51 protein-coding genes (1 of these 51 running past the window's edge) are annotated in these 57,671 nt (G+C 57.3%); 30 read left to right on the forward strand and 21 right to left on the reverse strand.

Annotation, left to right across the window (positions count from 1 at the left end):
• Positions 1-203 precede the first annotated feature (203 nt).
• Positions 204-986: a 2OG-Fe(II) oxygenase gene (locus ROI90_RS14645; protein WP_315999100.1), complete on the forward strand. Its 783-nt coding sequence runs from the start codon at positions 204-206 to the stop codon at positions 984-986.
• A gap of 72 nt (positions 987-1,058) precedes the next feature.
• Here ROI90_RS14645 and rffA read toward each other — a convergent pair whose 3' ends face one another.
• A complete protein-coding gene (gene rffA, locus ROI90_RS14650) occupies positions 1,059-2,210 on the reverse strand; it encodes a dTDP-4-amino-4,6-dideoxygalactose transaminase (RefSeq protein ID WP_315999101.1) in 1,152 nt (383 codons plus the stop codon).
• Positions 2,211-2,214: 4 nt separating this feature from the next.
• On the reverse strand, positions 2,215-3,147 hold the full coding sequence (locus tag ROI90_RS14655; RefSeq protein ID WP_315999102.1) for a glycosyltransferase family 2 protein: 933 nt from the start codon (positions 3,145-3,147) through the stop codon (positions 2,215-2,217).
• 377 nt (positions 3,148-3,524) lie between these two features.
• Between ROI90_RS14655 and ROI90_RS14660 the strand changes: the two genes are divergently transcribed.
• Positions 3,525-4,592, forward strand: a complete 1,068-nt coding sequence (locus ROI90_RS14660) for a glycosyltransferase family 4 protein (RefSeq protein WP_315999103.1) — start codon at positions 3,525-3,527, stop codon at positions 4,590-4,592.
• Here ROI90_RS14660 and ROI90_RS14665 read toward each other — a convergent pair.
• On the reverse strand, positions 4,544-5,917 hold the full coding sequence (locus ROI90_RS14665) for a hypothetical protein (protein ID WP_315999104.1): 1,374 nt from the start codon (positions 5,915-5,917) through the stop codon (positions 4,544-4,546). The genes ROI90_RS14660 and ROI90_RS14665 overlap by 49 nt on opposite strands.
• 12 nt (positions 5,918-5,929) lie before the next feature.
• Positions 5,930-7,192 (reverse strand): tol-pal system protein YbgF, encoded by a 1,263-nt coding sequence (locus tag ROI90_RS14670; protein WP_315999105.1) that lies wholly within the window; start codon positions 7,190-7,192, stop codon positions 5,930-5,932.
• A gap of 112 nt (positions 7,193-7,304) precedes the next feature.
• Between ROI90_RS14670 and ROI90_RS14675 the strand changes: the two genes are divergently transcribed.
• From ROI90_RS14675 to obgE, 5 genes are all read left to right on the forward strand, one after another.
• Positions 7,305-8,219 (forward strand): M20/M25/M40 family metallo-hydrolase, encoded by a 915-nt coding sequence (locus ROI90_RS14675; RefSeq protein ID WP_315999106.1) that lies wholly within the window; start codon positions 7,305-7,307, stop codon positions 8,217-8,219.
• A 172-nt stretch (positions 8,220-8,391) separates the two neighbouring features.
• A complete protein-coding gene (locus ROI90_RS14680; protein ID WP_315999107.1) occupies positions 8,392-10,629 on the forward strand; it encodes a sodium-translocating pyrophosphatase in 2,238 nt (745 codons plus the stop codon).
• Positions 10,630-10,879: 250 nt separating this feature from the next.
• Positions 10,880-11,362 carry a hypoxanthine phosphoribosyltransferase gene (hpt, locus tag ROI90_RS14685; protein WP_315999108.1) on the forward strand — a complete coding sequence of 161 codons (483 nt, stop codon included), beginning with the start codon at positions 10,880-10,882 and terminating at the stop codon, positions 11,360-11,362.
• A gap of 109 nt (positions 11,363-11,471) precedes the next feature.
• Positions 11,472-12,095, forward strand: coding sequence for an adenylate kinase (locus ROI90_RS14690; RefSeq protein ID WP_315999109.1), 624 nt, complete (start codon positions 11,472-11,474; stop codon positions 12,093-12,095).
• A gap of 227 nt (positions 12,096-12,322) precedes the next feature.
• Positions 12,323-13,321, forward strand: coding sequence for a GTPase ObgE (obgE, locus tag ROI90_RS14695; protein WP_315999110.1), 999 nt, complete (start codon positions 12,323-12,325; stop codon positions 13,319-13,321).
• Positions 13,322-13,361: 40 nt separating this feature from the next.
• Here obgE and ROI90_RS14700 read toward each other — a convergent pair whose 3' ends face one another.
• Entirely contained in the window at positions 13,362-13,691 is a 330-nt protein-coding gene (locus tag ROI90_RS14700; RefSeq protein ID WP_315999111.1) for a S1 RNA-binding domain-containing protein, read from the reverse strand.
• 182 nt (positions 13,692-13,873) lie between these two features.
• Here ROI90_RS14700 and ROI90_RS14705 point away from each other — a divergent pair, with 182 nt between their 5' ends.
• The 7 genes from ROI90_RS14705 (at position 13,874) to ROI90_RS14735 (ending at position 20,473) form a co-directional block, all read left to right on the forward strand.
• Positions 13,874-14,434: a nucleotide exchange factor GrpE gene (locus tag ROI90_RS14705; RefSeq protein ID WP_315999112.1), complete on the forward strand. Its 561-nt coding sequence runs from the start codon at positions 13,874-13,876 to the stop codon at positions 14,432-14,434.
• A 132-nt stretch (positions 14,435-14,566) separates the two neighbouring features.
• Positions 14,567-15,712 (forward strand): molecular chaperone DnaJ, encoded by a 1,146-nt coding sequence (gene dnaJ / locus ROI90_RS14710; RefSeq protein ID WP_315999113.1) that lies wholly within the window; start codon positions 14,567-14,569, stop codon positions 15,710-15,712.
• A 158-nt stretch (positions 15,713-15,870) separates the two neighbouring features.
• Positions 15,871-16,374 carry an RNA polymerase sigma factor gene (locus ROI90_RS14715; RefSeq protein ID WP_315999114.1) on the forward strand — a complete coding sequence of 168 codons (504 nt, stop codon included), beginning with the start codon at positions 15,871-15,873 and terminating at the stop codon, positions 16,372-16,374.
• Positions 16,374-17,018, forward strand: a complete 645-nt coding sequence (locus ROI90_RS14720; protein WP_315999115.1) for a hypothetical protein — start codon at positions 16,374-16,376, stop codon at positions 17,016-17,018. Before ROI90_RS14715 ends, ROI90_RS14720 begins: the two co-directional genes overlap by 1 nt.
• A gap of 123 nt (positions 17,019-17,141) precedes the next feature.
• The gene (locus ROI90_RS14725; protein WP_315999116.1) at positions 17,142-18,098 is read left to right on the forward strand and encodes an ABC transporter ATP-binding protein; all 957 of its coding nucleotides are present in this window, start codon (positions 17,142-17,144) and stop codon (positions 18,096-18,098) included.
• 41 nt (positions 18,099-18,139) lie between these two features.
• Positions 18,140-19,471 carry an ABC transporter permease gene (locus ROI90_RS14730; RefSeq protein WP_315999117.1) on the forward strand — a complete coding sequence of 444 codons (1,332 nt, stop codon included), beginning with the start codon at positions 18,140-18,142 and terminating at the stop codon, positions 19,469-19,471.
• A 123-nt stretch (positions 19,472-19,594) separates the two neighbouring features.
• Positions 19,595-20,473, forward strand: coding sequence for a ChaN family lipoprotein (locus ROI90_RS14735; RefSeq protein WP_315999118.1), 879 nt, complete (start codon positions 19,595-19,597; stop codon positions 20,471-20,473).
• Between the two features lie 7 nt (positions 20,474-20,480).
• On the opposite strand, the gene ROI90_RS14740 is transcribed toward ROI90_RS14735, so the two are convergent.
• Complete coding sequence (locus ROI90_RS14740; protein WP_315999119.1) at positions 20,481-21,371, reverse strand: hypothetical protein; 891 nt, start codon at positions 21,369-21,371, stop codon at positions 20,481-20,483.
• A gap of 84 nt (positions 21,372-21,455) precedes the next feature.
• Between ROI90_RS14740 and ROI90_RS14745 the strand changes: the two genes are divergently transcribed.
• Complete coding sequence (locus ROI90_RS14745; RefSeq protein ID WP_315999120.1) at positions 21,456-22,091, forward strand: hypothetical protein; 636 nt, start codon at positions 21,456-21,458, stop codon at positions 22,089-22,091.
• Between the two features lie 154 nt (positions 22,092-22,245).
• Here ROI90_RS14745 and ROI90_RS14750 read toward each other — a convergent pair whose 3' ends face one another.
• Entirely contained in the window at positions 22,246-23,832 is a 1,587-nt protein-coding gene (locus ROI90_RS14750; RefSeq protein WP_315999121.1) for a glycerol-3-phosphate dehydrogenase/oxidase, read from the reverse strand.
• Between the two features lie 192 nt (positions 23,833-24,024).
• On the opposite strand from ROI90_RS14750, the gene ROI90_RS14755 reads away from it, so the two are divergent.
• From ROI90_RS14755 to ROI90_RS14765, 3 genes are read left to right on the forward strand one after another with little or no spacing between them, the layout of a single operon-like run.
• The gene (locus ROI90_RS14755) at positions 24,025-24,471 is read left to right on the forward strand and encodes a GNAT family N-acetyltransferase (protein WP_380230174.1); all 447 of its coding nucleotides are present in this window, start codon (positions 24,025-24,027) and stop codon (positions 24,469-24,471) included.
• A gap of 20 nt (positions 24,472-24,491) precedes the next feature.
• On the forward strand, positions 24,492-25,484 hold the full coding sequence (locus ROI90_RS14760) for a 3',5'-cyclic-nucleotide phosphodiesterase (protein WP_315999123.1): 993 nt from the start codon (positions 24,492-24,494) through the stop codon (positions 25,482-25,484).
• 56 nt (positions 25,485-25,540) lie between these two features.
• Entirely contained in the window at positions 25,541-25,891 is a 351-nt protein-coding gene (locus tag ROI90_RS14765) for a hypothetical protein (protein ID WP_315999124.1), read from the forward strand.
• Positions 25,892-25,970: 79 nt separating this feature from the next.
• Here the strand turns inward: ROI90_RS14765 and ROI90_RS14770 are convergent, their stop codons facing one another.
• Positions 25,971-26,324, reverse strand: coding sequence for a HesB/IscA family protein (locus tag ROI90_RS14770; RefSeq protein ID WP_315999125.1), 354 nt, complete (start codon positions 26,322-26,324; stop codon positions 25,971-25,973).
• Positions 26,325-26,530: 206 nt separating this feature from the next.
• Between ROI90_RS14770 and ROI90_RS14775 the strand changes: the two genes are divergently transcribed.
• Positions 26,531-27,070 carry a DUF7935 family protein gene (locus ROI90_RS14775; protein ID WP_315999126.1) on the forward strand — a complete coding sequence of 180 codons (540 nt, stop codon included), beginning with the start codon at positions 26,531-26,533 and terminating at the stop codon, positions 27,068-27,070.
• Positions 27,071-27,604: 534 nt separating this feature from the next.
• Here the strand turns inward: ROI90_RS14775 and bshA are convergent.
• Together bshA and ROI90_RS14785 are read right to left on the reverse strand one after the other, a co-directional pair.
• Positions 27,605-28,741 (reverse strand): N-acetyl-alpha-D-glucosaminyl L-malate synthase BshA, encoded by a 1,137-nt coding sequence (gene bshA / locus ROI90_RS14780; RefSeq protein ID WP_315999127.1) that lies wholly within the window; start codon positions 28,739-28,741, stop codon positions 27,605-27,607.
• A 186-nt stretch (positions 28,742-28,927) separates the two neighbouring features.
• On the reverse strand, positions 28,928-31,879 hold the full coding sequence (locus tag ROI90_RS14785) for a glycoside hydrolase family 3 N-terminal domain-containing protein (RefSeq protein WP_315999128.1): 2,952 nt from the start codon (positions 31,877-31,879) through the stop codon (positions 28,928-28,930).
• A 307-nt stretch (positions 31,880-32,186) separates the two neighbouring features.
• Between ROI90_RS14785 and mutL the strand changes: the two genes are divergently transcribed.
• The 3 genes from mutL (at position 32,187) to ROI90_RS14800 (ending at position 36,255) form a co-directional block, all read left to right on the forward strand.
• Positions 32,187-34,268, forward strand: coding sequence for a DNA mismatch repair endonuclease MutL (gene mutL, locus ROI90_RS14790; protein ID WP_315999129.1), 2,082 nt, complete (start codon positions 32,187-32,189; stop codon positions 34,266-34,268).
• A gap of 188 nt (positions 34,269-34,456) precedes the next feature.
• Positions 34,457-35,245, forward strand: a complete 789-nt coding sequence (locus ROI90_RS14795; RefSeq protein WP_315999130.1) for a rhomboid family intramembrane serine protease — start codon at positions 34,457-34,459, stop codon at positions 35,243-35,245.
• 107 nt (positions 35,246-35,352) lie between these two features.
• Positions 35,353-36,255: a rhomboid family intramembrane serine protease gene (locus tag ROI90_RS14800; RefSeq protein ID WP_315999131.1), complete on the forward strand. Its 903-nt coding sequence runs from the start codon at positions 35,353-35,355 to the stop codon at positions 36,253-36,255.
• A 27-nt stretch (positions 36,256-36,282) separates the two neighbouring features.
• Here the strand turns inward: ROI90_RS14800 and ROI90_RS14805 are convergent, their stop codons facing one another.
• The 7 genes from ROI90_RS14805 to tilS all read right to left on the reverse strand — a co-directional run bounded on the left by ROI90_RS14805 (position 36,283) and on the right by tilS (position 44,956).
• A complete protein-coding gene (locus ROI90_RS14805) occupies positions 36,283-36,915 on the reverse strand; it encodes a macro domain-containing protein (protein WP_315999132.1) in 633 nt (210 codons plus the stop codon).
• A gap of 103 nt (positions 36,916-37,018) precedes the next feature.
• On the reverse strand, positions 37,019-37,960 hold the full coding sequence (mdh, locus tag ROI90_RS14810; protein ID WP_315999133.1) for a malate dehydrogenase: 942 nt from the start codon (positions 37,958-37,960) through the stop codon (positions 37,019-37,021).
• Between the two features lie 679 nt (positions 37,961-38,639).
• A complete protein-coding gene (locus ROI90_RS14815) occupies positions 38,640-41,285 on the reverse strand; it encodes a carboxypeptidase-like regulatory domain-containing protein (RefSeq protein WP_315999134.1) in 2,646 nt (881 codons plus the stop codon).
• 47 nt (positions 41,286-41,332) lie between these two features.
• Positions 41,333-41,977: a GLPGLI family protein gene (locus ROI90_RS14820; RefSeq protein WP_315999135.1), complete on the reverse strand. Its 645-nt coding sequence runs from the start codon at positions 41,975-41,977 to the stop codon at positions 41,333-41,335.
• A 280-nt stretch (positions 41,978-42,257) separates the two neighbouring features.
• Complete coding sequence (locus ROI90_RS14825; protein WP_315999136.1) at positions 42,258-43,082, reverse strand: GLPGLI family protein; 825 nt, start codon at positions 43,080-43,082, stop codon at positions 42,258-42,260.
• A gap of 76 nt (positions 43,083-43,158) precedes the next feature.
• Positions 43,159-43,425 (reverse strand): hypothetical protein, encoded by a 267-nt coding sequence (locus tag ROI90_RS14830; protein WP_315999137.1) that lies wholly within the window; start codon positions 43,423-43,425, stop codon positions 43,159-43,161.
• Between the two features lie 202 nt (positions 43,426-43,627).
• A complete protein-coding gene (tilS, locus tag ROI90_RS14835) occupies positions 43,628-44,956 on the reverse strand; it encodes a tRNA lysidine(34) synthetase TilS (RefSeq protein WP_315999138.1) in 1,329 nt (442 codons plus the stop codon).
• 237 nt (positions 44,957-45,193) lie between these two features.
• On the opposite strand from tilS, the gene ROI90_RS14840 reads away from it, so the two are divergent.
• From ROI90_RS14840 to ROI90_RS14875, 8 genes are all read left to right on the forward strand, one after another.
• Positions 45,194-46,876 carry an OstA-like protein gene (locus ROI90_RS14840; protein WP_315999139.1) on the forward strand — a complete coding sequence of 561 codons (1,683 nt, stop codon included), beginning with the start codon at positions 45,194-45,196 and terminating at the stop codon, positions 46,874-46,876.
• Positions 46,877-47,017: 141 nt separating this feature from the next.
• Complete coding sequence (locus ROI90_RS14845; protein WP_315999140.1) at positions 47,018-47,845, forward strand: outer membrane protein assembly factor BamD; 828 nt, start codon at positions 47,018-47,020, stop codon at positions 47,843-47,845.
• A 117-nt stretch (positions 47,846-47,962) separates the two neighbouring features.
• Positions 47,963-48,292 carry a DNA-directed RNA polymerase subunit omega gene (locus tag ROI90_RS14850; protein WP_315999141.1) on the forward strand — a complete coding sequence of 110 codons (330 nt, stop codon included), beginning with the start codon at positions 47,963-47,965 and terminating at the stop codon, positions 48,290-48,292.
• 128 nt (positions 48,293-48,420) lie between these two features.
• Positions 48,421-48,981, forward strand: a complete 561-nt coding sequence (locus tag ROI90_RS14855; RefSeq protein WP_380230175.1) for a flavoprotein — start codon at positions 48,421-48,423, stop codon at positions 48,979-48,981.
• Between the two features lie 101 nt (positions 48,982-49,082).
• Complete coding sequence (locus ROI90_RS14860; protein WP_315999142.1) at positions 49,083-49,739, forward strand: phosphopantothenoylcysteine decarboxylase; 657 nt, start codon at positions 49,083-49,085, stop codon at positions 49,737-49,739.
• Complete coding sequence (gene porD / locus ROI90_RS14865) at positions 49,732-50,646, forward strand: type IX secretion system protein PorD (protein WP_315999143.1); 915 nt, start codon at positions 49,732-49,734, stop codon at positions 50,644-50,646. Before ROI90_RS14860 ends, porD begins: the two co-directional genes overlap by 8 nt.
• 234 nt (positions 50,647-50,880) lie before the next feature.
• Complete coding sequence (recN, locus tag ROI90_RS14870; RefSeq protein ID WP_315999144.1) at positions 50,881-52,554, forward strand: DNA repair protein RecN; 1,674 nt, start codon at positions 50,881-50,883, stop codon at positions 52,552-52,554.
• Between the two features lie 393 nt (positions 52,555-52,947).
• On the forward strand, positions 52,948-53,766 hold the full coding sequence (locus ROI90_RS14875; RefSeq protein ID WP_315999145.1) for an enoyl-ACP reductase FabI: 819 nt from the start codon (positions 52,948-52,950) through the stop codon (positions 53,764-53,766).
• Positions 53,767-53,826: 60 nt separating this feature from the next.
• On the opposite strand, the gene ROI90_RS14880 is transcribed toward ROI90_RS14875, so the two are convergent.
• The 4 genes from ROI90_RS14880 to ROI90_RS14895 form a co-directional block, all read right to left on the reverse strand.
• On the reverse strand, positions 53,827-54,474 hold the full coding sequence (locus tag ROI90_RS14880; protein WP_315999146.1) for a DUF3885 domain-containing protein: 648 nt from the start codon (positions 54,472-54,474) through the stop codon (positions 53,827-53,829).
• A gap of 41 nt (positions 54,475-54,515) precedes the next feature.
• Complete coding sequence (locus ROI90_RS14885; protein ID WP_315999147.1) at positions 54,516-55,724, reverse strand: porin; 1,209 nt, start codon at positions 55,722-55,724, stop codon at positions 54,516-54,518.
• A gap of 166 nt (positions 55,725-55,890) precedes the next feature.
• Positions 55,891-56,589 (reverse strand): hypothetical protein, encoded by a 699-nt coding sequence (locus tag ROI90_RS14890; protein WP_315999148.1) that lies wholly within the window; start codon positions 56,587-56,589, stop codon positions 55,891-55,893.
• Positions 56,590-56,767: 178 nt separating this feature from the next.
• Positions 56,768-57,671, reverse strand: the 3' portion of a protein-coding gene (locus tag ROI90_RS14895) for an SDR family oxidoreductase (protein WP_315999149.1). 164 nt of this gene lie beyond the right edge of the window; only the last 904 of its 1,068 coding nucleotides appear in the window; its start codon lies off the right edge, out of view; it ends in the stop codon at positions 56,768-56,770.

The raw sequence follows: 57,671 nt of genomic DNA on the forward strand, positions 1-57,671 counted from the left end.
TTGGCCCCGCCCGCCGCTCGTGCCTTCCCGGCCCGGCAGTAACGGCGCGATGCGCGCCCACTGCGCGTCGGTCAACATGTACTCCATTCCCAAACATACTAGCCACTGTTAACACTTCCTAGCCGATTGTGGTACTTTTGCGTGCCAATGCCCGGATAGTACTAACTGTCTGAGCCCTGCTACATAACTCACCTCCTTTTCTGATGAGCCAGAAACTAATTGATTTTGAAAAACTGCAAGCCCACGCCAACGAGCTGAAGCAGCAGTGGAACGACCCCAAAAAGCCTTTTCATTATCTGGTCTACGATGGGTTTTTTCGCCCCGAAGCGGCCGAGCGGATCCTGGAAGCCTACCCCGATGTAACGACCGGCAACTGGGACGGCACCACCTACATCAACCAGAAAAATAAGTTTGCCCTCACCAAGTTCGGCGCCGACTACCCGCTGCTCCAGCAGGTATTCGACGAGTTCAACGGCGAGAAGTTCCTGCACATGGTGGAGGACATCACCGGCATTCCGGAGCTGCTCGGCGACGATGAGCTGTTCGGCGGCGGGCTGCACCAGTCCGTAACCGGCGCCTTCCTCGACGTGCACGTAGACTTCAACTACCACCAGACCACCAAGTACCACCGGCGCATGAACGCCATTGTGTACATGAACAAGGACTGGAAAGATGAGTATAACGGCCACCTTGAGCTGTGGGACATGAAGAAAAAGAAGCAGCTGGAAAACGTTGCTCCCGTCTTCAACCGCTGCGTGATTTTTGAAACCAACGAGGTATCGTTCCACGGCCACCCCAAGCCCCTGGCCGCGCCCGGCGGCCTCACCCGCAAGTCGCTGGCCGTATACTACTACACCAAAACGCGCCCCGCCAACGAAATTGCCGGGGAGCACAACACGGTGTACGTGAACACCGAAGGCACCGGTGGCCTGCTCAAAAACCTGAAGTCGGGTTTGAAAGCGGCTGTAGAGCGGGTGAAAAAATAACCGCTTGGCAAAAGCTCCCCCGTACCAAAAGCCCCGCGCCAGATCTGGCGCGGGGCTTTTTGCTTGAACTGGCTATACCGAAAGCTGCCCGGTGTAGTAGTGCTGAACGGCATTGAGTACGCGCTGCTGGTCGGCGGGGCGGAGCTCGTAGTAGAGCGGCAGGCGCACCAGCCGCTGGGCGTGGGCCAGGGCGTGGGGGAGGGGGCGGCCGTCGTGCCGGGCCTGGTAGTAGGGGCTGGCGTGCAGGGGCTGGTAGTGGGACACGGCCAGAATTTGGCGCTGCGCCAAGTGCCGGATGAGGCCGTCGCGCTCGGCTTGGTTGCGGCAAAGCAGGTAGAAGATATGGGCATTGTGCACGGCATAGTCGGGCACGGTAGGCAAGGCAAAATAACCCGCCGCGGCCAGCGTCTGCAGCCCCGCCCGGTAGTGCTGCCACTGCTGCTGCCGCCGCTCCTGAATGGCCTCCAGCCGCTCCAGCTGACCCCACAAGTAGGCTGCGTTCAACTCGGAGGGCAAAAATGACGAGCCGATATCTACCCATTGGTAGCGGGCCACCTGGCCCCGGAAAAAGGCCGCCCGGTTGGTGCCTTTTTCCCAGATGATTTCGGCCCGGGCCGCAAAATGCGGGTCGTTGATAGCCAGCAGGCCGCCTTCACCGGCAATGATGTTCTTGGTTTCGTGAAAGGAAAAGGCCGCTAAATGCCCCACCGCGCCCAGCGCCTGATCCTGGTAGCGGCTCTCAATGGCTTGGGCCGCATCTTCCACCACGTAAAAGCCGTGCTCCTGGGCCAGTTGCATGAGCGGCGCCATGTCGCAGGCTACGCCCGCGTAGTGCACCGGCACTACGGCCCGGGTGCGCGGCGTAATGAGTAGCGCTAATTGGGCCACGTCGAGGTTGGGGTGGTGGGCCAGGCTGTCGGCAAAGATAATTCTGGCCCCGCGCAGTAAGAAGGCGTTGGCGGTAGAAGTGAAAGTGAAGGACGGCATGATTACCTCGTCGCCGGGCTGAATGCCGAGGAGCAGGGCCGCCATTTCCAGCGCTGCCGTGCCGCTGGTAGTCAGCAAGGCTAGCGGCAGGCCGTAGCGGACTTGTAGAAAGCCTTGGCACTGCTGGGTAAAATAGCCGTTGCCGGACAGCTTGCCCTGGGTCAGCGCCTGCTGAATGTAGGTTAGCTCCTGGCCGGCCAGCAGCGGTTTGTTGAATGGAATGGCCACGTCTTGCATAAAGTCAGGTGGTGGCGGCTACCACATACAGGGGCCGATGGCGCACACTTTCGAAGATTTTGCCCACGTAGAGCCCTACTACACCCAGCACCAGAATGATCAAGCCCGAGAAAAAGCTGATGGCAATAAACAGGCTGATGTAGCCGGGCACCGTAATCTGGCCCAGGGCAAAGCGAATGAGGGTGATAACTCCCAGCAGGAAAGCGCTGCCCGAGAGCAACAGTCCTAGACAAGCCATCAGGCGTAAAGGTTTGTCGGACGAAGCCAGCATTATGTCGGTAGCCAAGCGCAGGCGACGAGTCAGGCTATAAGTACTTGGCCGACCTTCGGCGGCGTGCTGTACGGATAGGGTAATTTGCCGGAAACCTACCCAGCGCACCATGGTGGGGAAGTAGCGGATACTCTCGTGTAGTTGCAAAATGGCCTCGATCACGCGGTGATGGTAGATGCCGAAGTTTGCCACCGTAGGATCTTGGCAAGTGTCGGTTAGATAGGAGAGCACTGTGTAAAACCCACACGACAAGGTGCGTTTAAACCAAGAGTCCTGACGGGTAGTGCGACTGGCCAGCACCACGTCGTGACCCATTTGGGCGTGCTGATAAAGGGCTGGAATTTCCTCAGGGCGGTCCTGTAAGTCGCAATCCATTACTACTATCCACTCGCCCTGGGCCGCGTCGAGGCCGGCCGTAATAGCGTGGTGTTGACCAAAGTTGCGGCTCAGCCGAATTCCCCGGATGCGCGAGTCGTGGGCAGCGTAGCGTTGAATCAGGTCCCAACTCTCGTCGGGGCTGCCGTCATCAACTAGAATTATCTCGTAAGCAGTTGTCAATGGAGCCAGAGCTTTCGCGAGGCGTCCCAAGAGCTCGTCCAAGAGCTGATCGGCCTGGTACACTGGGCTTACAACGGAAAGCAGCAATTTGGTGTTGGGATGGGCCATTCAGTGGGCAGTGGGCAGCTACGATACGGAAGCAGGACACAGGAAGCTACCAGAAAAAAGGCGCCGTGAGTTTTCCAAAGGTAAGAAGAGCCTGACCTATATCAGGGAGAATAAAATGCCTGCCTGCTTCAACACACGCACTTGGACGCCACGCCTCTCAACAACCACCTTACTTTCTTGGTATAGAGCACAAAGCCCACTGCAGCGAAGAAGGCTGCCACTGGGTTGCTGGCAGCGACGCCAACAGTAGCATTCCGACTGGGCTACAGTAGGCATTTCGTCTCTAGCTATAAATGGTTAAATGCGCATCTTGGCCGGAGTTGGCGTACTTTTGCAGTTCATTTCGTATACGTCGGCCATTTGGCTGTTCTCTTACTATGCACATTCTGTTCCTAGTGCCGTATCCTCTCGGCAAAGCTCCTTCCCAGCGTTTCCGATTCGAGCAGTACATTAAGCTCCTAACCACGGAGGGGCACACCTACCAACTGGAGCCGTTTGTTTCCGAAGACACCTGGGCCATCCTCTACAAGTCCGGCCACACCCTGCGTAAAGCTCTGGGCATTGTTGGCGGTTTCCTACGGCGGTTTTTGCTACTCTCTGCAGTATCTCGCGCTGACTACGTTTTTATTCACCGCGAAGCCTCACCCATTGGGCCTCCTATCTTTGAGTGGATTATTGCTAAGTTATTTAGGAAGCGTATTATCTATGACTTTGATGATGCCATATGGATTCCTAACACTTCAGCAGCCAACAGCATTGTGGCCGGAGTAAAGTGGCACCACAAGGTGGGCAGTATCTGCCGTTGGGCTTATAAAGTGAGCTGCGGGAACACCTATCTGCGCGACTACGCCCGGCAATTCAACGCCAATGCTGTGGTAAACCCTACTACCATCGATACGGAGCATCTGCATAACCAAGTGCGCGACCAACAGCAATTTGGACCGTTGGTGATTGGCTGGACGGGTACGCACTCAACTCTAAAATACTTAGAACAGGTGGTGCCGGTTCTGGCCCGGTTGGAACGTGAGTTCGAGTTTGAATTTCGGGTAATTTCCAATAAACCTCCCCAACTGCCGTTGCGTAGCCTAGTATTTCAACCCTGGCGTAAGGAAACGGAAATAGCCGACCTACTAGGTTTCCACATTGGGCTGATGCCCTTGGAAGATGATTTATGGGCAAAAGGCAAATGCGCGTTCAAAGCCTTGCAATACATGGCTTTAGGTGAGCCTGCTCTGGTATCGCCGGTAGGAATGAATATAGATGTGGTGACTGATGGCCTAAATGGCTTTGTATGCGCTACTCCCCAAGAGTGGGAGGCTGCCCTGCGTAAGCTTTTGCAAAATGCCGCCCTGAGAACCGAACTGGGAGAGCAGGCCCGGCAAACCATCGTGAATCGCTATTCGGTAGTTGCCAACCGACCTACTTTTCTAGGATTATTTAGTTGAGACCTAGCACGACGTCTGGGTTTGCGACGGCTCTGGGTTGCTTTTTCCTGGAGCATATAAAGTCCTGCTAGGTAGAAAGGCATTAGAGGAATTTTGTATCGCACTAATGTGCCAAAATTACCGCTGTTGATACCAACCCCAATGGCGAAGACAGTAGCAAACAGGAAACTGAATAGGATAAGCGGAGTGCTAGCAATAATTCCTAATCCTTTTAATAAACCTGTTTTGTATAACAGAGAAACAGTTAACCAGATAAAAAGAGTGGCTTCCAGCGCTGAAAGTAACATAACGGGGTTACGAACCTCAAATAGAAACGGGCGAAAAATTGATACTACAACAGCCTGCGGTGCAGTTTTTAATAAAGAAGCGGTACTGCCATCGAACTCCCCAATATCATAAGCCGAACCACTGACGGCGAAATGAGTTAAGTATTCCTGGTTAATTTTGGTTCGCTCTCCAATTTTTTCTACATCATATCTCTCATCGCCAGCAGTAATTCCAGTGGCTCCAATGTAACCCGCACCTATTCCCAATAATAGAAAGAAAGGTTTAAGCGCTATACGCAGAGCGGCAGATTTAATGCGCTGATTATTCTCGTTAAATACCCATAGCAGAGCAGGTGGGGCGAATGAAAGTAAAATATAAATTTTTACCGATACAAGAACATATATGCCTAATGTACCCACCAGTGCGCCGGTTACAACGAATTTTCGCGCAATAAAAACGTGGTAGAAACCATAAAAAGTCCATCCTAGCGCACCAAGGCATAAGGAGTCTTTCATCAGGCCAGAACCCCAGAAAAATACGGAAGGTAGAAAGAAAACAGCAATGGCGAATTTTTTATAAGCCAAGGGATAAATACGCAGAAATGTAATATACATGGACCACATACCTGCGAAACTGAAGGCAGCGAAGCACAGGCTTATGATGGAATAAGTGTTGAAACAGATAAGGGAAAATACACTGCCTAATCTAACAACAAAATATTCGGTAGAAGCAGTGTACCAATACATTTGCCCGGTGTACCGTAGCATATCACCGTCCGGAACAACTGGTGCCTGCAGTAGCCGCAACCATATACTGAATGATTCAGATAGAGAGCTATGTAATATTTGGATATGACGAAAATAGTTAAAAGTGTCTCCTCCACCGTAATAAAACTGATAAACCAGTCCCAATGAAATAGCACCCAGAAATTTTACTGATAAGGCCGGAATAAAATATTTGCGGGTGAAGGCATTAGTAAACTGCTTGCGCACGGCAAAGGCTATGGCATAGAATACCCCCAGATACAGTGGGGTGAGAAACAGATCCTTCAGTTCCATGGCGGCGCAAGATTACTTTTTGGGCTTGGCTTTCAGGTAAGCCTTGGCTTCCTGATACTGCTCCGATTTTTTGTCGGATTTGTCCAGTACTACAGCATAGTGGCGTTGAGCGGCGGCGGCATCTTTGGCTTTATCGGCTAGGCGAGCCAAGCCTAGGTTGGCAAACACGTAAAAGCCATACTTGGTTTCTCCGTTTTGCTCAGCGAATACGATGCAACGCTGGTAATACTCTTTAGCCTTCTTGGCATCCTTGTAGCGAGTCTGCATAAGGTAGCCTAAGAAAAAAGTAGCGTACCGGCCACTATTTGCTTCGTAGCCGGGTAGGCCACGATTAAGCTTGTCCAGAATATCCCGGCTGACCCGCTCACACTCCCGAAGCTCGCCCTGCCGGAAGCAGATGTTGGCGTAGATGCGTTGGAAGTACCCGTTGTCGGGGTAGGTGGTGGCAAGGTAACGCGCTAAAGGCATGGCCTGCTCGGGTTTGTCTTCCTCGTTCAGCAAAATCCGCATAAGGAAGACGCGCGCTTCCGGGCCCACATAAAACCCATTGTCGGCCACGTTGCGCAGCTGTTGCAGGCCCAGCTGCTTGTTGCCTTTCGGGAAAAACAGCAGCACCGGCTTGAGTAGCGGGTAGTTATCCGGAATCCAGACGGCGTAGTAGTTGAACAGCGCCTGCCCGAAGAGAAATTCAGGGCTCAGGCCGTTAGCTTCCTTGCTTTTGTCGAGGTAATCCAGGGCGCGCTTGGCACTGACGGTGGCTTTGCGCCAATCGTGCCGCTCGGCGTGCAGGCGGCCATCGAAGCCGTAGCCGGCCGCCAGGAAAAAACAGGCCTCGTAATTTTTAGTATCGGCCTTGTACATGGCTTCCCCCTTGGCAATGGTGGTATCCATGTAGGCAAAAAACTGCTTGTCGTAGAGCGTGGTTTGAATGCCGGAAGGCATGATTTTCCACCAGGTGCTCAGCCCCAGCAGGAAATAGGGCATGGGGTGGTTGGGGTAGCGACGGCGTAGGCTCCGGAACTGCCGCTCAGCCTTGTCATACTTGAAATTGTAGAGGTTGAATACCGCTCCTTCTAATTCCGTCTGAATATCCTTATCCAGCAGCAGCCAGCTTTTGGTATCAACGGCGGCGGGGGCTACATCTACGTTTTCCAAGCGCACCTGCTGCACCGTATCCGGTAGGGCAGGGGGGCGAGTAGTATCCGGCTGCTGCGCCCACGCTACCAGTGGCAGCCCAAGAATCAGCAATAGGATAAATTGAAAACGTGGAAGCATAGGTACACACTAATTGCGGTTTCACACACTGACTATGGCCTGCTCTACACCGCCCATTCAAGAGGCTAAAGTAGAACATTTGTCCTAGTTTTGGACAAATAATATACGCTATATGCAGCTTTTACAAGCACTTTGCCAGATTCATGCACCCTCCGGCAATGAAGCACTCCTGACAGAATACCTACTCCACTACATTCAGCAGCGCCAGCAGCAGTGGCGCATTCAGCCAACCGTGCTGGCGGGGGGAGAGTTCCAGGATTGCATTATTCTAGTATTTGGAAAGCCTCGTACGGCTGTGTTTGCCCACCTTGATAGTATAGGATTTACTGTGCGCTACGGCCGGGAATTGGTACGTATTGGTGGGCCCAATGCGGCAACCGGCTACCAACTGGTTGGCCGAGATGCGCAAGGGGACATTGCCTGTACAGTAGTGGTGGACGAGGATACCAAGGCGCTCAGCTACGACTATCATCGGGAAATTGAGCGCGGAACAGAGCTTACCTTCCGCTGCGACTTCCGGGAAACAGCTACTACAGTGCAAAGCTGCTACCTGGACAACCGCCTGGGCGTGTGGAATGCCTTGCGCCTTTGCGAAACGCTGGAAAACGGGGTTGTGGTGTTTAGCTGCTGGGAAGAGCACGGCGGCGGCTCAGTAGCCTACCTGGCCAAGTATATCTATGAGCACTACGGCGTGCGCCAGGCCCTGATTTCGGACATCACTTGGGTAACGGAAGGCGTACATCCGGGCCAGGGCGTGGTCATTTCCCTCCGCGACTCCCTGATTCCGCGCCGCAGCTACGTGGAGGGTATCCGGCGCATTGCCGAGGCCGCCGACGTACCACACCAACTGGAGGTAGAAGGCAGCGGCGGCTCCGACGCGAAAGAACTGCAACACGGTGCTCAGCCCTGGGACTGGTGCTTCATTGGAGCCCCCGAAGACAACGTGCACACGCCCGATGAAATCGTAGATAAGCGCGACATAGAAAGCATGTTGGCGTTGTACCAGGTGCTGATGCGCGAGTTGTAGAGGGAGCTACATGAGCAGTGTGCAGAGCGGATGGTTTCAGGGCTATTCCGGAATCAGCCGCTCTGCGTGTACCGGGTTAGTATGAAACGGCTGGTTATTAGGGAATAAACTCTATTTTACTCGCCCAATCGTTCTTTTCTCTTCCAACCCTAACTCCCTGTTCCCACCGTTTATGACGAACATTCTCTACGTAGTGCCGGCCTTGGGTGTGCTGGCGTTGCTCTACACCTGGCTGCGCGCGGGCTGGGTGAGTCGGCAGGATGCCGGTGACGAGCGGATGCGCACCATTGCCGGCTACATTGCCGATGGGGCCATTGCCTTCCTGCGGGCCGAATATAAGGTGCTGGCCATTTTTGGCTTGATAGCCAGTGCGTTTCTGTTCTACCTGGGTAGCACCGGCGAGAAGTCCAGTCCGGTTATCGTCATTGCCTTCCTGATTGGGGCGGTGTTTTCGGCGTTGGCGGGCTTCATCGGAATGAAGATTGCCACCAAAGCCAACGTGCGCACGGCCCAGGCGGCCCGCACTTCCCTGAGCCGGGCCCTCAACGTGTCGTTTTCCGGGGGCTCGGTGATGGGCATGGGCGTGGCAGGGCTGGCGGTACTGGGGCTGGGCTCATTGTTCTTGGTGTTCTACCAGATGTTTGTGGTCAGCCAGAACGGCTCGGCCAACGGCATTGAAATGGAAACGGCCCTGGAGGTGCTCACTGGCTTTTCGCTGGGAGCTGAAAGCATTGCCCTGTTTGCCCGCGTGGGCGGCGGCATCTACACCAAAGCCGCCGACGTGGGCGCCGACCTGGTGGGCAAAGTGGAAGCCGGCATTCCGGAAGACGACCCCCGCAACCCCGCCACCATTGCCGATAACGTGGGCGACAACGTGGGCGACGTAGCCGGCATGGGTGCCGACCTGTTCGGCTCCTACGTGGCCACCATTCTGGCTACCATGGTGCTGGGCCGGGAGGTAGTGGCCCGCGGCGACCAGTTTCAGGGCCTCTCGCCCATCCTGTTACCGATGGCCATTGCAGGTATGGGTATTGTGGCCTCGCTTATCGGAATTCTGTGCGTGCGGGTGAAGGAGGGCGGCAACGTGCAGAGCGCGCTCAACTTGGGCAACTACGTGTCGGTGCTGGTGTCGGCGGCGGCTTCGTTCTTCATTATCCGCTGGATGCTACCGGCTGAAGACCTCACCATTCGGGGTATCACCTTCAACTCCATGAACGTGTTTTATGCCGTGCTGGTGGGCCTCGTGGTGGGTACGCTGATGAGCATCATCACCGAGTACTATACAGCCATGGGTAAGCGGCCGGTGCTCAGTATCGTGCGCCAGAGCAGCACGGGCCACGCCACCACCGTTATCGGCGGGTTGGCTGTGGGTATGGAAAGCACCGTGCTGCCCATCATCGTACTGGCGGCAGGCATCATCCTCAGCTTTGAGTGCGCCGGCCTCTACGGCGTGGCCATTGCGGCGGCCGGTATGATGGCCACCACTGCTATGCAGCTCGCCATTGATGCCTTTGGGCCCATTGCCGACAATGCCGGCGGTATTGCCGAAATGAGCGAATTGCCCAAGGAAGTGCGCGAGCGGACCGATATTCTGGATGCCGTGGGTAATACCACGGCTGCTACCGGCAAAGGCTTCGCCATTGCCTCGGCCGCGCTTACGTCGCTGGCGTTGTTTGCGGCCTTCATGGGCACGGCCAACATCAGCGCCATTGATATCAGCAACGCCCGCGTGCTGGCCGGCCTGTTCGTGGGGGCCATGATTCCGTTCATCTTCTCCGCGCTGGCCATTGCGGCCGTGGGGCGGGCGGCCATGGCCATGGTGCAGGAAGTACGCCGCCAGTTCCGCGAAATTCCGGGCATTATGGAAGGCACCGGCCGGCCCGAGTACGAGAAGTGCGTGGCCATTTCCACCCAGGCCGCCATCCGGGAAATGATGCTGCCGGGCGCCATTGCCCTGTTGGTGCCGGTTGTGGTCGGCTTCACCTTCGGGCCGGAAGTGCTGGGCGGGACGCTGGCTGGGGTAACCGTGTCGGGGGTGCTCATGGCCATGTTCCAGAGCAACGCCGGCGGGGCCTGGGACAACGCCAAGAAGTCGTTTGAAAAAGGCGTGCAGATTGATGGCGAAACGCATTACAAAGGCTCGGAGGCTCACAAAGCCTCCGTTACGGGCGACACGGTAGGGGACCCGTTCAAGGATACTTCCGGCCCCAGCATGAACATCCTGATCAAGCTTATGAGCATTGTGTCCCTGGTTATTGCGCCCCACATTGCCGCGCCTGAGCGGGGTATGGCCGGGCACCAGGAGCCGCAGTGGCAGCCCAAAACGGAGGAGGCCGTGCGCCCCAAGGTGAAATACGCCGATGTAACCGAGCGGGCCACGCAGGCCGTGCAGGTGCTGCTGGGGAAATGAGTTAGTAGTTGTTTGTTAGCAGTTGTCAGTTGTTAGATGGATGCCTTTAGGAATTCAGAACAAATAGTGAGCAACGAGCAACTGCCAACTCACAACGAACAACTGCCAACTGAAGAAGCCGCTTCCTACCCAGGGGGCGGCTTTTTTCTGCTACCTTTGCCCGCCCGCTCACCCACGGCCTAACCCCAAACGGATGACCCCGGACCATATTTCGCTGCACAACAAACAGTTTGAACCGTATCTATCAGCTGTGGAGCTTCAGGCCGCCATCAAGCAGGTAGCCACGCAACTCAACCAAGACTATGCCGGTCAGCCGGTGATATTTGTGGTGGTGTTGAACGGCTCCTTCATGTTTGCCGCCGATTTATTGAAGGAAATAAGCGTGCCTTGTGAAGTCTGCTTTATCCGGGTGGCCTCGTACCAGGGCACCAGCAGTAGCGGTGAGGTAAAGGAAGTGCTGGGCCTCACCGAAGACCTGCGGGGCCGCCACGTAGTCATTGTGGAGGACATTGTGGATACCGGCCACACCATGCGCATGCTGCTCGATACGCTGGGCGGCCAGCAGCCCGCTTCCCTGGAAGTGGCCACGCTGTTCCTGAAGCCCGAGTGCCTGCAGCAGGAACTGTCGCTCCGCTACGTGGGCCTGAGCATTCCCAATGACTTTATTGTAGGCTACGGCCTCGATTTCGACGGGCTGGGCCGCAATTATCCCAACGTGTACAAGGCAGTGTAGCCCCGGCGGCCAGCTATAATTCGCTGGTTCGCGTAAAGGCTTTCCCATTCCTTGCTTATCTTTCCCAAACCCACCCGTTTCCCCTTCCCCGCGTAACTCCCCGCTACTCATGCTGAATCTCGTGCTCTTCGGCCCGCCCGGCGCCGGCAAAGGAACGCAAAGCCAGAAGCTCATTGCCCGCTACAATCTGGTGCATCTTTCCACTGGCGACCTGCTGCGCGCCCAGATTTCGCAGGGTACCGAGCTGGGCCTGCGCGCCAAAAAACTCATGGACGAAGGCCTGCTGGTGCCCGATGAGGTGGTAATCGGCATGATTGGCTCGGCGCTGAAAGACAACAAACAGGCTTCCGGCTTCATTTTCGACGGTTTCCCGCGCACCGTGCCCCAGGCCGAAAGCCTCGACCGGCTGCTGGCCGAGCACGAAACCAAGGTGTCGTGCATGGTGGCCTTGGAAGTAGCCGAGGAAGAGCTGGTGAAGCGCCTGCTGGAGCGCGGCAAAACCTCCGGCCGCCCCGACGACCAGAACGAAGACAAAATTCGTAAGCGCGTGACGGTGTACAACACCGAAACCGCCCAAGTAGCCGGTTACTACGCCAATCAGCAGAAATTTCACGCTCTAAACGGTATTGGTGCCATCGAAGACATCTTCGGCCAGATCTGCACCATTCTGGATGAGCACCAGCCTGCCACCACGGAAGGCAGCCGCCAAGCAACCGACGAAGTAAAAGCGTAACTTTGCCGCTGCTACCCGCCTGGGTAGTGGCAGAATCCATCTGTCATCCTGAGCGCAGCGAAGGATCTTATCCCATCTGAGCGAGTCGTACCAACGATTATCGCTCAACCGGCATAAGGTCCTTCGCTGCGCTCAGGATGACAGCTGTTTTTCAGACAACCCCATTAAGAAGCAGGAACAAGGAGCAATTCTTAATTCTCAATTCTTAATTCTTAATTCAACACGCAGTGGCTTCCAACAACTTCATCGACTACGTTAAAATCAATTGCCGCTCGGGCAAGGGCGGGGCGGGTTCGCACCACTTTTTCCGGGCCAAGGGCCTGCCCAACGGCGGCCCCGATGGTGGCGACGGTGGCCGGGGCGGCCACATCATTCTGGAAGGCAGCACCCAGCTCTGGACGCTACTGCACCTCCAGTACCAGAAGCATTTGATTGCCCAGGCCGGCGAAAACGGCGGCGAAAACCTGCGCTCCGGTAAGCAGGGCGACGATATCATCATTCAGGTGCCTTTGGGCACGGTAGCCCGCGACGCGGAAACCGGCGAGAAAAAGCTGGAAATAACCGAGGAAGGTCAGCGCCTGATTCTGACGCCCGGCGGCCGGGGCGGCCTTGGCAACGACCACTTCAAATCGGCCACCAACCAGGCCCCGCAGTATGCCCAGCCCGGCGAGCCGGGCATTGACGAGTGGGTGATTCTGGAGCTGAAGCTGCTGGCCGACGTGGGTCTGGTGGGCTTCCCGAACGCGGGCAAAAGCACGCTGCTCTCGGTGGTATCGGCCGCCAAGCCCAAAATTGCCGACTACGCCTTCACCACCCTCACGCCCAACCTGGGCGTAGTGGCCTACCGCGACTACAAATCCTTCGTGATGGCCGATATTCCGGGTATCATTGAGGGGGCGGCCGAGGGCAAAGGGCTGGGCACCCGCTTCCTGCGCCACATCGAGCGGAACTCCATCCTGCTGTTCATGATCAGCTGCGACTCGCCCGACATCAACGCCGAGTACGGCGTGCTGCTCAACGAGCTGGAGCAGTTCAACCCCGAGCTGCTGGAGAAGCGCCGCCTGCTGGCCGTTACCAAATCCGACATGCTGGATGAGGAGCTGGAAGCCGAAATCCGGGCCTCACTGCCCACGGACCTGCCCACGGTGTTCATTTCCAGCCTCGCCAACAAGAACATCCAGAAGCTGAAAGACCTGATCTGGGAGGCGCTGCACACGCAGGGGTAATAATGGGCAGGTCGTAACTAGGTTTACAACTGAGATGCAGTCATACGGAAGCATCTTGGCTGTAGATAAGCTGAGTAAGTCGCACGTCGCCGGGTTTTTCTGACCAACCTAGGATTTGCGCTTCGATGCGGGAGCCTGTGGCTGGGTATTGATCCGGATGGCTAAGTGGGTGAAATGGTTCTGCAGATGGTTCTGCCTGGGTGTAAGGCATATGAATTATTTCTAGCAGGGCCTTCACTTCAGGAAACTCATCAACCTCTACAAAAACGCCGAAACGCGCCACATGTACAACGATGCCGTGCATGGTGGTGCCGAATGGAAATCTTTGAGCTAGTTCATCCCATTGCGCTTGCGAAAAAGAGAGAGGCATATAGCAAAATGGCAAGTCAGCTGCCAAGATATTACCATGGTCATGAATGAACTAACGGTAGCTCGTTTATAGTTTTCCGTGCCAAACTGACAGCCGCTGTGCCTTTGGCAAACTCCTTGCGCCCTGTTGCTGGCCCAACGGCAAATCCCGTGAAAAACCCATTCCGACGAATATTTAACAAGATGGCTGACGATAACAACCTGCCCCAGGACGACAACCTGTCGGTAGATGCCGACCTCACGGCTGGCGAAACGACCGAAGAAACCACTGCCACCGCTGAAACCTCGGAAGGTGCCGCCGGCTCCAAAACCGAAGCCGAACTGGCTGACCTGAAGGACAAGTACCTGCGTCTGGCCGCCGAGTTTGAAAACTACAAGCGTCGTACCACCAAGGAGCGCGCCGACCTGTTCAAAACTGCCAACCAGGAGCTCATGGTGGCTTTGCTCCCGGTTCTCGATGACTTTGACCGCGCCCGTCACCACACCAAGGATACCGAAGATGCCGGGGCCGTGCGCGAGAGTGTGGACATCATCTACAACAAGCTTAGTAAAACCCTCAGCCAGAAAGGACTGGTGACGATGGACGCCAAAGGCGGCGACTTCGACCCCGAGCTGCATGAGGCCATCACCCAGATTCCGGCCCCATCGGAAGATCTGAAAGGCAAGATTGTGGACGAAGTGGAGCGCGGCTACTACCTCGGCGACAAGGTAATTCGCCACGCGAAAGTGGTGCTGGGCCAGTAACCGAAACCAGAACGTCATCCTGAGCGGAGCGAAGGACCTTCTGCCAGTTGAACGACCACTAAGAAGATTTACCTGTTGTGGGCGGACGTGAAAAGGTCCTTCGCCCTGCTCTCAGGATGACCAACGTATAACATGGCAACGAAGCGAGATTATTACGAGGTGTTGGGCGTGGCCAAAAACGCGGCGGCCGATGAGCTGAAGTCGGCTTACCGCAAGCTGGCTATCAAGTACCATCCCGATAAAAACCCCGACGACCCCTCGGCCGAGGACAAGTTTAAGGAAGCCGCCGAGGCCTACGAAGCCCTTTCGGACCCCAACAAGCGTGCCCGCTACGATCAGTACGGCCACCAGGGCATGGGTGGCAACGGCGGTGGCCCCAGCATGGAGGACATCTTCAGTCATTTCGGCGACATCTTTGGTGGCGGCGGTGGAGGTGGTGGCTTCGAAAGCTTCTTCGGAGGCGGGCGGGGCCAGGGCCGGCGCGTGCGCAAAGGCTCCAACCTACGCATCAAGCTAAAGCTGGACCTGGAGGAAGTAGCCAATGGCGTCGAGAAAAAGATCAAGGTGAAGCGCTACGTAGCCTGCAACACCTGCTCGGGCACCGGCGCCAAAAACGGTACCGACCTCAAAACCTGCGGTACCTGCAACGGCCAGGGCCAGGTGAAGCGCGTGGTAAACACGATGCTCGGCCAGATGGTAAGCGCCAGCACTTGCCCCACCTGTGAGGGTGAGGGCAAAGTGGTAACCAGCAAGTGCGACACCTGCCACGGCGACGGCCGCCAGCTGCACGAAGAGGTGATTCCCATCAACATTCCGGCGGGTGTGGCCGAGGGCATGCAGCTCAGCATGAACGGCAAAGGCAACTTCCCGGAGCGTGGCGGCGTGCCCGGCGACCTGCTCATTCAGATTGAGGAGGAGCCGCACGAGTCGTTGAAGCGGGATGGGAACAACATCATGTTCGAGCAGTATATCTCGTTCGTGGATGCCGCCTTGGGTGCCAGCATTGAAGTGCCTACCATTGAGGGGAAGGTGAAAATCAAGGTGGACCCTGGCACCCAGCCCGGCAAGATCCTGCGTCTGCGCGGCAAGGGTATCAAGGACATCAATGGCTACGGCCGCGGCGACCAGCTGATTCATCTCAGCGTGTGGACGCCCAAAAACGTGACCAACGAAGAGCGGGAGCTGCTGGAAAAGCTCCGCGACGCCCGCAACTTCACGCCCAACCCTGGCAAAAACGAGAAGGGCTTCTTCGAAAAAGTGAAGGAGTACTTCCAATAAGAAAGTCCTGATTTCACGAATTTACCGGACAACTCTGGCCCGCTCTCCTACCTAGGGGAGCGGGCTTTTTGCTTTGGGCAGGGTACAGGAAATATTTTGGCCGTTGGCTGTAATGACGCGGCGTGCTTTCCGATATATCCGGCAAACTTCCCCACCGTATGTCTGCCGCCTCTCCGGATTTTCTGCGCCTGCTGAACGAGCACCAGCCCCTGCTGCGGCGGGTAGCGCGCCTGTATTGCCCCAATGCGGAGGAGCGGCAGGACTTGTACCAGGAAATAGTGCTGCAACTGTGGCGGGCCTGGCCGCAGTACCGGCCGGGAGTTGCCAAAGTGAGCACCTGGCTGTATCGGGTGGCGCTGAATGTGGCCATTACCGACCTACGCCGCCGCACCCGCGCCCCCACGCCGGCCCGCTTTGGTGAGGCGGCCCCGCCCGAGGTGCCGGCTCCGCCCCCCGATGGCCCCGATGCCGACGACCTGGCCCACCTGTATCGGGCCATCGAGCGGCTCTCCGACGTGGAAAAGGCCTTTGTGCTGCTCTACCTGGAGGAGCGCACCTACGAGGAAATGGCCGACATCCTCGGCATCACCCAGAATAATGTGCGCGTGAAAATGCACCGCGTGCAGGACAAGCTTCGCCAACTGTTACCCCTCACTGCCTGATGGAACTCGCCAACTTTCGCCAGCAGTGGCGGCAACAATCTACCACTGCGCCTGAGCCTTCTCTTACCCACCAAAAACTCCAAGCCATGCTCGCCAATCAAGCAGATACCCCCGTAAGCGCCATGCTGCGCAATACCAAAAAAGAGCAGCGCATCCTGCTGTTTGTGTTGGTGCTGAATGTGGGAAATATTGCCAACCTGACGACTCGTTACCTGGGGCAGAAATCCTTCGTGGGGCAGTTGCTGCTCTTTACCTGCGTGGGGCTGATGGTATCCTTCACCGCCTGGACCACCTACCGCAAACGCCAGCTTATTGCCCAGCTTCAGACTAGTGATACGTCCACGTACAGCCACCTAAGCCACTCTATTCGGCAGATACGCCTGCTGCTGCGCAATAAAACCTACGCCGGCATGGTGTTTCTGGCTACTATTATACTATCCGTTTTCTTCGTGCGCTTTCAGGACATGCTGACGGCCGCGCGTACAGGTACGCTGGATTGGGGCACAGCCGTTCTGGTAGTATTGGCCATTGTTGCGCTCTTTGTTGGCCTGTTGTACCAGGAGAAGTACATGCAGCAGAAAAAGTACGGCCGCCACCTCGACCAGCTGGAAGCAGCCCTGCGGGAACTGGAAACCGTGGAATAGCTCCCGTTCAGGCGTCATTTCCGACAGTTCAGGCTACCAAAATGCCGGTTGGTTGGAATTTCGGCGGCTTCTGTATCGGGTTCCTGTAATATTACGGTTGTAACTACTCTGTCTTTCTGCGCTATGAAACCACCAATCCTCGAAGTGCGCGACGTACGCAAGCACTATGCCGCGCATACGGCCCTTGATGGCGTAAGCCTCTCAGTGCCCGATGGTTCCATCTTCGGCCTGCTAGGTCCTAACGGAGCCGGCAAAACCTCCCTCATCCGCATCATCACCCAGATAACCGGGGCCGATGCGGGGGAAGTGCTGTTCCGGGGCGAGAAGCTTAACCCTTCGCACATTGGCCGCATCGGCTACCTGCCCGAGGAGCGGGGGCTCTATAAGAAGATGAAAGTAGGGGAGCAGCTCATGTACCTGGCCCAGCTAAAGGGTATTCATAAGGATGAGGCCCGCCTGAAAATCAAGAACTGGCTGGAGCGCTTCGATATCAAATCGTGGGCCGACAAGAACATTGAGGACCTGAGCAAGGGTATGCAACAGAAGGTACAGTTTATTGCCACCGTAGTGCACGAGCCCGAGCTGGTAATTCTGGATGAGCCCTTCTCCGGCTTCGACCCCATCAACGCCAACCTGCTCAAGGACGAAATATTGGCCATGCGCGACCGGGGCGCCAGCATCATCTTCTCCACGCACCGCATGGAATCGGTGGAGGAAATGTGCGACCATATTGCCCTCATCAACCGCTCGAAAAAAGTGCTGGACGGCCCCGTGCGCCAGGTACGTGACGCCTACCGCACCCAAACCTACGAGGTAGAGGGCATGGGCCGCCCCATGATTATCCACCCCGATTTTGAGGTGATAAAGCATCAGGAGCGCGAAAATGGCCATTTCTACGATATCATTAAGCTGCACGCCGGGGCCACACCCAACGATTTGCTACGCTACCTCATCGGGCCGGGCAACGTGGAGGTGCACGCTTTCCGGGAGATGATTCCGAGCATCAACGACATCTTTATCCGGCGGGTGCGCGAAACCCAGCCCGACTATGTGCCCGAAACCGATGGCGCGCTGGTGTAAGGCGGGCGGCTGTCTATTCTCCTTCTGAAATTTTCCTGATTATGTCGAAAACCTGGCTGATTGCCCAGCGCGAATACCTGACCCGGGTGCGCAAAAAGAGCTTTATAATCATGTCGTTGCTGGGGCCGCTGATTACGGCGGCCATCTTCGCGGTGCCCGTACTTATTGCTACCATGTCGGATAACGGCAAGGTGGTGGCCGTAGCCGATGCCGGTGGCCTGTTTACGGATAAGCTGCCCGAAGCCAAGGACGACATCAGCTTCACCCGCGTATCCGCCAACTTGCCGGCCGCTAAAGCCGAATTCAACAAGGCTAAATACGATGCCCTGCTGTACGTGCCCAAGCTGGACATGGCTAACCCCGAAGGCTTCCAGGTATTCTCCCGCAAGGGCCTGGGAATGTCGTTGCAGCGGGATATTGAGCGTTCCGTAGAAAATGCCGTGGAAGCCCAGCGCCTCAAAAAGGCTGGCCTCGACCAAGCAGTGCTCAATACCATGAAGGCTGATGTAGACCTGCAAACCATCAGCCTCAGCGACGACGGGGAGCGGAGTTCCAGCACGGGCGTAAGCACCTTTGTGGCGTACGTGTGTGGCTTCCTGATTTATATGTTCATCTTCATCTACGGCATTCAAATCATGCGCGGGGTGATGGAGGAGAAAACCAACCGCATTGTGGAAGTGGTTATTTCCTCGGTGAAGCCCTTCGAGTTGATGATGGGCAAAGTGTTGGGTATTGCCGGCGTAGGCTTCACGCAGCTGGCCCTGTGGGTGGTGTTGTCCCTCGGAATTACGTCGGTGGTTGCTGGCTCCATCAGTCCTGATAAAATAGCGCAGAACCAAGTGGAGCGCGTAAACACGGCGGCTGGCAATGTGGCTACCGTGAAGGCCAAGGAAACCCAAAAAGAGGGCAACGAGATGATTCAGGCACTAAAGAATGCCGATATCAACGTGCCGTTAATTGTAGGCTGCTTCCTGTTCTACTTCCTGGGCGGCTACCTGTTTTACGGGGCCTTGTTCGGGGCCATCGGCTCGGCCGTAGACAGTGAAACCGATACCCAGCAGTTTATGATGCCCGTGACCATGCCGCTGGTACTCACCTTTGTGGTAGCTCAGGCCACACTCACTACCAACCCCAATGGGCAGGTAGCCTTCTGGATGTCAATGTTTCCGCTGACTTCCCCCATTGCCATGATGATGCGCCTGCCGTTCGGGGGAGTGCCCATGTGGCAGCTGGGCCTCTCCATGCTACTGCTGATTGTGGGGTTCGTGGGTACCATCTGGCTGGCCGCCCGCATCTACCGGGTAGGTATTCTGATGTACGGCAAGAAGGTGACGTACGGCGAGCTGTCGAAGTGGCTGTTTTATAAAGGCTAGAAAGACTAAATTTCTCTCCCCTCAGAGTACGCCGCAACTGCCCCGGTTCCGCAAGGAGCTGGGGCAGTTTGGTTGTAGGCTATGAAGTCTCTCCGACTCGCGGGTAGCCAGTATCTTCGTGCCATGCGTATTCCGTTTCTTTCGTTGGCACTGCTGCTGCTGATCAGTCTTTCTGTACGCGCCCAGGACAAGCCAGCTTACCGCCTGTTCACGGCCGCCGGTAAGCCGGCCGGTTACGACAAAATGCTGAAGGAGCTGACCCAGGCCGATGTGGTGTTCTTCGGGGAGCAGCACAACGACCCCATTGCCCACTGGCTGGAGCTGCAGCTTACCAAGGACCTGCTGCGCCTGCGCCAGGGCCAGCTGGTGCTGGGCCTGGAAATGTTTGAGCGGGACGTGCAGCCCCTGGTGGACCAGTATACTACCGGTGAGCTGGACGATAAAGCCTTTGAAGCCGACAGCCGCCCCTGGCCCAACTACGCTACTGATTACCGCCCGCTACTGCAGCTGGCGCGGCAGCAGAAGTTCCGGGTGGTGGGTACCAACGTGCCGCGCCGCTACGCTTCCCAGGTGGCCAAAGGCGGCCTGGAGGCTCTGGATGCCCTGCCCGCCGCCGAAAAAGCCTGGCTGACTCCGTTGCCGCTGGTCGTGGATTTCAGCTTACCCGGCTACCAGAACATGGCCAAGATGTTCGGGGGCGACGCGGCCCACTCGGTGGGTACCCAGAACATCATCCGGGCCCAGGCGCTCAAGGATGCTACTATGGCCTACTTTCTCAACCAGGCCCGCCCCGAAGGCCACCTGCTGCTTCACCTCAACGGCGCCTACCACTCCGACAACCACGACGGTATTCTGGCCTACCTGCGCCAGCAGAACCCAAAACTGAAGGTGCTCACCATTAGCGCGGTTGCTCAGGAGCAACTGGATAAGCTCGCCCAGGACAACCAGCAGAAAGCGGATTTCGTGGTGGTAGTGCCTCAGGATATGACCAAAACGTATTAAGCCTGGTTTACGCCAGTTTTTTGTCGCCCAGGCAGGCGGCATCGTGGAGCTCCGTAAGCACTGCTGCCTCAGGGCAAACGTGGCCGCTGCCGTATTCGCCCACCCACCGGCACACTGAGTATTCCTCGCTCCGAGTGTGGTACTGCTGCTCCCATTCCTGCTGCTGCGCACGTTGGGCGGCAGTATCGTAGGGGAAAGGGTGGGGCGGGCGCCTCCAGCCCACGCGCCAGGGCTTGGGGCTCAGGCGGGCACGGTAGCACTCCTGCTGCTGGCACAGCCGCACGTAAAGGCTGTCGGTGCGCATGGCCGCAAATACTTCCCGGGCTTCCGCGCTAGTGGGGTGTAGCAGCTGATGCGTGACGAGGATGCGGAAACCCAGGCGGGTGCGGTACACCCGAAAATTCCAGGCAGGATATAGCTGAAGCCAGGCAGCCAACCGCAGCTGGAGCTGGGCCTGTGCATCGGGCAGGGGCGGCGGCGGCGGCGGAGGGTTGAAGAGGGTACGCAGAAACCCGCGGAGGCTGAACGGCTCGGTAGCCGATTTTCGAGGTAGGCTCTGTTGCAGGTCATGGTCGTCTACATCCAGCATCATAAAGCTCGGGGCATTCAGCACGAGGCTACCGTAGCGGTTACGGGTAATGGCCCCTAACTCTCGGCCCTGCGCATCCTGAACACGCTGAACCAGCTGTTCGCGGAGGGGCGCAGAGCCAGTTGGGTATTCTCCCAGAACGCCGGGCTCCAGCAAGCGGGCCTGCCGGATCTGCAGCAGCTGGTGGGCGGCCTCCTGGGCGGCGGCCTGCGTGGCGTTGCTACCCCCGTAGGCGACCAGGTGGTATGAGTTGCCTTCGGCGTCCAGGCAATCGAGTGTAGCCCGGGCCCAGTAGGAATACAGCTGCATAAGAGAAATAAAAAAGCCAATGTAACGTATCAAGGCTACTTTCAACCGTTACCAAGAACTTCGGCATTTCTACCATTCCCATCTATGATTTCCACTCTCGACCTTTCCCAGCTTCCCAACGCGGCCGCCCTGCAGCGCCTGTGCGTGTCTCTGGCCGCCCTGGATGCCGTCAACTCGCCCGACCCGGAATTTCGTTACTATACCTACAACCCCCAGTGGGATGAAAACGAGGCCGTATTTGAAATGAGCGACGGGGAGGGCGACCAGATGCTGGTGCTGTTCCGGCCCGAGGGCTGCGTTATCAACGGCTTCCTCCACGAGTACGACCAGCCCGACAAGGCCCAGATAACGCGCGGTCTGCCCGATGCTTTCGATGAGTTTATCTTTGGGGAGCCGGTCAATTCCATTGGCACCACGTTTTGCGCGTGGTACACGCCCGCTCACGGCTGGCAAACCGGCGTAGTGGAAAACGAGGAAGACGGCTCGGAAGAATTGCTCTACATCTTCGACAATGACCCCGCTACCTACGCTGATTGGGCCAACGAATACTACCTCGACGAAATCGAGCGGGAGCCCCTGGAAACAGAAGCCGTAGCCGCCCTCTACCACCACGAGCCCCTAACCAAAACCGCCGCCCTCACCCTCAATCATGAGCTTCAGGACTGGCTGCAGCTGGAAGCTGACCTCACAGAAATCGGCTACCCCCATACCCTCCGGTAATAAAGGCCGCGCCAGGCAGGGCGCCGCTAGCCCGCTTCACCTACAGCCGCTGCTGCATCCATTGTACACCGCTGGGAAGGTACCCTCTGGCCGGTAGTTTACAATGGATGCAGCGGTGGCTATTTGTGTAACGATTTGGTAAAGGCTACCCCGCTCAAGGCAAATAATGCTGCGCCAACGCGGTGAAGTCAACTACTTGCTGCCGCTGCCACGCCTCGTCAAAACCAAGTTCCTGGGCCAATAGCGCCGCCACGGCCGGAGCCATCCGAATGGCGGCTCGCACGTCCAGAAACAGTGCCCGCACACGGCGCGCCAGCACGTCCTCCACGGTGCGGGCCATTTCACAGCGGGCCGCCCACACCACCTCCGCCCGACGAAATTCTAAGTTGGGGTCGAGCTTTTCGGCCAGTTCGGGCTGCTGCTGCATGAGTTGGAGCAGGTGGGGCTGGTCGGAGCCGTACACGTAGAAGTGGCTGCTGAAGTCGGTGGTGGGTCGGGCCCCGTGAATGGGCAGTGTGGCCGTGCGGCTGGCGGCTTTCGGCAACCTGCCCAGGCGGATAGCCCTGTCCACTACATCTTGTCCCATGCGGCGGTAGGTGGTCCATTTACCACCTGTAATGGTGATGAGCCCGGTTTCGGATACCAGAATCTTGTGGCTGCGCGAAATTTCCTTGGTGCTGCCCGAGCAGTTCTGTGGAGCTGCTAGCGGGCGGAGCCCGGCAAACATACTCAGTACATCGGGGCGGCGGGGTAGGCGGGCCAGGTAGCGGCCCGCCGTGCGCAGAATAAAGTCGATTTCCTCTGCCAAAGCTTGCGGCTCCTCATGGGCTTCGGCAAGAGGCGTATCGGTGGTGCCCAGCACCACGCGCCCGTGCCAGGGCACGGCAAACAGTACCCGTCCGTCCTCAGTCTTGGGAATCATCAGCGCATCGTCGCCGGGCAGAAACGACTTGTCCAGTACCAGGTGTACGCCCTGGCTGGGCCGCACCAGCTTGGGGGTACCGGGCTGGTCGAGCTGACGGATAGTATCTACAAAGATGCCCGTGGCATTGACCACGGCTTGGGCGTACAGCTCGTAGTCCCGGCCGGTTTCCTGGTCCACGGCCCGCACGCCGAATACTTGGTTCTTGGCATTTTTCAGCAGGCCCGTTACGGCCATGTGGTTGAGCAGGGTACCACCCAGCTCAATGCCCGTCTGGGCCAGGTTCACGGCCAGGCGGGCATCATCAAACTGCCCATCCTGGTACACCACGCCACCGCGCAGCCCAGCCGGCCGCAGGTTGCCCAGCCGCCGCAGGGTTTCCTGGGAGCTGACGTGGGCCGTGGCACCCAGGCGAAGGCGGCCAGCCAGCAAATCATACAGCTTCAGGCCGGCGGTGTAAAACAGGCCGCCCCACCAGGTATAGCTTGGGATGATGAATGACTGGTTTTTGCAGAGGTGAGGGGCATTTTTCAGCAGCAGCCCCCGCTCGTGCAGTGCCTCCCGCACCAGTCTGATGTCGCCCTGGGCCAGGTAGCGTACCCCGCCGTGCACCAGCTTGGTGCTGCGGCTGCTGGTGCCCTTGGCGAAATCGGTGTGTTCCAGCAACAGCGTGCGGTAACCCCGGCTGAGCCCATCTAGGGCCACCCCCAGCCCGGTGGCTCCGCCTCCAATCACCACAAGGTCCCAGACGGGCGTGGTGGCAAGCTGCTGCAGCAAGGTGGCACGTTGGAAGGGGAGGACGTCAGGAATGGGCGGCATCGGCATGAGAAGTATAACGTTCTGCTCTCAACGGATTGCGGTGAAAATGGATAATTTTCGGCCCGGTCCGGCGGCTGCAGGCCATCGGGCCGGTTGTCGTCAGGTTCACCAGAACAACGCCGCCACACCATCAGCATACGTCAACCGGCCCGACAGGCTGCGCCTGCCGGACCGGCAACCTTCCACCTGCTTATGCACTACCGCCTTGCCCTTCCTGCCGATATTCCCGCTTTGGCGGAAGTACGTTTTGCCGTGCGCGAAAATGTGCTGCGCAACCGCGCCCTGGTAACGGAGGCCGATTACCAAGAGTACCTCACGCAGCGCGGCCGGGGTTGGGTGGCCGAAACAGCGGGCCGGGTGGTGGGTTTTGCCATTGTGGATGCCCAGCAGTACAGTATCTGGGCCCTGTTCGTGCATCCCGACTTCGACGGGCAGGGAATCGGCAAGACGCTGCACCGACTCATGCTCAACTGGTACTTCGCCCAAACCGGCCATACCATCTGGCTCACTACCAGCCCCGGCACCCGGGCCGAGGAGTTCTACCACCGCCAGGGCTGGCAAGCTACCGGCCGCACCAGCAGCGGGGAGGTACGGTTTGAGTTGACCAAGGAGCGGTGGAATGAAAAGTCTGGCCATTGATGCACAACCTTTTAGTCCCGATGAATAATAACCTGTGTTGTCGTTTGCGCCGGCTGGGTGCGGGCGGCATGGTGGTGCTGACGCTGTTGGTGTGTTCCCGGAGCAGTGCAGGGCAACCCAACAGTCAGCCGACTTTCACCGTTGTTCCGCTGGGCGTGAAGGGTGGGCTGGCCGAGGGCAACCTCTCGGCGTATCTGGTGGCGGCGGTAGGCTCTCCGGCTTACGTTTGCCTGGATGCCGGTACCGTGTACGGCGGCGTAGAAAAAGCCGTGGCCAGCCAGGCATTAACCGGCGCCGCCGGGGAAATCATCCGCACCAGCATCAAAGCCTACCTGATTTCCCACGCCCACCTCGACCACATAGCGGGCCTGTTGCTGAACGCCCCGGATGACACTCCCAAAAGCATCTACGGCCTGCCTGGCTGCCTGAGGACTATTCAAAGCGACTACTTCAACTGGCGGGCCTGGCCCAACTTTGGGCCCGGCGGTACCCCACCCTCGTTGGGCAAGTACCAGCTGCGGGAGCTGGTGCCGGGCCGGGAAATACCCGTGGAAAACACGCCGCTGCAGGTGCAGACCTTCGTGCTCAGCCACGGCCGCCCCTTCCAAAGCGCCGCGTTTCTGGTGCGTAGCGGCCGTAACTACCTGCTCTACCTCGGCGACACCGGGGCCGATGCCGTAGAGCAAACCGACAACCTCCGCCAGCTGTGGCAGGCGGTGGCACCCTTGGTGAAAGCCCGGCAGCTCAAGGGCGTGTTCATGGAAGCCTCCTACGCCAACTCCCAGCCGGAAAAACAGCTGTTCGGCCACCTCACGCCGGCCCTACTGCTGCGGGAGTTGGGCGTACTGGCTCAGCTTGCGGGCCCGGAGGCCATGCGTGGGCTGCCGGTTGTCGTTACACATATCAAGCCCACGGCTGGCAACGAAAAGGATATCCGCCAGCAGCTACGGGAAGCTAATACACTGCAGCTCCGGCTAGTTTTCCCGGAACAGGGGCAGCGGCTGGAGTTGTAAATCTGATGACTTACCCGCCATAAATTCTTCCCTTCATTACTATTTCACAAGCAAGTATGGTTGATGTATCGATTCAGGATAATGAAGTGCATTTTAAAGTGCGGGGCCTGCACAAGCTCTGGGCGTTCAAAAGTCAGCTGCAGATTCCGCGCGGCCATATTACCGGGGCCCGGCAGGACGCCGAGGTGCTGAAGGGCTGGTGGAAAGGCTGGCGTATGCCCGGCACCCACATTCCGGGCCTGCTGGCGGCCGGCACCTTCCTGCACGAGGACAAGCGCATCTTCTGGGACGTGCACAACGCCGATAAGGCCATCATCATTGATCTGGAGCACGACGAGTACAACCAGCTCATCATTGAGGTAGAAGACCCCGCCGCCGTGGTGGCCCTGCTCACGACGCCGGCTTAACTAGTGGCTTCAACAAAACAAAAAGCCCCTGGCAATGCTGCCAGGGGCTTTTTGTTTACAATACGTGGTTGCCGGCAGACTACGACGAGAACGAGGAGCCGCAGCCGCAGGTGCTTTTGGCCTGGGGGTTGTTGAACACAAAGCCCCGGGCATTAAGCCCGTCCTGGAAGTCAACCTCCATACCCAGCACGTACATGGCGTGTTTCTTATCCATGATGAGCAGCACCCCATCCAGGTCAAAGGTTTCGTCCTGATCCTTGGGTTTGTCGAAACCCAGCAGGTAGCTCATGCCCGAGCAGCCCCCGCCCTGTACACCCACGCGCAGGCCGTACTCGCCGGGTACATTTTTCTCAATCAGAATATTGCGGACCTCCTCCAGGGCGCGGGAAGTGAGGCTGATGGGAGCAAGTTTCGTGGAAACGGCCGTTGCCATAGTGAGTTCGTCTTTAGAGAAGTAAGACGGCAAAGATACGAAGCAAGTAGTAGTTCTGAATACCGGCCGGCATCGGGGTAGCCACACTACGTCGATCGTTTGCCGCGTTTGGTCGTATAACAACGGCTTGAGCCCTCCGGTTCACGGAGTATCTTTGCCGGCCCTGGCTACTGCCCTACGGCCTTTTTACGCTACTTTCCTCCCGCATGGATTCTGCCGCCTACCTCTTCGACTTACTCAAAATTATTCTGCCCGCCCTCATTGTGGCCGGGGCTATTTACTACCTGTTCCAGCAGTTTCTGGAGCGGGAGCAGCAGCGCCGCCTCATTGAAATGCGTCTGGAAGCCAGCAAAACCACTCTGCCGCTGCGCCTGCAGGCCCTGGAGCGCGTCACGCTGCTGCTGGAGCGTATTAGCCCCAACAACCTGCTGGTGCGCGTGAGTAGCGCCGGCCTGCCCGCCGCCGACTACCACCGCCTGCTGCTCCAAGAAATCCGGGCCGAAATGGAGCATAACCTCAGCCAGCAATTGTACATGCAGCCCGAAACCTGGGCCGCCGTGAAGCAGGCGCGGGAGTCGGTAGTAAACTTGGTAAGCTCCCAATTCCGCAGCCTGCCCAACCCCCAGGAAGCCCGCGGCCCTGAGTTGGCCCGCCGGGTGCTGGAAACCCTAATGCAGGACAACCAACCGGACCCCGTGGAAGCCGCCCTGCTGGCTGTGAAGCGCGAAGCCGTAGCTATGTTCTGATGCACAAGGGCAAACGCACCGTTGCGGCCGGTATTATCTGGGCACTGATGAGTGGGCCCGCGCACGCCGAAATGCATAAAAGTGGCGCCTCTATGGGCTCGGTACTATGGAGTGTTATTTTGTTGGCAGTGGGTGTCCCGCTTGGAATAGGGGTGCTTGCGCAGGTGGTGGTAACTCATGTAACAGATAGGCGCCCTAGTCGGGCCGCCACCATGCTCACGGCCTTCATCAGTTGGTGGGGAGGAATGTTCCTCGCCATGGGGAGCCACAAAACGGGACAGAATGGCTCCGGCACCACGTTCCTACTGGTGTTGGGTACGTTGATATTAACGGCTGCTATGGCTTATTTGAGCGGTAATCCTTCAACCCCGGATGAAGAACCGGATTGAGCAGTTATGTAGTCAGCGACGGGAACGATTGTTTGCACACAGAAAGCCCCTGATACTCAATAGCTGTATCAGGGGCTTTCTATGGCAATGTATTCCCAGTTCCTAATAAGGAAATACCGCTAACACTGGTTTTAGTGCATATCTGCTACATCGTTACCAAGGCTGCATCAATGGCACGCTGGTAGCAGGCTTCGTAGTGGGGCACGATGATTTCCACGGCAAAGGTTTCGGCGTGGGCGCGGGCAGCGGCTTTGAAGCGGGGCAGGTTTTCTTCTTCCAGCACGTAGAGGGCATTTTTCACCATGTCGGGCACGTCGCCGATTTCGCTGACCATGCCGGTGAGGCCGTGCTCATTCAGCTCCGGAATGCCGCCGGCGTTGGTGCTGATAACGGGCACCTCGCAAGCCATAGCCTCCAGAGCGGCCAGCCCAAAGCTTTCCTTTTCAGAAGGCATCAGGAACAGGTCGGCAATGCTGAGCACCTCTTCCACGGCTTCCAGCTTGCCCAGAAAGCGGATATCGTCGCAGTAGCCGATTTCGCGGCAGAGCTTTTCGATGCGGGGCCGGTCGGGGCCATCACCCACCAGCAACAGCTTGGCCGGAATCTGCTTGCGCACGCCCGCAAAAATCTGCACCACGTCTTCCACCCGTTTCACCGAGCGGAAGTTGCTGGTGTGCACCAGCAGCTTTTCGCCGTTGGGGGCAATGGCCGCCTTGAAGTGGCCCTTGTCCTGCTTCTGGAAGCGCACCAGGTTGATGAAGTTCGGAATTACCTCAATGTCCTTCTCAATGGCGAAGTACTCGTAGGTTTCGCGGCGCAAATCCGCCGAAACGGCCGTTACACCATCCGATTGGTTGATGCTGAAGGTTACTACTGGTTCGTAGCTGGCATCCTTGCCCACCAACGTAATATCGGTGCCGTGCAGGGTGGTGACGACCGGAATGCGGATGCCACGGGTGAGCAGAATCTGCTTGGCCATGTAGGCTGCCGAGGCGTGCGGAATGGCGTAGTGCACATGCAGCACGTCCAGCTTTTCGTTCTGCACGATGTCCACCATCTTTGAGGCTAAGGCCAGCTCGTAGGGTGGGAACTGGAACAGCGGGTAGGGCGGAATGTACACCTCGTGGTAGAACAGGTTCTCGTTGAAGAAATCGAGGCGGACCGGCTGGCTGTAGGTGATAAAGTGCACCCGGTGGCCGCGCTGGGCCAGGGCTTTGCCTAGCTCGGTGGCCACCACGCCGGAGCCGCCAAACGTAGGGTAACAGACAATGCCGATGTTCATGGGAGAGGAGCGTAAGCGTTGGCTTGCGCCGTTACGGGAACGGCTGAAGTAGTGAGAGGAGAGGCTGTCATGGGGCGCAACGCGCGCAACGACTGAGCAAGGACAAAAAAATCGGCGGCAGGTCGCTCCGAGGAACGCGCTGCCGCCGATTGCGGAATCAAAGGAACGGAAAAGCTGGACAACACATCATGTCTTCTGCAGCGACTTGTAGATTACGTCGTGGATGCGGGTGCGGATGTTGTACTGGCGCAGCTTGTTATTGCCGGCGTCGGGGTACACGCGGTTAGAAAGAAAGATGTAGAGGATTTTGTTTTCCGGGTCCATCCACACGCAGGTGCCCGTGAAGCCGGTGTGGCCAAAGGTGCTGGCCGGGGAGAGGTTACTGGTGGGGCCTTCGGGCTTGCTTGGGTCGCCCCGGTCCCAGCCCAGGCCGCGGCGGTTGCCGGCCTCGGTGCTGCGGGCAAACTCCGTAACCACGGGCGTCTGGAAGTAGCGCTGCCCGCCGTAGCGACCGTTCTGCAGGTTCATCTGCATCAGGATGGCCAGGTCGTTAGCATTCGAGAACAGGCCCGCGTGGCCGCCCACGCCCCCAATCATGGCCGCCGTTTGGTCGTGCACGGTACCTTGCAGCTGAGTGCGGCGGAAGTACGTGTCGTTTTCAGTAGGGGCGATGCAGGACTTGGGAAATTTGCTGAGCGGGTTGTAGGTCATGTTGCCCAGGCCCAGCGGCTGGAAAAAGTTCTTCTGCAGAAACGCATCAATAGGCTGCTGCAGCACTTTCTCTGCCACGCGCTTCAGAATGATGAAGCTTAGGTCGGAGTATTCGACGGGGTACTTGCCCTTTGTTTTGGGCAGCAGGCTGGAGCGCTGCACCCAGGTCCAGACGGAGTCATCGGAGGTGCGCAGGCTGTACAGGTCGGGGGTTACCTCCCGGGAAAACTCGGCCGACTCGGTGCTGGCGTAAAAGGTAGGCTTGGGGCCGGTTTTGGTAATGGTTTTTTCCCAGGTCGGAATACCGGGCTTGAGGCCGGCCTGGTGCATGAGCACCTCCCGCACCGTCATGTCGCGCTTGTTGGTGGCTTTCAGCTCAGGTAGATAGGACGCTACCTTATCGTCGAGGTTGAGTTTGCCTTGGTCCTTGAGGTACATGATGGCCTGCAGCGTGCCAGCTACTTTGGTTACCGAAGCAAGGTCATAGAGCGTCGTATTATTGACGGGCTGCTGCTTGTCGTAGGTGCAGTAGCCGTAGCTTTTATCGAACACCACCATGCCATCCTTAGCTACTAGCACCTGGCAACCAGGGGCGGCGGCGTAGGCCACGGCTTCGAGGGCCACATTGTCAATCTGGGCCAGCACTTTGGAGTCCAGTCCTGCTTCCTCGGGCGTACCATAGCGCAGGCGCTTAAAGTCGGGAGTGGGCAGGCCCAGGCCGGTTTTCAGGTTTTCGGAAACCGTTACGGGCAGGCGTCCCTTGGCAGGCAGGGCGCCAAACAGCACCTGCGGCACTACCAAGTGAGAAGCGTAGTTATCCTCGTAAGCGCACACTAGGTTACGGTTTTCCTCCAGGTACTTCAGTGAGTAGGCATTACCAAAGGCTACCACCACTGTTTTCAGCTTGGGGTTGGCCCGCAGGTCTTTCAGAAACTTCAGCGCGCCCTCCCCGATACCGTAGTTGTGGGTGGGCGTGTTGTTCATGTTGTGCAGGCTGACTACCACCACGTTGTAGGGCGCCAACTGAGTACCAATGCGGGCAAAAGTGGAATCAAGAGCGTAGCGGTTGGATACGCTGAATACCGGCCCACTCTGGTACTTGCCCATGATTTCCTTATAGGTCGGAGCATCCGAGCCAATGGTGACCGTGGCAATCCGCAGGGTGTCGAGGCGGTGGAAGGGGAGGATGTCATCCTGGTTTTTCACCACCGTGGTAGCATGCTCATAGATTTGCTGCTGCACCATGCGGCTCAGGGGCCGGTTCAGGTTCTGCATCAGGTTGGGCACATCAATGGGTTGCGGCTTGTTGAGGCCAGCCCAAAACTTGGCCCGCAGAATCTTGCGCACCCGCTGGTCCACGTCGGCCTGTTCGATTTTGCCGGTGGCAATAGCCTCTTTGATTTTCACCAGGGCCACGGGCACATCCTCCGAAAACAGCAGCACATCGTTGCCGGCGGCCAGGGCTAAGGCATCCAGCTCCCCCGGTTTGTAGAGGCTGGATACACTTTTCATGTTCAGGGCATCGGTAAATACCAGGCCCCGGTAGTTCATCTTTTCTTTCAGCAGCCCCGTTACCAGGTTCTTGGAAACCGTGGCCGAGAGAGTCCGCACCGTATCGAACAGGGGCATATATAGATGGCCCACCATCACGCCCATCACGCCCTGCTCGAAGGACTTCTGGAACGGATACAGATCCACGTTGGTCAGGCGGCCCATGTCGGAGTTGATGACCGGCAGGGCCACGTGCGAATCCACGTCGGTGTCGCCGTGACCAGGGAAGTGCTTGACTACGGCTAGTACGCCGTGGTCCTGCAGGCCCCGGATGTACTGGATACCGCGGCTGGCTACCTGCTCCTTGTTTTCGCCGAAGGAGCGGTTGCCGATAACCGGATTGTCGGGGTTGGAATTGACGTCGAGTACGGGCGAGAAGCTGACGTGCACGCCCAGCGTCTTCATTTTGAGGGCAATTTCCCGGCCCATCTGGTACACGTACTGCTCGTCGTCCATGGCTCCCAGGGTCATGCCTTTAGCGAAGTGCATACTGGAATCCAGGCGCATATCCAGACCCCACTCGGCATCCATAGCAATGAGCAGGGGCACTTTGGCGGCAGCCTGGTAGCGGTTGGTGAGCAAGGCCTGACGGCGCGGCCCACCCTGCAAAAACATCAGCCCGCCCACGCCCTGATTGCGCACTAAACCTTCAATGGCCTGGGCGTGGCGCTTGTCCTTGTTGGAGTAGGCGGCCACCATAAACAGCTGGCCCAGGCGCTGGTCGGGGGTGAGGGAGGTGAACACGCTGTCCACCCAGTTCTGCTCGGCCACCGACATGGGCCGGGCGCCGTTTTCGCGGGGCACCGAGGAGGAAACAGCCCAGCCCAGAAAGGCCAGTACTAGCAGGAAAAGTCCAATCCGAAAGTCTTTGAGCATCGGCTCCGGTGGTTCGTGCTGAAGGGGTAGAGAAACTGGAAGGCGAGCCGAAAAGCCCTACTTTTGCCCCTCCAAAAAGGGTGCCGGGTAGCGCGTTCGGCCGGGGTAGGGGCCGCTGTAATTGGCCTTCGAATCCCTGCCTGCCTCACTTCCCAACGCAGGAACCAACGAATTAATCTCCGGTGGTACGCACAAAAGTTGGCCGCAAACTTACGCATAAATTCCCGAGGCCCGTTGTAGTCAGGCGGATAGCCCCGGAAATCCAGCTCGGAGTACCCGCCTTTTTTCTTTCGATTTTTGTTTGAGCATGGCCGATATCATCCAACTTCTACCCGAATATTTAGCCAACCAGATTGCCGCCGGGGAGGTGGTGCAGCGCCCGGCTTCGGCCGTGAAAGAGCTGCTGGAAAACGCCGTGGACGCCGGCGCCACCCAGGTGCAGCTCATCGTGAAGGATGCCGGTAAGCAGCTGGTGCAGGTAGTGGATAATGGCTCGGGTATGAGCCCCACCGATGCCCGCATGAGCCTGGAGCGCCACGCCACCAGTAAAATCCGGACTACCGACGACCTGTTCCGCATCCGCACCCTCGGGTTCCGGGGCGAGGCCCTGGCCTCCATTGCGGCCGTGGCCCAGGTGGAGGTGCGCACCAAGCAGCGCGACCAGGAGACTGGCTCCCTGCTGCTGGTGGAAGGCTCCCAGATTACCAGTCAGCAGCCCGTGGCCTGCCCCGATGGCACCAGCATCAGCGTGAAAAACCTGTTTTTCAACGTGCCCGCCCGTCGCAACTTCCTCAAAAGCAACGCGGTGGAGATGCGCCACATCCTGGACGAGTTTCAGCATGTGGCTTTGGCCAACCCGCAAATTGGCTTCTCGCTGTTCCAGAACGATCTGGAGGTGTTCAACCTGCCGGCCGGTAAACTCAGCCAGCGCATTGTGAGCCTGCTGGGCAACGGCTACAAGGAGCAACTGGCCCAGGTGGAGGAGGTGACGCCATTCCTGACGGTACGCGGGTTTATCGGCAAGCCCGAGTCGGCCAAGAAAAGCCGGGGTGACCAGTTTTTCTTCGTGAATAACCGCTTTATCCGCTCGGCCTACCTCAACCACGCGGTGCTGACGGCCTACGAGGGCCTGCTGCCTAAGGACACACACCCCTTCTACGTACTGTTTCTGGACCTCGACCCCAAGTCCATCGATATTAATGTGCATCCCACCAAAACCGAAATCAAGTTTGAGGACGAGAAAACGGTGTATGCCATTGTGCGGGCCGCCGCCAAGCAGAGCCTGGGCCTGCACAACATGGCTCCGTCCCTGGATTTTGATGGCAACGTAAACTTCGCGCCCATTCAGCCTCTACGGCTGTCAGGCCAGGAAAAGAACCCGTTTGATGACGGCTATCAACCCGATGCACTAGCCTCGGCAGCCCGGGCCGCGGCCAAAAGTCCCGGCCGCCCCGCCGCCCAGGATGCTTACGAGCGGCAGCTGCCGCCCCGGCCCACCGAACAGGCCAAGCGGGAGTTGGAGGAGTTCTACAAGAGCCTGAGCCAGCTGAGCGTGCCCGATGTGGAGCACGAAGCCACGGCCGTGGGCGTGCCCGTGCCCACTATTACGCCCCTGGCGCCGGATGAAGACCTGCCGGCTGATGATAAGCCTCTAAACGGAGGGCTTAACCTGCAGGCCGGTTTTACCGCCATGCTGCCCGCCCCGAACCGTCCCTCATCCGAAGCAGCCGCACCAGCGGGGCCTTTGCCAGTGGTGCTGCCCAGCGCGGCAGCGGCACCTGCTACGCCCGAGCTACCCCTGCGCGAATCCAGCACGGGGCCCGGTAACAAGGTGCTGCAGCTGCATCAGCAGTATTTGCTGGTGCCCGTGAAATCGGGGATGATGCTGATTGACCAGGTAGCGGCCCGGGAGCGGATTTTGTACGAGCAGTACACCCAGAGTCTGGAGCGGGAAGTCAGTGCCTCCCAAACCCTGCTATTCCCGCGCACCATCACCTTCACGCCCCAGGATTTTGCCATTCTGCGGGAAGTGGAAGAGCCGCTACGGGCATTGGGATTCCGCTTCACTGACTTCGGCAAGCACACCATTGCCGTGGAAGGTATTCCGGCCGACGTACCGGCCCGCGACGAAAAGGAGCTGCTGGAAGGCCTCATTGAGCAGTTTCGCACCACGGCCGGCCCCATGAAGCTGGACCGCCGCGAGCAGATGGCCCGGGCCCTGGCCCGGCGCGTGGCCGCCACCGCCGCCGGGGCCCGCCTCTCGGAGCGGGAAATGACGGCCATTGTAGACAAACTCTTTGCCTGCTCGGTGCCCAACTACACCCCGGATGGCCGCCGCACCATCGTGATGCTGGAGTTGGGCCAGTTGCAGGAGTTGTTCCGAAAATAAAACCAGGCGTTGGCCCGGCGGCGGCCAGCCGGTGGGCCAGTCGCCGCCCTTTCTCTACAACCGGGCCAATGCAAGATCTACTGGTAGGCTAGCTAACTCAACAGCTGCCCGGGAGGCAGCTTATCTATTCCAGCGGTATCTGCGTAGCTTCACTTTCGCAACTCCCTCTTCGCCCGCACAACCTCCCTATGTTTCAGTTTACCCCCATGGTTCGCAACCTGCTCATCGCCAATGTGGTGGTGTTTATTGCGAGCAAATACCTGCTGAACCTCGACCTTCTGGCTCTGTATCCTATTGGGTCACCCATGTTCTGGCCCTGGCAATTTCTGACGTACATGTTTATGCATGCTACTGCTGACTGGAGCCATATCTTCTCCAACATGATTGGCCTTATTGCTTTGGGGCCGTTGCTGGAAGAGCGGTGGGGCGCCAAACGGTTCCTGACGTTCTGGCTGATTTGCGGGGTGGGCGCGGGCGTGCTCTACAATGGGCTGCGCACCTACGAGGTGCACCGTATGGGCCAGCAGTTGGAGGCGTTCCGGCAGGAGCCCACGGGCGTAAACCTGATGAACTTCGCTGAAACCAACCTGCCTGACTTGGCCAAGACCTATGAGTCGTCAGCGGTGAAGTTGCATGATAATCCCAATGATACGTACGTCATCAACAATGTGCTAGGACGGTTCGAGGCGTTGTACGAGGGTAGTTTGAACGGCCCGATGGTGGGCGCGTCGGGGGCCTTGTTCGGAATTATCATTGCCTTTGGGATGCTGTTCCCGAATACGTCCCTGATGGTGTTTCCGCTGCCAATACCCATCAAGGCCAAGTATTTCGTGATTCTCTACGGCCTCTACGAGTTCTTCTTCGGCATCCGGCGCCTGCCCGGCGACAACATCGCCCACTTTGCGCACCTGGGTGGAATGCTGGTCGGATTCATTGTGTTGCAGATCTGGCAGCGTAACCGCACCCGTCTGTATTAGCGCGCCCGGCTGGGGCTGGCTAATACACCTTGCCCGAAAATTGTGGAAATTTCCCTCCACTCTGCTGCCTACCTGGCCGTACTTCCTTCACCCGCCCCACCACGCACATGAGCATCATTACCGATATCCGAACTGCGTTTAGCCGCGACAACTCCCTGCACAAACTGCTGCTGCTGAACGTGCTGGTATTCGTGTTTCTGGTCTTGGCCAAGGCTATAATGAGCCTTTCGGGCGTGGGGGCGTACTTTCTCAATGTAGCCCGGCAGTTTCAGCTGCCCTCCGACCTGCCCAGCCTGCTGCGCCACCCCTGGACGCTGCTGACGTATGCTTTTTCCCACCTGGAGTTCTGGCACATCCTCTTTAACCTGCTCAACCTGTACTACTTCGGGGCATTGGTGCGGGAGTATTTGGGGGACCGGCGGCTGGTGAGCCTATACGTGCTGGGTGCGCTGGCTGGTGCAGTACTTTTTCTGCTGAGCTTCAACCTGCTGCCAACCCTGCAGCCCATGGTGGGCCTGCCGCTGCTGGGCGCTTCAGCCTCCGTCACGGCCATCATCATGGCTGCCGCTACCCTGCTTCCCGATTACACTTTCATGCTGTTTTTGCTGGGGCCAGTGCGCATTAAGTACATTGCGGCGGTGGTTATCCTGCTTTCGGTGCTGGCCATCAACCAGGGCAACCCTGGCGGCGGAATAGCTCACATTGGCGGAGCGTTGATTGGCTTCCTGTTCGTGAAACAGCTGCAAGCCGGCCGCGACCTAGGCCGCCCCGTGCAGGCCGTGGGCGACTTTTTCGTGCGTCTGGTAACCGGCCGCCCCAATCTGCGCGTTACGCACCGCAGCGCAGCGGCCACGGCAGCCGCCCCTGCTGCCAGCAAAGCCAAGGCCAGTGCCACGTCCTTGCCCGGTGAAGATGAAATAAACCTGATTCTGGACAAGATTTCTCACTCCGGCTATGAGAGCCTCTCGAAGGAGGAAAAACAGAAGCTGTTCCGCGCCAGTCAGAAGTAGGGCCTCTTCTCACTTCAGGAGGAGAAGCTACGGAATAGGATACTTGATATCAGACTCGTTGTGGGTGTAGAAGTAGGCGTAGTTACCGCACATTTCTTCCCAACCACCTACAGTAGCGTGCCGTTGGTGCATCACGTCCTCCCAGGCAATACGCATTTGGCGGGCGCACACCAGCGGCCGCACCTGGCCTACTCCGGTGCCCAGTCCCGGTACAGCCACTGTTTGCACCACCTCTTTTACTAGTTGGCCATTGGGTATACGGCCATACTCCAGCAGGAGCAGTAGGGCCCGCATGCTATGGTACACGTTCGGGCCGCGCGTGATGGTCATGGGCGTGCGCATGGTGGGTGCGGCAATCAGGTAGGGGAACTGCGCGTGGCCGGTGGGCAGAATTTCGGCCTGGCCTACCAGCAGCTCTCCGTAGTATTTCTCTCGGATGATGTGCTGTAAATCCTTCTCCAGGTGCCAGCCCAGCGTTTTGGAAATGGCGAAGTCAATGCCGCCGTTCATGTAGCCGAAGCTGTTGGCGGGGCTTACCAGCGCATCGGTGGATACTTCGAAAATGGAGCCGTGGCGAATGGTTACCTGGGGTACATCGGCGAAAACCCGGTGCCAGGCGTCAGTAATTTCGGAGTTGGTGTCAGTGAAGTAGAAGTGCATAGAGTAGTTTACCCCGGTAAAGTACACATTCTCAGCTTTCCGCAAACGCAAAAACGGCTGCCCCACAAGGAGCAGCCGTTTTTGCGTTTGCGCTGACTACGAACTAAGCCGAAGCTTTGCCCATGTTGTCCAGCGCGTCCATAACTTCTTTCACATGGCCGCGCGAGGTTTCCAGCAGTGCCTTTTCCTCGTCGTTGAGTTGCAGCTCAATCACCTTCTCGATACCATTTTTGCCCAGGATAACCGGAGCCCCCAGGTACACACCGTTGATGCCGTATTCGCCCTGCAGCTCAATGCACACCGGGAACACGCGGCGCTGGTCGCGCACAATGGCCTCAACCATCTGAGCCGCGGCAGCACCGGGTGCATACCAGGCCGAGGTACCCATCAGCTTCACCAGCTCGCCGCCACCTACGGCCGTGCGCTGTACAATGGCGTCCAGCTCGGCTTTGCCGATCAGCTCAGTTACGGGAATGCCGCCCACGGTAGTGTAGCGGGGCAGGGGCACCATGGTGTCGCCGTGGCCACCCATCAGCACCGCCTGAATGTCTTTGGGGCTTACGTTCAGGGCTTCGGCCAGGAAGGCGCGGTAGCGGGCCGTATCCAGGATGCCCGCCATGCCAAATACCTTCTCCCGGGGCAGGCCCGAGGTGAGGTGGGCCTGGTAGGTCATCACGTCCAGGGGGTTCGATACCACGATGATGATGGCGTTGGGCGAGTATTTTACTACTTGCTCCGTTACTGACTTCACGATGCCGGCATTGGTGGCAATCAGGTCGTCGCGGCTCATGCCGGGCTTGCGGGGCAGGCCCGAGGTAATTACCACCACGTCGGAACCGGCGGTGCGGCTGTAGTCGTTGGTGACGCCCACGGTGCGGGAGTCGTAGCCGATGATGGGGGCTTTCTGCCAGATATCCAGGGCCTTGCCTTCGGCAATGCCTTCCTTGATATCCACGAGGACGATTTCGTTGGCAATTTCGCGGGTGGCCAGTACATCGGCGCAGGTTGCGCCTACGTTGCCGGCTCCAACTACGGTAACTTTCATGGATGGATGGAATTGGGTGTGAACTTGTGGGTTGGGCGTAAAGCTAAGGTATAGAAGTGAGAAGGTGAGAACTGAGAAGAGAGACTTTTGCGGCCTCAGTCGTCTGAAGTTCCTAAGTCGGAGTGGGCCGGGCCTCCTGTCACAGGAACTGCGCGCTCCACGCGGGGGCAGGGGCAAGTCAGAACTTTTCCACCCGGAATGTCTGCGTGAACTGCCCGGCCTGCACTTTCACTTCGTAAAAGCCGGCTACCAGCGTCGCGCAGGGTACGCGCAGGGTACGCGCAGGGTACGCGCAGCTCATTCGCCTTCTGCTGAAAACTGCCCGCCCACAGAACCGTATCGAGGCCAGTAGTGAGGCTGCGGGCCGTGGTGATACCAGGCTTAACCGGACCAGTGTTGCTACTAGTGCAATTGTAGCTCAGCTTCACAATGAGTTGCTTCCGGACTGGATTGGGAGCTACACTGCACTCGGCCAAGCGGCAGCCCGGTGACGGTACTGCAACGGTTGAAAGGGTCAAGTGAAACACCAAGCCAAATAATCCGCAGTGGATAAGAGTAGTCAAGTATAGAAAGCCTCTGTTCGTGACACTGAAAAACGAGGTTTTGCCTCCGGTATATACTCAGTTTTTGCCGTTCCCTCAAGGCTTCGAAAGCTTGTTTTCGGAACGGAAGTGGCATGTCAAAAAGACGCCCGTACGGAGACCAGCAGCTGCCGGGGGCGCAGCTCGTACTCGTTCTGCACCAGCACGAAGCTGGAAACGTACGTGTACTGGTAGGCGCGGGCATTGAGCAGGTTGCTGGCCTTCAACTCCACATCCAGCTTGCGGGCCGTGGGCAGGGTGTAGCGGTAGGTGGCATCCAGAAAGAAAGTTCGCACGGCGGGTCCCGCCCCGGCACTGCGGAAATGCTCGGTGTCCAGCAGGAGTTGGTGCCGCTCAGTGGGGTAGAGGGCCAGCCCGGCCCGGTGCTCCTGCAGGCGAGTGTTGGGCTGGGCTGTTTCTCCTACCTGGCTCCGCAGCAGGCTGAGTTGGCCCGTGTACTCCAGGCTGGCCCAGTCCACGGGCGAGGCATTGGCCCGCAGGCGCGCCGTGCTTTGTCGGCTGCGAGTGGTAGTTAGGGTGTTGTTCAGCAGTACGGGCAGCTGGCTGGCGCTGCCGCTCAGCTGTAGGGTTACACTCGTTTTCCAGGGGCTGATGAACTTGCTGGCCTGGGCCGCCAGCGTATGGCTGGGGGCCGCCGTGCGCCGGGCCACGGCCACGGTGGTAAGCGAACCGTCGGGTGATACTAGGCTGCGCAGCAACTGGTTGCGGGTAGTGGTGCTGAAGTTGTAGGTGGCCTGATAAAACCAGGAGGTCAGCGGGTTTTCGTAGTAGAAGCCCAGCCGGCTGCTGATGATGCGCTGGCGGGTAAGGGGAGCGGCGTTACGCTGCAGAGTGCGGTAGTCGCGCAGCAAGTAGCCGTAGTACAGCTGCTCCAAGCTACCGGCCGGGGTAGTAAGGTCGGCCCCGGCTTTGGCGTGCCAAAGCCCGCTCAGCTCGTAGCGCCCCGAAACCTGGGGTTCCAGCGTAAGCCAGCGGCGGCGTTGGACGGCCGCCAGGGGCGCATCGGTAGCGCGCAGGGTGCGGTAGCTCAGCGGGGCCTCGGCCTCCAGCCGCCACCGGTCGGTTTTAAATTCCAGGGCCGGCTGCAGATAGTACCGGGCTTGGTGGGCGCGCAGATGGTTCCGCAGGGAGTCAGCCGGAGTTTCGGGGGCCGGCTGGCGGATGAGGTCGGAGCGAAGGCCCTGCACCTGCTGGTTAAAACCGGCCGTGGCGGTGTAGCGCCAGTGGGCGACTCCTCCCAGCAGGGCCACCGAGTTGGCCGTGTACAGGCTGCGCTGCCGGGCCTGCTGGGTAGCCCGGACATACGGCAGCCCCTCCGCCAGCACCGCCGGCAGGGGCCCCGGCTCCACCGTTAGCCGTTGTGGACTGGCGGCCAGGGTCAGCACCGAATTCACTTGTAGCATCCGGCCCGCGCGCAAGGGCTGCACCAGACCTAGCCGGTTGCTCAGGCTGGTGAAAGGGTTGCGGGCCTGCTGGCGGATGGGCTCGGCATCGGCGCTGCGCGTGAGCAGGCCGGTCTGCTCATCCCAGCTGCCCGTAAAGCTGAGCGTATTTTTCAGGTAATACTGCTTCACGTTGCGGATGTAGGCTAGGTCGGTACTCAGCTGGCGGGGCCGCAGTACGTTGCGCTTGTCCTCGGTGAGCGTGATGGCGCGGCCGTCGGGCAGGGTGTAGCGGGTGCGGGTGCTGCCCCGGCGCAGCTGCTCATCGGTGAGGTAGGAGGCATTCACGCGCAGATTGGCGTCTTTGCTAAAAGGAACCAGGTGGTTGGCACTAACCAGATGCACTTGGTTGAACAGCCAGCGACTGGCCGGCAGCGGGGGCTGCCCCAGCTCCTGAATGCCGGTCAGGTCGGGCTTGCGGAACCCCGGCTCCCGCAGCCGTTGCACGTCATCCAGACTCAGGGGCTTTATTTCGGCGGCTACGTCCTGGCCGGTGTTGTTGGTCTGGTAGGTATCCAGCAGCTGCTGCCGGGGCGTGAACAGCATGGGGGCCAGGTTGGCGTTCCAGAGCACCGGGGCCGCGCCCAGGCCCAGCCGACCCTGCCCGGTAGCCGTTACTGCTTTCTTCAGGCTGATATTCAGGGAGGCCTGCTCCGACTGCCGCACTCCGCGCAACGCCGCAATGGGCTGGTGGCGCTTGAGCACCTGCACGTCCTGCACGGCCTCGGCGGGCAGGTTGTTACTGGCTTGGCTGTAACGGCTTTCCAACAAATCGGCCCCGTTGATGTAGAACTTCTGAATGGGCCGGCCCTCGTACAGGATGCGTCCGTCAGCCTCCACCTCCACGCCCGGCATCTTCTTCAGCACGTCGGCCAGCACTCGGTCCTTTTGCTCAGTAAAGGCCGATACCCGGTAGCTGAGCGTGTCGCCCTCCCGGCGGATGGCGTCGGCCTGCACCACCACTTCCCGGAGCGGGGTGGGGTTGTCAGGCAGGGTGAGTGTCACGGCCTGCGAGAGGTTGCGCAGCCGCCGCGTCTGCTCGGTAAAGCCCAGGCTGCGGGCACTCAGCAGCACCGAGTCGGCGGCAAACGGCAGCGGCACCCGGAAACGCCCCGCCTCATCGGTCACGGCCACCGCTGACTCCTCCAGCCCCGGCAGCGGCTGCACCTCCACCAGTGCCCCCGGAATGGGCTGGCGCTGGGCATCGGTGAGGGTGCCCGTGAGCGTGGTTTGGGCGTGAGCCGTCAGGGAAAAAACAAGCAGCCCAAGTACGGCAAGCAACAACTCTGCTGTGAAATACCTGTGGGCATACCTCGTCTTCCGCATTGCTAGTATTTCAGCTCAATAAGATCATTCTTTTTGGCCTGCTTTTGTTTATATTCTTCCATTTCTTTATTATAATTATTCGGAGAGTTTCGCTTAGTCATCTGACCTACTCCGTTATAGAAATAATCTGATTTCGCTTTGATATATTGAGATAAACTGGTTTCAATAGCATTCACAGGTAGATCTGGTCTACCGTTATAACCGGCTTCTTTTAACTTTATCAGCTGAAAGTTGTAGCTGCGCTTGATAGCTGCTACTTCGATAATTAAACCCGGTAATCCGCTGAATTTATATGGTCCGTCTGGAGTAGGTATCTCTTTGCTGAACCAAGCTTGCCATTTTCTTCCACCGTATTCAGTAGTAGCCTTCTGACAGGAATATCCAGAAATTATTCTTTTTTCAGGTAGTATGGTCCATTTCATGGGAATATTATCTTGTTTTATCTTGAATATTTTCTGGTCTATTTTATCAAAATAAAATATTATATTATTATTGTATTTATATATTTTATAAGTAAATGTAGTATTATGACTTGCCAGAGCGTTGAGTGATGATTGATCAAATGATGGGCTGAAAACTATTGAGTCTGCCAGGTGAGAATTTTTGCTTTCAAACTTGGAATAGTCTGAATTGATAACTGATGTCATTAATTATCTTCTTATATCATTATTATTTGTGGAATCTGCTTGATATGTAATTGTATAGATACATATTATTGATTTGTTATTGGTTTGTGCCAATGAAAAACATGTGTAAAATAGCAAAAAAGTGTGAATGAATTTCTTATTTGCTTTTTCAAAGAATCAGGTACATTATGCGTATTTTCAATAAATTGGAAATACGCATAATGTATATTCTGTTTTTCAAGTTAGATATATCTATGTATACTATTCATGTATCATAGAAAATGATTTGATAGTATGCTGATTACTTCAACTCCAGAGGATTGTTTTTTTTATTAAGTCTATCCTTATAATCCTTTCGATCTTCTTGTGAAACAGGGTGTCCCATCGCAGCAATTTTATCGGAAAGATTTATTTCGTAGTCACGTTTCGCCTGATTAAATTTTTGTTTTGTTGTTTCTATTGCATCATCATAAGATAAAATTAATATTTTATCTTTAGGTGTTTCTGATTTTAAAAATTCAAATGAATAATGCCTTTTCGAATCACTTAATTCTATTATTAATCCTGGTAGGCCGCCGAATTTATAAGGTCCATTTGCGTGTGGTATCTCCCTGGTAAACCATGCTTCAATATTTCTACCTGAAAAAAAAGTAGTTGCTAATTGACATGAGTATCCTGCAATATTTTTTTTACTGTTTGTGATTTTCCATTTAATAATGTCATTCGATTCTTTATAATAAAAACTTTGTCTCATTATTCTTTCATGATAGTATATGAATGGTTGATTTGTATTTTTGTATATTTGATATCTGAAATTACTTCTTCCTAGGGTCAGGGCTTGATTTCCTAATCTCTGCATATCACCAATTCCAATAGGTTTGCTTTGATTATTTAATCTCATTGTATCCTTCTTATACTGTCCGATGCTTTCAAAAATAGAGCTACTATTGCCAATCGTAAGGCGCATTTGTTCTATTTTTTTTTCATTCGACGTAGAGTCAGGATAGTAAGTAAGACGATAAGTAATTAATAATTTACACGTGTCAATGGGTGGCCCCTGAGCATAACATAAATTACCAAATAAGACGGCTATAATAAAAAATAAAAAAAATGATTTTCTCATCATTTCATGATTTGAAAAACGAGACAGTTGTATATGCGAACATATTTAACTGTCTCGTTTTTGAGTTATTATTTTTGAATTAACCGCAATACTGGTCGTGGAGCATGTTCAGCAGTTCAACGACCTCATCCCATGAATTACCAGTTGCCTTTCCTGAGCGGCCACACATTTCATCGGCACCATAGGCATATTCATATAGCATTTTTTTGGCTATCAGGTCTTTTGATAAAACAAAAGCTTGGTTAGGGCTTTTAGTTGCGTTCGGCTCTGTATGAGGAGTGGTTGCCGCCAAGCTGCTGAACGATACGCCACCCAGAAGGGTGGCCACTAGAAGAACTTTTTTCATGATGCTGCAAGGGTTAGATGAAATGATGTCTCAAATGACCCGTAGTATCCAGCAGAAGTCAAGGACAAAATGCCGTTGCTTGTGATAAGGCATAACTTATTCAGCATATAGTAAAACACTGTCAGGAAACCCAGTATGGCCCTGGCTCAACACGTCGGCCCAGGTAATCTCCGGCCGTTTGTGACATGCAGTAATGTATATATTACATCCGCTTCACCAGCAACACCCGCTCCGTATTCTCCGTCACCCGAAACCGCTCATCGGGCCGGAAACCAATAATCCAGGTAATTTTGCCGTCGGCGGAAACCAGCACCCACACGTTGTCTTTGAGGTTGAGGGGGACTTTCTGGTCGATGAGGAAGTCGGAGAGCTTCTTCTTGCCCTTCATGCCGATGGGCATAAACCAGTCGCCCTCCTGCCAGGGGCGCACCGTGAGCGGAAACTTGAGCACGTCGGCATCCAGGGCGGCCACGGCTTTACCCTTGGGCACCTCGTAGCCTTCGGGTATTTCCAGCAGCTCGGTGCGCAGGTGCAGGCCGTCGATTTTCAAGGCTTCCTGCCCAGCCTGCAGCTGGTGGGTACCGAAGTGCTGGAGCTTGCGCGGGGTAATCACCAGCTGGTCCCGGTCCTTCACCAGCTGGTGCGTCGGCGACTCGAAGCGGCGGCCCGGCTCGGCCCCGAAGCTCTGCACAATGTCCTTAGTCACGAGGTAGCTGAAGCCGAAGGGCCGCAGCAGCTCGTGCAGCACCAGGGCCGTGGCGGCCGTTTTCTGGAGCGTCCGGATGTCGAGGTAGGTGGCTTCGGGCTCCTGGCGCTGGGCCTGGGCGGCGGTTTCCTCCACGTAGCGACGCACGATTTCCTCGGCCGCGCCCACGCGCTCCGCCGTTACGCTCATGGTGTGGTCGAGGCCGGGGTTGATGTCGCGCAGCACGGGCAGCACCTCCAGGCGCAGGCGGTTGCGCTGGTACACCGGCGAGTCGTTGCTGGCATCCTCGCGCCAGATCAGGCGGTTTTCCACCACGTAGTCGTACAGGTCGGGCTTGCTCACGGCCAGCAGGGGGCGCACCAAGTAGCCGGTTTTGGGCCGGATGCCGTGCAAACCGGCCAGGCCGGTGCCGTGGGTGAGGTTGAGCAGCATGGTTTCGGCCGTGTCGCGCTGGTGGTGGGCGGTGGCCACGGCGGCGTAGCCCTGCTGCGCCCGGATGCGCTCAAACCACTCGTAGCGCAAAGCCCGGGCGGCCATCTGGGTCGAAATGCCTTCCTGCTCGGCAAACTTCTTGGTCTGGAAAAACTCGACGAAGTAGGGCGCCTCGTACTTCTCGGCCAGCTTACGTACGAACTGCTCGTCGGCGTCGGCTTCCTCGGCCCGCAGCCCGAAGTGGCAGTGCGCCACCCCGAATTTCACGCCCAGCCGGTGCAGCACATCGGCCAGCACCACCGAATCGAGGCCGCCGCTGACGGCTACCAGCAGCTGGTCGGTGGGGGAGAAGAGGGCGTGTTCCTGAATGAAGGCTTGAATCCGGTCGAGCATGGGAAAGCGAAATCTAGTGCTAAAGTGCTAGCTCCCCTCCTTGGAAAGGAGGGGCTGGGGGTGGTTGATGGCAAATAAACAGGCTACTTTTAGAGCAAAAAGGATGTTCAACGAGTGTCAACCACCCCCAGCTCCTCCTTTCCAAGGAGGGGAGCTAGCCTTAGCTCTAAACAGAAGACCTGTACTATTCCACAAAGAAAACCGTTAGCAGCGGCCCTTCTGTACCTTTGCGCCGAAATGTCGTTTCCGAAGCCTCTTTTTCTTCTCTGGCTGCTGCTCCTGCCGGCCCTGGCGTGGGCCCAGCAGCGCCCGGCCGCGCGGCCCGGAAGCCAACCTGCCCCGGTTCAGGGCCAGCGTATTGAGCTGCTGCCCGGTACCCAGCAACTGATTGGCGGTACCTTTAACGGCGTGGAAATCCGAAAGCTGATCGGCAACGTGAGTTTCCGCCAGGGCACTACGCTGCTCTATTGCGACTCGGCGTATCAATATACTGAGCGCAACGCGCTGGAGGCGTTCAGCAACGTGCGCATTATTCAGAACGACACCATTACCATCACCGGCGACCGGGGCACCTACGACGGCGACACCCGCAAGGCCCGCATGACCGGCAACGTGACCATGCGCGACCCGCGCATGACCCTCACCACCCAGCTACTCGACTACGACCTGAACAATAACCTGGCCTATTACAGCACCGGCGGCCACCTCCAGGACCCCGAAAACACGCTCGACAGCCAGTTCGGCTACTATAACACTCAGAGCAAGGTGTTCAGCTTCAAGCGCAATGTGAAGCTGGTGACCAAGGAAAATACCATCGACACCGATACGCTGCAGTACAACACCGTCAGCAAGATTGCCTACTTCTTCGGGCCCACCCGCATCAAGGGCAAGCAGGGCAACCTCTACGCCGAAAACGGGAACTATAACACCATCACCAAGATTTCCAACTTCGCCCGCAACGCCAAAATTGAAACGCCTAACTACCTGCTGGGCGGCGACAAGCTGTACTACGACGAAGCCCGGCAGTACGGCGTAGCCACCGGCCGGGTATCCATGACCTCGAAGAAGGATAACCTCGTGATTCGGGGCGACGTGGGGCGGTACTGGCGGGCCCAGGGCCGGGCCAAGGTGTACGGCAGCCAGCCCGTCATGCGCAACATCAACGCCAAGGATACGCTCTACCTGGCCGCCGATACGCTGGTAAGCCTGGAGGGCCGTCCGCCCCAGAACAAGGCCGGCGTGATTTACGCCTACCGCAAAGTGCGCATCTTCCGCGCTGACTTGCAGGGCCGCTGCGACTCGCTCACCTACGACCGGCAGGATTCCATCATCTACCTCAGCCACGACCCGGTGCTCTGGAACAAGGGCAACCAGCTCACCGCCGACTCCATGCAGATTCAGCAGCGCAAAGGCCAGATTGACCAGATGCGCCTGTTCGGGCACGCCTTCAGTATCGGGCAGGATACGTTGCTGAACTACAACCAGGTGAAGGGTCGCAACATGGTGGCGTACTTCCGCGACAAGTCGATAAAAAAAATAGATGTGCTTGGCAACGCCGAGAGCCTCTACTATGCTCTTGAGGGTGATACGGCTGTATCGGGCGTCAATAAAAGCCTCTCGGCTACGATGGCGCTGCGGTTTCAGGAGGGCAAGCTTAACACCATCAGCTTCCTCACCAACCCCGAAGCGCAGTTCATCCCGCCCAACGACCTCAAGCCCGAAGATGCCAAGCTCAAGGATTTCCGCTGGCGCGCCACGGAACGCCCTACCCGCCGCCAAACGTTAGGCAAGCACTTCGCTTTGCCGACCAAGGCTAAAAAGGTGGCCCCCGCCAAAAAGAAACCTACTACCAAGAAGGCCGCGCCCAGAAAGCCGACGGCTACGAAAGCGAAACCAACGACTACCCCGGCGAGGAAATAAAGCCAGCCGATCATTCCGGAGGCCACCAGCGCGGGAAACCTCTCGCCAGGATTAGTAGGGACGGGCTGATTTCTCTGACAACTGGCAACTCATACCCGACAACTGATTTGCCTCACCGATTCTTCTTACCTTTGCGTCCTTATGCTGTCTTTCCGTCCTGCTTTCTTTGTTCTGTTATTGAGCACCTTGCTGCTCGGCTCCTGCACCGGCTACCAAAAGCTGCTCAAGAGCACCGACGTGAACAAGAAATACGAAGCCGCCATTCAGTACTATGAAAAGGGCGACTACTTCAAGGCCGGTACCCTGCTAGAGGAGCTGATTCCGCTGCTGAAAGGCCGTCCCGAGGCGGAAAAAGCCCAGTTCTACTTTGCTAATACCAACTTCCAGCAGCGCAACTACACGCTGAGCGCCTACTACTTCAAAACGTTCTACGAAACGTACCCCAACTCCCCACAGGCCGAGGAAGCGGCTTTCATGCAAGCTAAGTCCTTGTTCCGCGACTCCCCGGAGTTTCAGCTGGACCAAACCAACACCTACACGGCCATTGAGGTAATTCAGGAGTTTTTGAACCGCTTTCCAGAAAGCAAGTTCCGCTCCGAAACCGATGGTATGTCGCAGGAGCTGCAGAAGAAGCTGGAAAACAAAGCCTTCCGCGGTGCCCGTCTCTATTACGATTTGCGCTACTTCCAGTCGGCTATTACGGCGTTTACCCAGTTTCAGCAGCAGTTTCCCTCCTCAGCCTACGGCGAGCAGGCCGCTTTCCTGAAACTAAATGCTCAGTATGACTTAGCCACGGAAAGCGTGGAAGAAAAGCAGCGGGAGCGGTACTTGGAGGCCATTGCCTTCTATCAGAACTTCGTTGACGCTTTTCCCCAAAGCAAAAGCCTAAAGGAGGCGGAGCGCATGTACGACCAGTCCCGCGACGCAGTAGCTAAGCTAAAGCCTGCCGAAGGCACAGCCGCTAAATAAATGTGAAAATGAGGGGAGAATGTGGTTAAATGGGCGAATTTGTACTCGCCACACTCCATAGGCTTCGCACTGACTTTTTACATTACTCACATCTAAACACATTCAGCACATTCAAGTATGAAAGCTCCCAATAACGTACCCGCCTCCATCGTAACCCGTAATATGTCGGATTTCACGGCTGAAACCGGCAACGTGTACGAAAGCCTGGCTATCATCTCCAAGCGTGCCAACCAGATTTCCGTGAAGCTGAAAGAAGAGCTGAACGGCAAGCTGGCCGAGTTTGCTACCACCGTAGACAACCTGGAAGAGGTGTTCGAAAACCGCGAGCAAATCGAAATTTCCAAGCACTACGAGCGTCTGCCCAAGCCTACCAACTTGGCTGTAGAAGAGTTTCTGGAAGGCAAAATCCACTTCCGCACGCCTGCCGAAGAAGAAGCCAAAGGCTAGTTTACCAGCCGAGTATTCTCGTGAGAACGTCATGCTGACCCCGCACAGTAAGCTGCTCGGTTCGGCATGGCGTTTTTGTGTTCAGCTGCTTTCTGACACTGCTGGCCTCCATCTTCAAAGTCTACTCTATGCTGCAAGGGCGCAAAATTCTGGTGGGTGTGTGCGGGAGCATTGCCGCCTATAAATCGGCGCTGCTGGTGCGCCAGTTGGTGCAGGCCGGTGCTGAGGTACAGGTAATTCTGACACCGTCTGCCCTAGCTTTTGTTACGCCGCTTACCCTGGGTACCTTATCCAAAAACCCGGTGCTACAGGGCTTTCTGCGGGACGAGAAAGCCGGGGAGTGGCACAACCATGTTCACCTGGGTTTATGGGCCGATGCCCTAGTAATTGCGCCGGCTTCGGCTAATACTCTGGCGCACTTGGCTGGGGGCCTCTGCGATACGCTCCTGGATGCTGTGTATCTCTCGGCCCGCTGCCCCGTGTTTGTGGCTCCGGCCATGGACCTGGATATGTACCAGCACCCGGCCACGCAGGCCAACCTACGCCGCCTGCGTGAATACGGCACCACCGTCTGGGACTCTCCGGCCGGCGAACTAGCCAGCGGCCTCAGTGGCCCCGGCCGCATGCTGGAGCCAGAAGACATCGTGCGGGAGTTGGAGCAGTTTTTTGAATTAGAAACGAAGAATTAAAATTCGCCAAGAAATTGCCGTAATAACGCCGCCCAGAGCAGACAGTAAGCGCGCATTACGGAACCGCCTCTTAATTTTTAATTCTTCATTCTTAATTGAAAATGCGCGTCCTCATCACTGCCGGCCCTACCTACGAACCCCTGGACCCAGTGCGGTTTATTGGCAACCATAGCACCGGCAAAATGGGCTATGCACTAGCTGAAACCTTCGCGGCGGAAGGGGCTGAGGTTCTCCTTATCAGTGGGCCCACTAATCTGCCCGACCCAAGCAATGCCCGCATCCAGACGGTGCGCGTGCAAACTGCTCAGGAAATGTATGAGGCGGCTGTAGTGGAAGCCGCCGCGGCCGATGTGTGGGTGTTTGCCGCTGCCGTGGCTGACTACCGCCCGGCCCAGGTAGCCGAGCAGAAAATCAAAAAAGCGGGTGAAACCCTCACGCTAGAGCTGGTAAAGAACGTAGACATTGCTGCCGAGCTGGGGAAAACCAAGCGGCCCGAACAATTTTCGGTAGGTTTTGCGTTGGAAACGGAGAACGAACACGCGCACGCCCTCGGTAAACTCCAGCGCAAAAACTTTGATATGGTGGTGCTGAACTCCCTGCGTGATGCCGGGGCCGGTTTTCGCCACGATACCAATAAAGTGACTTTGCTGGATGCTGACGGCCGAATAACTACCTTCGAACTGAAAGCCAAGACGGACGTGGCGCGTGATATTGTGCGTTCGGTATTGGCTCGTCGTTTACCCCAGCCTCATGCGTAAACTCTTCTTTTTGCTGTGCCTTTTCAGCTGCGCCGCCGCCGCTCAGGCTCAGGAACTGCTGGCCGAAGTAACCGTGTCCACCGAAAATGTGACCATATCGGACCGGCAGCTGGTGCAGCAGATGCGCAACGACATGCAGACGTTTCTGAACACGCGGTCCTTCACCAATAAGGTATACCGGCCCGAGGAAAAGATTCGCTGCAAAGTGTTTGTGGGTATTACCGAAATTCCGCAGAATGGTACGTACCGGGCCACGGTGCGGGTACTAAGTACGCGCCCGGTGTATGGTACCGGCTACGAAACTAACCTGCTAAGCTTCGCCGACCGAGGCTGGCTGTTCAACTACTCCCCCCAAAACCCTATCGACTATTCCGAAACGACGTTTGTCGGGAATCTGTCGTCGTTGCTGACGTTCTATGCCTATATCATCATTGGCATGGACCAGGACAGCTTCTCGCCCCTGAGTGGCTCCCCTTACTACGACCGGGCCCGCACTATTTTGGTAAACGCCGCCTCGCAGAATATCACCAACGAGGCCGATGAAGGATGGAAAGACACCAACAACGGCAACCGGTATTGGCTGCTTAATAACCTGCAGGACCCGCAGTTGGAAGCTTTCCGAAGCGCTATTTATGCCTACTATCGGCAGGGCATGGATATATTTATTACCAAGCCTGAAGAAGCCCGAGCTAGTATGGCTACGGCTCTGCAGAGTGTGCAGCAGGCCGTACAGCGTCGGCCCGGCACCCTGTTGGCTCGCGCCTTCTTTACCACCAAGGCCGAGGAAATCTCCAACGTGTTCCGCACCAGCCCCGACCAGCAGCAGAAAACCCAGGTAACTACCCTACTCACCGAAGTAGACCCCACTAATTCCGCCCGCTACCAAACGATTCTGCGGCAGCCATAAAACGTGGCTTTGCAAGCCACCTGACGGATCTGGGGTAGCCATTAACCTACTAGGAACACACTGAGGTGTTGTTTGCAAGAGCGAGTTGGGAATCTTTCTGGCGAAACATGTTGGCATTTGACTAAATGAACTAGTAGCTTTGCTAAAGCTACTAGACTTGCCTGTTGCTGGCCGGCCCGTAGCCTAGTTTCTTTGGCAGCTACGGCCGGCATTCCGGCCTTCATTTGGTTTGTTATGCTGGTTGATCTGCGAATTCAGAACTACGCGCTGATTGAAAAACTGCAGTTGCGGCCCTCGGCCCTGCTCAACATTATCACGGGTGAAACCGGGGCGGGTAAGTCCATTATGCTGGGCGCCATTGGGCTGCTGCTCGGCAACCGCGCCGACTCGCGCATGCTCTTTGACACGGACAAGAAGTGCGTGATTGAGGGGCAGTTTGATATTCGCAGCTACCAGTTGCAGGATATTTTTGAGTCGGAGGACCTGGACTATGACCAGCAATGCATCCTGCGTCGGGAAATTAGTCCGGCCGGGAAAAGCCGGGCCTTCATCAATGATACGCCCGTAACGCTGGAAACCCTGCGCCACATTGGGGCCAACCTGATGGATATTCACTCCCAGCACGATACGCTGCTGCTCGGCGACACGGTGTTTCAGTTGAATCTGCTGGATTTATATGCCGGCTTGGTGCCGATGCGGGGGCAATACAGCAATGCGTACCGCCAGTACCGCAAGCAGGAGTCAGATTTGAAAGCCCTGGAAGACCAAGTAGCCCAAGCCAATAAAGAGCTGGATTATCACAGTTTCCTGCTGAACGAACTAGAAGACGCCGCCCTCGACAACGAGCAACAGGACGAGCTGGAGCGGGAAGTGAAGGAGCTGGAGCACGCCGAGGAAATCAAGTTCAAGCTCACCCATGCTTTGCAGGGGCTGTCGGAGGGGGAATACTGCGCCGCCGGGGCCCTGAAGGATGCCGCTTCCATGCTGGGCCAGATTGCCGCTTACTCGGAGCCGGTGCGGGAACTGAAAACCCGTCTAGACAGCTGCCTGATTGAACTGCACGATATTGCCGACGAGATTGAGGCCGTGGAGCGCCGCACTGAGGGCGACCCGGCCCGCATCGACGAACTGCAAAACCGCTTAAACATTCTCTACAGCCTGCAGCGCAAACACCAGGTGCGGGATGTAGTAGCCCTGCTGGCTGTGCGCGCCGACCTGCGCGACAAAGTAGGCTCGGTGCTGAACCTGGATAAGCAGATAACTCGCCTGCGTCGGGAAGTAGAAGCCAGCCTGGCCACCATTACTAAGCAGGCGGCTCGCCTCTCGGAGGCCCGCCGCAAGGTGTTCCCCAAGTTCGAGAAGGAGCTGGCCTCCCTGCTCATGGAGTTGGGTATGCCGCATTCCCGCATTGTGGTGCAGCACCAGGAAAGCGCCCCCACCGCCAGCGGCATTGATGTCATAAGCATCCTATTCTCGGCCAACAAAGGCGCCCAGCCCCAGACGCTAAGCAAGTCGGCTTCGGGCGGAGAATTCTCCCGCCTGATGCTCTGCATTAAGTACATGCTAGCCGATAAAACCGCTTTGCCGACGATAGTGTTCGATGAAATTGACACTGGCATCAGCGGGGAAATTGCCGTGAAAGTGGGCCGCATGATGCAGCAGATGGCCAAAAAGCACCAGCTCATTACCATTAGCCACCTGCCCCAGATGGCCGCCGCCGGCGACGCCCACTACTTCGTATACAAGGAAGACCGCACCGACCGCACCGTGAGCCGTATCCGCCAGCTCAGCCAGGAAGAGCGGGTACACGAAATTGCCCAGATGATTTCCGGGGCCAACCCCAGCCAGCACGCCTACCAGAGCGCCCGGGAGCTACTGGCCCTGCGCGGCGTGGAAATGGCGGGGTAGTAGTGGTGCATGAATTGCTGCTAACTTAGCTAATCATCATAGTTGTATTCAAATGCATAGCTCAGATGTTAGCTTACACATAGTGACAGTGCTTGCTAAGTTGACAAGGCTTTCCAAGGTGTTATTCTGGTTGGCTTTCGGATACTTGTTTAGCAGCCATTCCTTTAACACCAGCCAGCATTTCTGGACGTGGATAGCGTGGACAATACTGGTATTTCATAGCCTATTGCTAGTAACTGACCTGTACTGCTCAGGGAAGCTGCGGCTTCTAAAACTGTTGATTGGATTCTACGTGTTAGGAGGTCTTTTAGCAGCTTGGATCATCCTATGAAATTCCTAAGACAGGGAATTACAATGGCTCCATTATCTTAGCGCATCCTAAACTCTGAACCTATGCCTAACCTACTCGCGGGCAAAGTCGGTATCATTTCCGGCGCGCTGAACGAAGAATCTATTGCTTGGAAAGTAGCCCTGAAGGCCCACGCCGAAGGGGCCCGCTTTGTGCTTACCAACGCCCCGCTGGCCATGCGCATGGGCGAAATCAACAAGCTCTCGGAGCAGTGCAACGCGCCCATCATTCCGGCCGACGCCACCTCGATGGAGGATCTGGAAAAGCTCTTCTCGGGCGCGCAGGAGCACCTCGGCGGCAAGCTCGACTTCGTGCTGCACAGCATTGGTATGAGCGCCAACATCCGCAAGGGCAAGCACTACGGCGAGCTGAACTACGAGTGGTACCAGAAAACCCTCGACGTGTCGGCGCTGTCATTCCACAAGATGCTGGCCGTGGCCGAGAAGCAGGATGCCTTCAACGAGTGGGGCTCGGCCGTGGCCCTGAGCTACATTGCCGCCCAGCGCGCCTTCCTGGATTACACCGATATGTCGCAGGCCAAGGCGATGCTGGAAAGCATTGCCCGCAGCTACGGTCAGCGCCTCGGCAAGCTCAAGAAAGTGCGCGTGAACACCATCAGCCAGTCGCCCACCAAAACCACGGCCGGCACCGGTATCAGCGGTTTCGACGCGTTCTACGAGTACGCCAACCGTCTTTCACCCCTGGGCAACGCCCCGGCCGAAGCCTGCGCCGACTACTGCATCAGCCTGTTCTCGGACCTGACCCGCTACGTGACCATGCAGAACCTGATGCACGACGGCGGCTTCAGCACCACCGGCATCTCGGAGGAAATCGTAGACCTCATGTCGAACGCCAAGCAGTAATCTGTTCTGCTCTTTTAGTAAACGACAACGCCCGGCCAAGTTGGTCGGGCGTTGTTGCGTTCAGGGTGTAGGAGACGTAGTTGTTGCAAACGTAGTGTCTATGGTTGCCCGGTCATAGTCGAGAATCCAGTCGTTGTATTCCTGGTATAAAGGCCGGGTTGTCTCGGGAGTGTTGCTGCTGATAAGTATTCCGCGGTCATCATACATGAAGAAGATAAGCCCCGTGGTCTGGTTGAAGAAATAAAGCGGACCGTGAATAGCCGCTTTGTTCTGATTCGGGAAATCCTGGTAACTGATGGCCTCTAGCAGGGCCTGATACGGTATTTGGGCCGCAAGCGTAGTATAAAAAGCCTGGGTCCAACGTCCTTCATGGTATGCCAGTTGGTTAGGTATGGCCCATCGTTTCTGAAACGTGACGTCTTGCTTGTAAATATCTAACTGTCGGAACAGGTAACTTTTGCTGCGAATACGGTAGCGTTTGTAGCGGTGCTCCTGATACACCAGTAGTACCTCGTCAGTTGGCGCGAAGGCGGCGGTGAACAGGGTAGCAGCGCGGTGCGAAACTTGGGCAAAGTATCCGGCTTCATCAGGCGCAAGGCTTCCTTGCAGGTCGAAACGAATCCAAGCTGGCAGTTCATAGTACAGCAAGCGGGAATCCAGTGGTTTGGTGGCGTGCTGCTGAAAGAACTGAGTTAGCGGAGAAGACATGCGTAAGAAGTCAGGCAGTGCAAGATACAGTGCCTGCCCCCTCAGAAATTCAACTGGGCCTGAATGCGCAGTAAGCCGCCACGCTGGCGGTTATCGGGCTTCTGGAAATCCTCGAAGCGGCGGTTGGAGAAGGTGTACATCGTTACCAGCTCGAAGCTCGGGAACGGCTGCCACTCCACGCCCAACTCAGCCTCACGCACGGTGTAGCTGCGGGCATCCCGCTCGTGCTTCTTGCCGCCGTCGTAGTACTGGGCGCGCAGGAAGGGGTAGAACTGCTGGCCTTTGTGCTGGAGGCGGTAGTTGAGCAGCAGGTAGCCCCCGTGCAGACGCTGGGTTTCGATGCTGTCGGTGCGTGGGTTGAACTCGGGGCCGCGGCCCACATTGTACTCGGCCTGCAGGCCGAAGGGCTGCGGATACACCACGAAGGTAGCGGCCACGCGCTGGTCGGGGTAGCGAAGGTCGGGACGGTGCTTCACGCCACTGGAAAGCTGGTCCCGGTTCACCACGTATTCGCCGGAATACGCCTGCAACGCCGGCTCGATGAGTTGGCCGCCAATTTCCAGTGGGTACGTGACGCGGGCCACGATGTGGCGCTGGTTGTTGAGTTCGGGGCGGTTGGCGGTCTGGCCGTTAAAGGCCCCAATGCCTACCACGCCGTAGTCGCCGGAGCCTTTCAGGCCGTCTTTCACCAGGCGGCTGAAACGCTGGCGCACGGCGCTGGGGGCCCAGTAGAGGAAGGCTCCCAGGTCCCGCTCGTTGGAAAAAGAGCTGTTGATTCCGTCGCTGCGGTCCAGGGCCAGGCGGTTCTGGCTCGATTGCATGTTCTCAAAACCGAAGGGAATCTTGCTCTGCCCCAGCCGCACCCGGAACTGGCTGGCCTTATCCAGGCCCAGGTCAATGTAAGCGTCGCGCAGGAGCGTGGCATTCAGCGAGGAACTACCGCTGAGCGTGCTGGCGAAATCGGGCTGAATGTAGAAGTACACCCGCTCGTGCAGCTGCCCGAAGAAAATGATGCGCACCCGCCGCAACGAAAACCCGCCATTACGGCCCCACGACCGGTCGCACTGCTCGCAGGTGAGGTCGGGGTTGGTTTCCAGCAGCCGGTTGTAGCGCGCCTGCACGTAGCCTCGCACCGAAACCGCCTGGTACCACTTTTTGGCTGGTGCCGGCTCCGAGGAAACCGAGTCGGCGGCTTGCCCGTGGGCTCGTCCTGCAGCCAGCAATAACAAGATGATTAACAGTTTCTTCATGAAATGATAATGCTGACACAAAGTGCGGCATTATCTATTACCTGAATGTGTCGGGTGTATTACGGCAGTGTTACCAATGCCCTTATGCGCAGGCCGGCCCCCGCTAAGTTGCGTTAGCGGGGGCCGGTTGATGTTGAACGAATACTACGGGCTCAGTAAGTTGGAGCTACTCCGCGTCTGCGGCTGCTACATCAGCCTGGGCAGTGGCTTCGTAGGTGTCAGCGTACTTGAAGTCATCAAGCCAGTAGGCAGAGCTAACCACATCAAAAACTACCGAATTATTGACTTTCTGTGAGGGCGTAAGCTGCCAGATAATGCTGGCGGCTTCGGGGAAGCTGGTACCATCGAGCTGCTCATGAAACAGGCGCTTGAGCAGGGTGTTATCGGGCATACCCTGGGCCAGCAGGCGCAGGAGCGGGGCTTCGGGCTGCTGGTCGAAGATGGTCAGCGCCTCGGCATCTTCGGCAGTAAGCTGCACCTGAAACTGCACGGCCTCGGCGCGGGGAAATTTGCCGTTGTAGGCTGTGTATAACAGCTGGGTAGCTTTAAAAAAGCCTTCGTGCTGGCTTAGCTCCGGGTTTTCCTCCCATAATTTCTCGGTGAGCATCTGGTGGGCCAGGTTTTCTATCTGGCCAGTGGTAAGCTGGTCCTCGAACAGATATTCCAGCACCAACTGGGCCGACTCAGCGGGTTCCAAGTCGGTGAGAGCCATGTGGGCCATGTCGGTTAACTCGCTGGCGGCAATTTCGTCGGGATTATCGTAGCCGGTTTTCAGGAGCAAGGCTTTGTAATCGGCCGGCTCCCAGGAATTGGGCAGGTGGGTGATGGTATCAAAGGTGAGGCGTTCTACGGTGAACTTCTGCATAGGAAAAGGCTGAGTAAACTCCGCGGCGCAAGCGCGCCACTGCTCCGCTTGTATACGTTGGTCATCCGTAAAGGCTCAGGCAGAAACACTAAACCGGCCCCACAACGCTGCGAAGCGAAGTTGGGGCCGGTTTGCGTAGGGCAAAGACGCACTATACTGCGCCTCCATCCCGCTCCGATTACGGAATCAGTCGGTCGGTGCGGAGCTGGGCAAACAGATCCAGGAACGACTCCTCGGTGGATTGGTATTCCAGAAAACCCCGCTTGCGGCTGTTGACCATATCGGTCATCACCTCAATAGGGCGGCCCAAATCCAGGTCGGTGTGCCAGGGGGAGGCCAGGCGGTTAAGGTCGGGCTCAGCGAGGCCGTGGCGCTCGGCAATTTCACGCCACACGGCGGCGTCCTGGCGTAGCTCGGCTTCCAACGGACGAATCGTACCATTAAAGCCTGCGCTTTCCACGCCAAACCAAGCCGCCAGGCGGGGCCACAGCCAGCTCCACCGAAACACGTCCCCGTTCACAATGTTGAACGCCTGGTTTTGGGCAGCCTCGGTAGTGGCGGCCCAGCGCAGCTGCTTGGCAATGATGCGGGCGTCGGTTACGTCGGAGAGGCCGTTCCACTGGGCTTCGGAGCCGGGCCAGCGGAAAGGGCGGCCGGTTTCCCGGCAGATGCTGGCGTACACGGCCAGCGTGGTACCCAGGTTCATGAGGTTGCCCACGGCCTTGCCAATGATGGTGTGGGGACGGTGGATGCTCCAGGTAAACCCGTCGCGGCCGGCGGCGGCGTATACCTCGTCTTCCTGCGCGTAGTAGAAATTGTCGAGGGGAAGGCGGGGCTGCTCCTCCCGCAGAGGCGTGGGCGGCGGCGTGCCCCCACTCACGTACGCTTCAAATGGCCCCAGATAATGCTTGAGCCCCGTGACCAGCGCCACGTGCCGCACCGATTTTTTGGAAGCTAGGGCAGCCAGCAGGTTGCGCACCATCCGGCTGTTTACCCGGATGTTCTCCGCCTCCGTGTCCTGGCGCATCCAGCTGGTGATGAACACGTGAGTGGGGGTCAGGCCCTGCAAGGCGGCGTCTAGG

Origin of the sequence: Hymenobacter endophyticus (genome assembly GCF_032464715.1) — a bacterium.
Lineage (GTDB): Bacteria > Bacteroidota > Bacteroidia > Cytophagales > Hymenobacteraceae > Hymenobacter > Hymenobacter endophyticus.

Bases quoted from the DNA above. Each gene is read 5' to 3' on its own strand.
- ROI90_RS14645 (WP_315999100.1), top strand. From the start codon at position 204: ATGAGCCAGAAACTAATTGATTTTGAAAAACTGCAAGCCCACGCCAAC.
- rffA (WP_315999101.1), bottom strand. From the start codon at position 2,210: ATGCAAGACGTGGCCATTCCATTCAACAAACCGCTGCTGGCCGGCCAG.
- ROI90_RS14655 (WP_315999102.1), bottom strand. From the start codon at position 3,147: ATGGCCCATCCCAACACCAAATTGCTGCTTTCCGTTGTAAGCCCAGTG.
- ROI90_RS14660 (WP_315999103.1), top strand. From the start codon at position 3,525: ATGCACATTCTGTTCCTAGTGCCGTATCCTCTCGGCAAAGCTCCTTCC.
- ROI90_RS14665 (WP_315999104.1), bottom strand. From the start codon at position 5,917: ATGGAACTGAAGGATCTGTTTCTCACCCCACTGTATCTGGGGGTATTC.
- ROI90_RS14670 (WP_315999105.1), bottom strand. From the start codon at position 7,192: ATGCTTCCACGTTTTCAATTTATCCTATTGCTGATTCTTGGGCTGCCA.
- ROI90_RS14675 (WP_315999106.1), top strand. From the start codon at position 7,305: ATGCAGCTTTTACAAGCACTTTGCCAGATTCATGCACCCTCCGGCAAT.
- ROI90_RS14680 (WP_315999107.1), top strand. From the start codon at position 8,392: ATGACGAACATTCTCTACGTAGTGCCGGCCTTGGGTGTGCTGGCGTTG.
- ROI90_RS14690 (WP_315999109.1), top strand. From the start codon at position 11,472: ATGCTGAATCTCGTGCTCTTCGGCCCGCCCGGCGCCGGCAAAGGAACG.
- ROI90_RS14700 (WP_315999111.1), bottom strand. From the start codon at position 13,691: ATGCCTCTCTCTTTTTCGCAAGCGCAATGGGATGAACTAGCTCAAAGA.
- ROI90_RS14705 (WP_315999112.1), top strand. From the start codon at position 13,874: ATGGCTGACGATAACAACCTGCCCCAGGACGACAACCTGTCGGTAGAT.
- dnaJ (WP_315999113.1), top strand. From the start codon at position 14,567: ATGGCAACGAAGCGAGATTATTACGAGGTGTTGGGCGTGGCCAAAAAC.
- ROI90_RS14715 (WP_315999114.1), top strand. From the start codon at position 15,871: ATGTCTGCCGCCTCTCCGGATTTTCTGCGCCTGCTGAACGAGCACCAG.
- ROI90_RS14720 (WP_315999115.1), top strand. From the start codon at position 16,374: ATGGAACTCGCCAACTTTCGCCAGCAGTGGCGGCAACAATCTACCACT.
- ROI90_RS14725 (WP_315999116.1), top strand. From the start codon at position 17,142: ATGAAACCACCAATCCTCGAAGTGCGCGACGTACGCAAGCACTATGCC.
- ROI90_RS14730 (WP_315999117.1), top strand. From the start codon at position 18,140: ATGTCGAAAACCTGGCTGATTGCCCAGCGCGAATACCTGACCCGGGTG.
- ROI90_RS14735 (WP_315999118.1), top strand. From the start codon at position 19,595: ATGCGTATTCCGTTTCTTTCGTTGGCACTGCTGCTGCTGATCAGTCTT.
- ROI90_RS14740 (WP_315999119.1), bottom strand. From the start codon at position 21,371: ATGCAGCTGTATTCCTACTGGGCCCGGGCTACACTCGATTGCCTGGAC.
- ROI90_RS14745 (WP_315999120.1), top strand. From the start codon at position 21,456: ATGATTTCCACTCTCGACCTTTCCCAGCTTCCCAACGCGGCCGCCCTG.
- ROI90_RS14750 (WP_315999121.1), bottom strand. From the start codon at position 23,832: ATGCCGCCCATTCCTGACGTCCTCCCCTTCCAACGTGCCACCTTGCTG.
- ROI90_RS14755 (WP_380230174.1), top strand. From the start codon at position 24,025: ATGCACTACCGCCTTGCCCTTCCTGCCGATATTCCCGCTTTGGCGGAA.
- ROI90_RS14760 (WP_315999123.1), top strand. From the start codon at position 24,492: ATGAATAATAACCTGTGTTGTCGTTTGCGCCGGCTGGGTGCGGGCGGC.
- ROI90_RS14765 (WP_315999124.1), top strand. From the start codon at position 25,541: ATGGTTGATGTATCGATTCAGGATAATGAAGTGCATTTTAAAGTGCGG.
- ROI90_RS14770 (WP_315999125.1), bottom strand. From the start codon at position 26,324: ATGGCAACGGCCGTTTCCACGAAACTTGCTCCCATCAGCCTCACTTCC.
- ROI90_RS14775 (WP_315999126.1), top strand. From the start codon at position 26,531: ATGGATTCTGCCGCCTACCTCTTCGACTTACTCAAAATTATTCTGCCC.
- bshA (WP_315999127.1), bottom strand. From the start codon at position 28,741: ATGAACATCGGCATTGTCTGTTACCCTACGTTTGGCGGCTCCGGCGTG.
- ROI90_RS14785 (WP_315999128.1), bottom strand. From the start codon at position 31,879: ATGCTCAAAGACTTTCGGATTGGACTTTTCCTGCTAGTACTGGCCTTT.
- mutL (WP_315999129.1), top strand. From the start codon at position 32,187: ATGGCCGATATCATCCAACTTCTACCCGAATATTTAGCCAACCAGATT.
- ROI90_RS14795 (WP_315999130.1), top strand. From the start codon at position 34,457: ATGTTTCAGTTTACCCCCATGGTTCGCAACCTGCTCATCGCCAATGTG.
- ROI90_RS14800 (WP_315999131.1), top strand. From the start codon at position 35,353: ATGAGCATCATTACCGATATCCGAACTGCGTTTAGCCGCGACAACTCC.
- ROI90_RS14805 (WP_315999132.1), bottom strand. From the start codon at position 36,915: ATGCACTTCTACTTCACTGACACCAACTCCGAAATTACTGACGCCTGG.
- mdh (WP_315999133.1), bottom strand. From the start codon at position 37,960: ATGAAAGTTACCGTAGTTGGAGCCGGCAACGTAGGCGCAACCTGCGCC.
- ROI90_RS14820 (WP_315999135.1), bottom strand. From the start codon at position 41,977: ATGACATCAGTTATCAATTCAGACTATTCCAAGTTTGAAAGCAAAAAT.
- ROI90_RS14825 (WP_315999136.1), bottom strand. From the start codon at position 43,082: ATGATGAGAAAATCATTTTTTTTATTTTTTATTATAGCCGTCTTATTT.
- ROI90_RS14830 (WP_315999137.1), bottom strand. From the start codon at position 43,425: ATGAAAAAAGTTCTTCTAGTGGCCACCCTTCTGGGTGGCGTATCGTTC.
- tilS (WP_315999138.1), bottom strand. From the start codon at position 44,956: ATGCTCGACCGGATTCAAGCCTTCATTCAGGAACACGCCCTCTTCTCC.
- ROI90_RS14840 (WP_315999139.1), top strand. From the start codon at position 45,194: ATGTCGTTTCCGAAGCCTCTTTTTCTTCTCTGGCTGCTGCTCCTGCCG.
- ROI90_RS14845 (WP_315999140.1), top strand. From the start codon at position 47,018: ATGCTGTCTTTCCGTCCTGCTTTCTTTGTTCTGTTATTGAGCACCTTG.
- ROI90_RS14850 (WP_315999141.1), top strand. From the start codon at position 47,963: ATGAAAGCTCCCAATAACGTACCCGCCTCCATCGTAACCCGTAATATG.
- ROI90_RS14855 (WP_380230175.1), top strand. From the start codon at position 48,421: ATGCTGCAAGGGCGCAAAATTCTGGTGGGTGTGTGCGGGAGCATTGCC.
- ROI90_RS14860 (WP_315999142.1), top strand. From the start codon at position 49,083: ATGCGCGTCCTCATCACTGCCGGCCCTACCTACGAACCCCTGGACCCA.
- porD (WP_315999143.1), top strand. From the start codon at position 49,732: ATGCGTAAACTCTTCTTTTTGCTGTGCCTTTTCAGCTGCGCCGCCGCC.
- recN (WP_315999144.1), top strand. From the start codon at position 50,881: ATGCTGGTTGATCTGCGAATTCAGAACTACGCGCTGATTGAAAAACTG.
- ROI90_RS14875 (WP_315999145.1), top strand. From the start codon at position 52,948: ATGCCTAACCTACTCGCGGGCAAAGTCGGTATCATTTCCGGCGCGCTG.
- ROI90_RS14880 (WP_315999146.1), bottom strand. From the start codon at position 54,474: ATGTCTTCTCCGCTAACTCAGTTCTTTCAGCAGCACGCCACCAAACCA.
- ROI90_RS14885 (WP_315999147.1), bottom strand. From the start codon at position 55,724: ATGAAGAAACTGTTAATCATCTTGTTATTGCTGGCTGCAGGACGAGCC.
- ROI90_RS14890 (WP_315999148.1), bottom strand. From the start codon at position 56,589: ATGCAGAAGTTCACCGTAGAACGCCTCACCTTTGATACCATCACCCAC.